General features: G+C 46.4%; 52 protein-coding genes (1 of these 52 running past the window's edge). 10 read left to right on the top strand and 42 right to left on the bottom strand.

All coding sequences use genetic code 11. From position 1 onward, the window contains the following. From ACFQNF_RS05185 to ACFQNF_RS05170, 4 genes are all read right to left on the bottom strand, one after another. On the bottom strand, positions 1 to 432 hold the start of the coding sequence (locus tag ACFQNF_RS05185) for an exopolysaccharide transport family protein (protein WP_380186636.1). It extends 1,539 nt beyond the left edge of the window; the window shows 432 of its 1,971 coding nt (coding positions 1-432); it begins with the start codon at positions 430 to 432; the stop codon falls past the left edge of the window. After that, the gene (locus ACFQNF_RS05180) at positions 429 to 1,202 is read right to left on the bottom strand and encodes a polysaccharide biosynthesis/export family protein (RefSeq protein WP_380186635.1); all 774 of its coding nucleotides are present in this window, start codon (positions 1,200 to 1,202) and stop codon (positions 429 to 431) included. The genes ACFQNF_RS05185 and ACFQNF_RS05180 overlap by 4 nt, the downstream gene beginning before the upstream one ends. Positions 1,203 to 1,208: 6 nt before the next feature. Then, complete coding sequence (locus ACFQNF_RS05175; RefSeq protein WP_380186633.1) at positions 1,209 to 2,123, bottom strand: glycosyltransferase family 2 protein; 915 nt, start codon at positions 2,121 to 2,123, stop codon at positions 1,209 to 1,211. Positions 2,124 to 2,836: 713 nt separating this feature from the next. After that, on the bottom strand, positions 2,837 to 3,727 hold the full coding sequence (locus ACFQNF_RS05170) for a DMT family transporter (protein WP_380186631.1): 891 nt from the start codon (positions 3,725 to 3,727) through the stop codon (positions 2,837 to 2,839). Positions 3,728 to 3,906: 179 nt separating this feature from the next. Here ACFQNF_RS05170 and ACFQNF_RS05165 point away from each other — a divergent pair, with 179 nt between their 5' ends. After that, positions 3,907 to 4,329, top strand: a complete 423-nt coding sequence (locus ACFQNF_RS05165; protein ID WP_380186629.1) for a GFA family protein — start codon at positions 3,907 to 3,909, stop codon at positions 4,327 to 4,329. A 49-nt stretch (positions 4,330 to 4,378) separates the two neighbouring features. Here ACFQNF_RS05165 and ACFQNF_RS05160 read toward each other — a convergent pair whose 3' ends face one another. The 14 genes from ACFQNF_RS05160 to ACFQNF_RS05095 form a co-directional block, all read right to left on the bottom strand. Then, entirely contained in the window at positions 4,379 to 5,119 is a 741-nt protein-coding gene (locus ACFQNF_RS05160) for a substrate-binding periplasmic protein (RefSeq protein WP_380186628.1), read from the bottom strand. Between the two features lie 104 nt (positions 5,120 to 5,223). Further along, on the bottom strand, positions 5,224 to 5,958 hold the full coding sequence (locus ACFQNF_RS05155; RefSeq protein WP_380186626.1) for a substrate-binding periplasmic protein: 735 nt from the start codon (positions 5,956 to 5,958) through the stop codon (positions 5,224 to 5,226). A 134-nt stretch (positions 5,959 to 6,092) separates the two neighbouring features. After that, positions 6,093 to 6,977, bottom strand: a complete 885-nt coding sequence (gene sucD, locus ACFQNF_RS05150) for a succinate--CoA ligase subunit alpha (RefSeq protein ID WP_046351232.1) — start codon at positions 6,975 to 6,977, stop codon at positions 6,093 to 6,095. Positions 6,978 to 6,999: 22 nt separating this feature from the next. Next, positions 7,000 to 8,169, bottom strand: a complete 1,170-nt coding sequence (gene sucC / locus ACFQNF_RS05145) for an ADP-forming succinate--CoA ligase subunit beta (RefSeq protein WP_046351231.1) — start codon at positions 8,167 to 8,169, stop codon at positions 7,000 to 7,002. A gap of 200 nt (positions 8,170 to 8,369) precedes the next feature. Next, complete coding sequence (gene lpdA, locus ACFQNF_RS05140; protein ID WP_380186624.1) at positions 8,370 to 9,806, bottom strand: dihydrolipoyl dehydrogenase; 1,437 nt, start codon at positions 9,804 to 9,806, stop codon at positions 8,370 to 8,372. Between the two features lie 128 nt (positions 9,807 to 9,934). After that, positions 9,935 to 11,155, bottom strand: coding sequence for a 2-oxoglutarate dehydrogenase complex dihydrolipoyllysine-residue succinyltransferase (odhB, locus tag ACFQNF_RS05135; protein WP_380186622.1), 1,221 nt, complete (start codon positions 11,153 to 11,155; stop codon positions 9,935 to 9,937). Positions 11,156 to 11,252: 97 nt separating this feature from the next. Further along, positions 11,253 to 14,066, bottom strand: coding sequence for a 2-oxoglutarate dehydrogenase E1 component (locus ACFQNF_RS05130; protein WP_380186700.1), 2,814 nt, complete (start codon positions 14,064 to 14,066; stop codon positions 11,253 to 11,255). Between the two features lie 156 nt (positions 14,067 to 14,222). Then, positions 14,223 to 15,509 (bottom strand): citrate synthase, encoded by a 1,287-nt coding sequence (gltA, locus tag ACFQNF_RS05125; protein ID WP_380186620.1) that lies wholly within the window; start codon positions 15,507 to 15,509, stop codon positions 14,223 to 14,225. Between the two features lies 1 nt (position 15,510). Further along, on the bottom strand, positions 15,511 to 15,789 hold the full coding sequence (locus tag ACFQNF_RS05120) for an FAD assembly factor SdhE (RefSeq protein WP_380186619.1): 279 nt from the start codon (positions 15,787 to 15,789) through the stop codon (positions 15,511 to 15,513). Between the two features lie 199 nt (positions 15,790 to 15,988). Further along, positions 15,989 to 16,684 (bottom strand): succinate dehydrogenase iron-sulfur subunit, encoded by a 696-nt coding sequence (locus ACFQNF_RS05115; RefSeq protein WP_380186699.1) that lies wholly within the window; start codon positions 16,682 to 16,684, stop codon positions 15,989 to 15,991. Positions 16,685 to 16,700: 16 nt separating this feature from the next. After that, positions 16,701 to 18,464, bottom strand: a complete 1,764-nt coding sequence (sdhA, locus tag ACFQNF_RS05110) for a succinate dehydrogenase flavoprotein subunit (protein ID WP_380186618.1) — start codon at positions 18,462 to 18,464, stop codon at positions 16,701 to 16,703. Positions 18,465 to 18,467: 3 nt separating this feature from the next. Then, on the bottom strand, positions 18,468 to 18,815 hold the full coding sequence (sdhD, locus tag ACFQNF_RS05105) for a succinate dehydrogenase, hydrophobic membrane anchor protein (RefSeq protein WP_380186616.1): 348 nt from the start codon (positions 18,813 to 18,815) through the stop codon (positions 18,468 to 18,470). Continuing rightward, on the bottom strand, positions 18,809 to 19,183 hold the full coding sequence (gene sdhC, locus ACFQNF_RS05100; RefSeq protein ID WP_380186614.1) for a succinate dehydrogenase, cytochrome b556 subunit: 375 nt from the start codon (positions 19,181 to 19,183) through the stop codon (positions 18,809 to 18,811). Before sdhC ends, sdhD begins: the two co-directional genes overlap by 7 nt. Positions 19,184 to 19,568: 385 nt before the next feature. Next, positions 19,569 to 20,174 carry a GntR family transcriptional regulator gene (locus ACFQNF_RS05095; RefSeq protein ID WP_380186612.1) on the bottom strand — a complete coding sequence of 202 codons (606 nt, stop codon included), beginning with the start codon at positions 20,172 to 20,174 and terminating at the stop codon, positions 19,569 to 19,571. 398 nt (positions 20,175 to 20,572) lie between these two features. Between ACFQNF_RS05095 and ACFQNF_RS05090 the strand changes: the two genes are divergently transcribed. Continuing rightward, the gene (locus tag ACFQNF_RS05090) at positions 20,573 to 21,553 is read left to right on the top strand and encodes a malate dehydrogenase (RefSeq protein WP_380186610.1); all 981 of its coding nucleotides are present in this window, start codon (positions 20,573 to 20,575) and stop codon (positions 21,551 to 21,553) included. 111 nt (positions 21,554 to 21,664) lie between these two features. Here the strand turns inward: ACFQNF_RS05090 and nagE are convergent, their stop codons facing one another. The 6 genes from nagE to ACFQNF_RS05060 form a co-directional block, all read right to left on the bottom strand. Then, on the bottom strand, positions 21,665 to 23,677 hold the full coding sequence (nagE, locus tag ACFQNF_RS05085) for an N-acetylglucosamine-specific PTS transporter subunit IIBC (RefSeq protein ID WP_380186608.1): 2,013 nt from the start codon (positions 23,675 to 23,677) through the stop codon (positions 21,665 to 21,667). 588 nt (positions 23,678 to 24,265) lie between these two features. Further along, the gene (cydX, locus tag ACFQNF_RS05080) at positions 24,266 to 24,412 is read right to left on the bottom strand and encodes a cytochrome bd-I oxidase subunit CydX (protein ID WP_380186607.1); all 147 of its coding nucleotides are present in this window, start codon (positions 24,410 to 24,412) and stop codon (positions 24,266 to 24,268) included. Positions 24,413 to 24,478: 66 nt separating this feature from the next. Beyond that, a complete protein-coding gene (gene cydB / locus ACFQNF_RS05075) occupies positions 24,479 to 25,612 on the bottom strand; it encodes a cytochrome d ubiquinol oxidase subunit II (protein ID WP_380186606.1) in 1,134 nt (377 codons plus the stop codon). A gap of 9 nt (positions 25,613 to 25,621) precedes the next feature. Then, positions 25,622 to 27,181 carry a cytochrome ubiquinol oxidase subunit I gene (locus ACFQNF_RS05070; RefSeq protein WP_380186604.1) on the bottom strand — a complete coding sequence of 520 codons (1,560 nt, stop codon included), beginning with the start codon at positions 27,179 to 27,181 and terminating at the stop codon, positions 25,622 to 25,624. 128 nt (positions 27,182 to 27,309) lie between these two features. After that, positions 27,310 to 27,510 carry a cytochrome oxidase putative small subunit CydP gene (cydP, locus tag ACFQNF_RS05065; protein WP_380186602.1) on the bottom strand — a complete coding sequence of 67 codons (201 nt, stop codon included), beginning with the start codon at positions 27,508 to 27,510 and terminating at the stop codon, positions 27,310 to 27,312. Positions 27,511 to 27,514: 4 nt separating this feature from the next. After that, positions 27,515 to 28,066 carry a GbsR/MarR family transcriptional regulator gene (locus ACFQNF_RS05060; protein ID WP_380186601.1) on the bottom strand — a complete coding sequence of 184 codons (552 nt, stop codon included), beginning with the start codon at positions 28,064 to 28,066 and terminating at the stop codon, positions 27,515 to 27,517. Positions 28,067 to 28,278: 212 nt separating this feature from the next. On the opposite strand from ACFQNF_RS05060, the gene ACFQNF_RS05055 reads away from it, so the two are divergent. After that, positions 28,279 to 28,791 (top strand): TIGR00645 family protein, encoded by a 513-nt coding sequence (locus tag ACFQNF_RS05055; protein ID WP_046351216.1) that lies wholly within the window; start codon positions 28,279 to 28,281, stop codon positions 28,789 to 28,791. Positions 28,792 to 28,940: 149 nt separating this feature from the next. On the opposite strand, the gene fliJ is transcribed toward ACFQNF_RS05055, so the two are convergent. The 18 genes from fliJ to ACFQNF_RS04965 form a co-directional block, all read right to left on the bottom strand. Continuing rightward, complete coding sequence (fliJ, locus tag ACFQNF_RS05050; protein ID WP_380186599.1) at positions 28,941 to 29,372, bottom strand: flagellar export protein FliJ; 432 nt, start codon at positions 29,370 to 29,372, stop codon at positions 28,941 to 28,943. A gap of 188 nt (positions 29,373 to 29,560) precedes the next feature. Further along, positions 29,561 to 30,958, bottom strand: a complete 1,398-nt coding sequence (gene fliI, locus ACFQNF_RS05045; protein WP_380186598.1) for a flagellar protein export ATPase FliI — start codon at positions 30,956 to 30,958, stop codon at positions 29,561 to 29,563. Then, the gene (locus ACFQNF_RS05040; protein WP_380186597.1) at positions 30,951 to 31,886 is read right to left on the bottom strand and encodes a flagellar assembly protein FliH; all 936 of its coding nucleotides are present in this window, start codon (positions 31,884 to 31,886) and stop codon (positions 30,951 to 30,953) included. Before ACFQNF_RS05040 ends, fliI begins: the two co-directional genes overlap by 8 nt. After that, positions 31,886 to 32,881, bottom strand: a complete 996-nt coding sequence (gene fliG / locus ACFQNF_RS05035; protein ID WP_046351343.1) for a flagellar motor switch protein FliG — start codon at positions 32,879 to 32,881, stop codon at positions 31,886 to 31,888. The genes ACFQNF_RS05040 and fliG overlap by 1 nt, the downstream gene beginning before the upstream one ends. A gap of 70 nt (positions 32,882 to 32,951) precedes the next feature. Beyond that, entirely contained in the window at positions 32,952 to 34,676 is a 1,725-nt protein-coding gene (gene fliF / locus ACFQNF_RS05030; protein ID WP_380186595.1) for a flagellar basal-body MS-ring/collar protein FliF, read from the bottom strand. A gap of 114 nt (positions 34,677 to 34,790) precedes the next feature. Next, positions 34,791 to 35,114 (bottom strand): flagellar hook-basal body complex protein FliE, encoded by a 324-nt coding sequence (gene fliE, locus ACFQNF_RS05025; RefSeq protein WP_046351211.1) that lies wholly within the window; start codon positions 35,112 to 35,114, stop codon positions 34,791 to 34,793. 165 nt (positions 35,115 to 35,279) lie between these two features. Beyond that, a complete protein-coding gene (locus ACFQNF_RS05020) occupies positions 35,280 to 36,641 on the bottom strand; it encodes a sigma-54-dependent transcriptional regulator (RefSeq protein ID WP_465262204.1) in 1,362 nt (453 codons plus the stop codon). An 11-nt stretch (positions 36,642 to 36,652) separates the two neighbouring features. Continuing rightward, on the bottom strand, positions 36,653 to 37,735 hold the full coding sequence (locus tag ACFQNF_RS05015) for a protein-glutamate methylesterase/protein-glutamine glutaminase (RefSeq protein ID WP_380186592.1): 1,083 nt from the start codon (positions 37,733 to 37,735) through the stop codon (positions 36,653 to 36,655). 15 nt (positions 37,736 to 37,750) lie between these two features. Further along, positions 37,751 to 38,359: a chemoreceptor glutamine deamidase CheD gene (cheD, locus tag ACFQNF_RS05010; RefSeq protein WP_115226720.1), complete on the bottom strand. Its 609-nt coding sequence runs from the start codon at positions 38,357 to 38,359 to the stop codon at positions 37,751 to 37,753. Further along, positions 38,356 to 39,210, bottom strand: coding sequence for a CheR family methyltransferase (locus tag ACFQNF_RS05005; RefSeq protein ID WP_380186590.1), 855 nt, complete (start codon positions 39,208 to 39,210; stop codon positions 38,356 to 38,358). The genes cheD and ACFQNF_RS05005 overlap by 4 nt, the downstream gene beginning before the upstream one ends. A gap of 173 nt (positions 39,211 to 39,383) precedes the next feature. Next, positions 39,384 to 42,245 carry a methyl-accepting chemotaxis protein gene (locus ACFQNF_RS05000; RefSeq protein WP_380186589.1) on the bottom strand — a complete coding sequence of 954 codons (2,862 nt, stop codon included), beginning with the start codon at positions 42,243 to 42,245 and terminating at the stop codon, positions 39,384 to 39,386. Between the two features lie 22 nt (positions 42,246 to 42,267). Further along, positions 42,268 to 42,753 (bottom strand): chemotaxis protein CheW, encoded by a 486-nt coding sequence (locus tag ACFQNF_RS04995; protein WP_380186587.1) that lies wholly within the window; start codon positions 42,751 to 42,753, stop codon positions 42,268 to 42,270. A gap of 36 nt (positions 42,754 to 42,789) precedes the next feature. Further along, positions 42,790 to 44,958 (bottom strand): chemotaxis protein CheW, encoded by a 2,169-nt coding sequence (locus tag ACFQNF_RS04990; protein WP_380186585.1) that lies wholly within the window; start codon positions 44,956 to 44,958, stop codon positions 42,790 to 42,792. Positions 44,959 to 44,990: 32 nt separating this feature from the next. After that, positions 44,991 to 45,356 (bottom strand): response regulator, encoded by a 366-nt coding sequence (locus ACFQNF_RS04985; protein ID WP_380186583.1) that lies wholly within the window; start codon positions 45,354 to 45,356, stop codon positions 44,991 to 44,993. Between the two features lie 302 nt (positions 45,357 to 45,658). Beyond that, a complete protein-coding gene (locus ACFQNF_RS04980) occupies positions 45,659 to 46,855 on the bottom strand; it encodes a methyl-accepting chemotaxis protein (RefSeq protein ID WP_380186697.1) in 1,197 nt (398 codons plus the stop codon). A gap of 259 nt (positions 46,856 to 47,114) precedes the next feature. Further along, positions 47,115 to 48,836, bottom strand: coding sequence for an ATP-binding SpoIIE family protein phosphatase (locus ACFQNF_RS04975; protein WP_380186582.1), 1,722 nt, complete (start codon positions 48,834 to 48,836; stop codon positions 47,115 to 47,117). A gap of 8 nt (positions 48,837 to 48,844) precedes the next feature. Then, positions 48,845 to 49,150, bottom strand: a complete 306-nt coding sequence (locus ACFQNF_RS04970) for an STAS domain-containing protein (RefSeq protein WP_046351204.1) — start codon at positions 49,148 to 49,150, stop codon at positions 48,845 to 48,847. An 86-nt stretch (positions 49,151 to 49,236) separates the two neighbouring features. Then, positions 49,237 to 50,418 (bottom strand): sensor histidine kinase, encoded by a 1,182-nt coding sequence (locus ACFQNF_RS04965; RefSeq protein WP_380186580.1) that lies wholly within the window; start codon positions 50,416 to 50,418, stop codon positions 49,237 to 49,239. A 236-nt stretch (positions 50,419 to 50,654) separates the two neighbouring features. Between ACFQNF_RS04965 and ACFQNF_RS04960 the strand changes: the two genes are divergently transcribed. The 7 genes from ACFQNF_RS04960 to ACFQNF_RS04930 all read left to right on the top strand — a co-directional run. Then, on the top strand, positions 50,655 to 51,605 hold the full coding sequence (locus ACFQNF_RS04960) for a chemotaxis protein (protein ID WP_046351202.1): 951 nt from the start codon (positions 50,655 to 50,657) through the stop codon (positions 51,603 to 51,605). A 29-nt stretch (positions 51,606 to 51,634) separates the two neighbouring features. Further along, positions 51,635 to 52,573: a chemotaxis protein gene (locus tag ACFQNF_RS04955; RefSeq protein ID WP_046351201.1), complete on the top strand. Its 939-nt coding sequence runs from the start codon at positions 51,635 to 51,637 to the stop codon at positions 52,571 to 52,573. 59 nt (positions 52,574 to 52,632) lie between these two features. Continuing rightward, entirely contained in the window at positions 52,633 to 53,022 is a 390-nt protein-coding gene (cheY, locus tag ACFQNF_RS04950; protein ID WP_046351200.1) for a chemotaxis response regulator CheY, read from the top strand. A gap of 33 nt (positions 53,023 to 53,055) precedes the next feature. Then, positions 53,056 to 53,850 (top strand): protein phosphatase CheZ, encoded by a 795-nt coding sequence (gene cheZ / locus ACFQNF_RS04945; RefSeq protein ID WP_380186578.1) that lies wholly within the window; start codon positions 53,056 to 53,058, stop codon positions 53,848 to 53,850. 42 nt (positions 53,851 to 53,892) lie between these two features. Further along, the gene (locus ACFQNF_RS04940; protein ID WP_380186576.1) at positions 53,893 to 55,797 is read left to right on the top strand and encodes a chemotaxis protein CheA; all 1,905 of its coding nucleotides are present in this window, start codon (positions 53,893 to 53,895) and stop codon (positions 55,795 to 55,797) included. 105 nt (positions 55,798 to 55,902) lie between these two features. Beyond that, positions 55,903 to 57,123 carry an EAL and HDOD domain-containing protein gene (locus ACFQNF_RS04935; RefSeq protein WP_380186574.1) on the top strand — a complete coding sequence of 407 codons (1,221 nt, stop codon included), beginning with the start codon at positions 55,903 to 55,905 and terminating at the stop codon, positions 57,121 to 57,123. Between the two features lie 52 nt (positions 57,124 to 57,175). Next, a partial coding sequence (locus ACFQNF_RS04930) for a helix-turn-helix domain-containing protein (protein ID WP_380186572.1) occupies positions 57,176 to 57,671 on the top strand: 496 nt, incomplete at its 3' end.

Below are 57,671 nucleotides of genomic sequence, written 5' to 3'. Positions count from 1 at the left end.
TTGCGTTTCAGAAATACCAATAAATACCAAAATAGAGCGCACGCCATCAATGATGCCGCCCACGCCTTTTTTGATATAAAACTTAACTAGTTTCCAGCCATTTTTTTCAGAAGTGTCGTTCACTTCATTTAAATAATATTCAGCGACTTGCCGGATAATCGGCCGGCCAGTCAGCATTTTTTCTTCATCTACAATCGGGTCGCGCTGGGTGCTGGGAGCAACCAGTGTTTGTCTGTCGCTATATTCAATCGGCACTGTACTCATCGCCCTGCCAGGCTTCACGAGCAAACGCGATTCAGAAACATAGCGGGAAGGTAAAAGAAAAGCCCCCAATACAATCAAAACAACGGTGGCAATGAGGGCCCAGCGAAACTCTCTATTAAAAATAAAAAACAGGCGAATAATATCGCGAAAAGAGCGGATTTCTATCATGGCAACCTTACCGTGGTGCTTGAGCCTGAGCTTTTACTCAAATCGTAGCTAAACCCAATCCCGATTCCCTTAGAAAAAGGAATCAGCTGGTTAAAATACAAATCCACGCCTTCAATGGCATTGCCTAAAGCAGATTTAGGCACAAAAACAATATCACCTCTTTGTAGCATCACCCCACGGCGCTGAGGCTTAGCCAGCAAAAACTGGCTGAAATCAGTAAAGTAAACCTGATACAAACCCGTGGCATCCATTCTCAGTAAAGCAATATGCTCGCTGTCTGCGGTGGGTAAAATACCGCCCGCGCCAATAATCGCCTGCTCAATACTGGCTGCAGCTGTTAATTCAAAAGCCGAAGGGTTACGCACCGCACCGCCAACAAAAACGCGGTTTCCTGGTGCAATGGCGATATTGACCGTGACTTTGGGATAACGATAAATAGCTAACAATTTATCGCTGATTTCCTTAGCAACTTCTTCAGGCGAGCGTTGAGCGGCCTGAAGTAAACCTACAAACGGATAGGAAAATGTGCCATCCGGGCGAACAAAGAACAAAACCATTTCGTCATTTTCAGCAGGCGTTTGTGCATCCCTCACAATCCTGAGGGTATCCCCATTCATAATTCGGGTGACCGGAGGGGGAAGTTGACTGATGTCATGAAATTCAATACGGCGCTCGTCTAATACACTTTGCTCAGGCAATAACAGGCTACTAGGAGTGGAACAAGCGCTTAAGCAGAATAAAAGCATGCAAAGCACGGTACTATTTTTCATAAACGATTATTTCCAGTAGCCCGCAAACATGCCGATATGGCGTTTTACATAGCGAGGTAAATATTTTTCTATATGCCCTAAACGATAGCCTGCTAGCTTGCACACCACCCGGAGCATGACCTCCGGTTGACGCCAACCCTGCCCGGCACGCGATAGAGCATTCAGCTCAGATGCAAGAAATCGTCTCCCTTCACTGCCTGCTTTACCAAACAGCTCGCCTATCCATGATTCACGGCCATAAAACACCCCAATATCAAAGTAACGGCGAAACTCTTGCAATAGGGTGTAGTGATGAGAGTGGTAAACCTCTGCACTGGCCTCATAACGAACACCCCAATTATTTAATAGCATTTTTCCTGCCACATAGGCGTCCTCAGTGCCGATAATGTCCAAAGGAAAGCCACCAACGGTATCAAGCGCCACATTGCGATAGGCCGCAAATGAATCGGAGCTAAAACATGTCTTAATTCCTAATTCCGGCGCATCACTTAATCGTTTGGTTCGGCTTTGTGCAGGATAATTAAAACTACGTGAATGCCCCTCCAACACATCAGCACCTAATCTTGGCAATTGACGGCCATAAGCTGCGGCAATCGAGTCATCTGCCAAAATAGCATCGCGTAAATTCTCCAAGGCATACGGATTTGCAGGAATCGCATCTTGCGTCATATAGATAATTATATCGGCATTAAGCTGCTTACGCCCCCACTCTCTTGTGCCGCCATGATTAAATTGCTTTGCGTCTATTATTTCAACTCTTGCACCTGCCGCAGAAAAACGCGCTACGGTATCGTCTGAAGATTCACTATCAATCACCAACCACTCATCAACCTTAAGTGTTTGCTCTGCCAAAGCAGGTAGCAAACGATCCAGGTAGGGCCCCGCATTACGAACAGGTAATATAAGCGCAGTACGAATCATGATATTAATTCCAACACATTACGTAAGAATTGAAAAAAACTTTAACAAAAAATAAAACAATACTTTAATTAAAAAATTAATGCATATTATTTAATAAATCATTAAATACCTAGCTAACAATATAGCAAGGAACGCTAGAACCAAAGAATAGAAATTTACCTTATATACACTACGAAAGCATAGAAATAATTACCTTTCCTCTCAGCAACAAGCAAATAATTCAATATTATCAATACCAGTAAAAACAGTAAATTATTATTTTCTAATATTAATAAAAAGCACCACGTAATAAGTAAGAAACCATAGCGAAAGAAAAAGACAATCAATCAAAAAAACATGTGAACCTAATCACACATTTTCATTGATTTACACGAAAATAAAATCAATTACGCATAAAGGAAGTACCAACAAATAGAATAGTCAAATACCAATCTTCCTTTAGAAAATAAAGAAAAAATAAAAAAAATAGCGACTAGATTCTCACCTAGTCGCTACTCAATAAATAAAATAAATGCAAAAAGCACCATCCATCGGCAAATTACCAACAAAAAACCCAATAAAAACAGTGCAAAGCACAGAAAAAGTGCATCATTTCACATAGAAAAACCATAGGCAATGAGCCAATCATCCACATTCAGCGCTAAAAAACTCAGCCAACATCGGTCTATGTGGCTACAAACAAGCATGGCACCGCACCTTAAAACAAGTGGAAGTCAGCTTATCCTTTCTGAACGTGGCAGCTTTTGGATCAGCAAACCTAATAAAATAAGACCCAAACCAAACAAAGTAGAAATAAAAATATGCTCACCAATTAAAAACCAAATGAAAAACAATGAAATCAAAGGAGATAAAAAAATAAGATTCGCAATTTTAGCCGTGCTCTCTGTGAGCTTCATGGCAAACAGCCACAATACAAAAGTAAAGCCCATTTCAAATGCCCCCACATAAGCGGCCCCCACCAAGCCTTGCCAGCTCACATGAGTTAACTCACCATGAATCGCACACCAAACCAAAGTAACAGGCAGGGAAATTGCAAAATTAAGTGCTAAACCCAATACAGGCTCACGCTGATCTTTAGTATTAAAAATCCAATATACGGCCCACAACAAAGTAGATATTAAGGCTAAACCTACTCCATTTAAATTTGAAAAATTTAAATGGAGTAGGTCTCCCCGTGTAGCAATAACCAACACCCCCGTATAGCAGAATAAAGCAGCCCAGATATCATTCTTTTTCAACACCTGTTTTAAAAATGGCACAGCCAACAACGTCATTGTTAAAGCCCATGTATAGTTAATTGCCTGAGCTTCTTGAGCAGGCAATAAGGCATAGGCTTTAAATAAAATCAAATAATAGGCAAAAGGATTAATAATCCCAAACACTAAAGAAATACGCCAATTTTTAAAAAAAGCAGGCAGTAGCTCTTTTAAACGCCCTTGGCAAAACAAAATGGATAATAGTGCGAGTAATGAAGCGGCACTGGCATAAAGTAATAATTGAGCGGAGCTTAAATGCGCAAGGCTAAGCTTAAATGCAGTGGCCACTGTAGACCATGCCAAAACAGCAGCCAAACCACAGGCATACGCTTTTTGCTGTTGAGTCAAAACAAACCCTCCTTATTTGAGAAAGCCAAGACTAGCAATGATTTACCCCCACTGGCTATTGTGTATTGCTCTCTCTGACCTTTAAAAATAGCAAATAGCGCTTTATTCATACAAAATACATACATGAAATTTACGCAAAGAGATAGAATTAGAACTCCAATCCTTATCGAGAGCGCATCATGGCTACAGAATACAAAGGCGCATGCTTATGCGGCGCAGTACAATTTAGCGCTAAAACAATGAGTAATAAAGTAGGGGCTTGCCACTGTGCAATGTGCAGAAAATGGACTGGCGGCCCGCTTTTAGCCGTCGATTGTGGCAGTGAAGTGGTATTCACAGGAAAAGACGCAATCAACAGCTACGCCTCATCTGAATGGGCTGAACGTGGCTTTTGCAAGCAATGCGGCAGCCATTTATTTTACCTGTTAAAGGAAAAACAGCAGTTTATTATACCGGTCGGCCTATTTGATGAGCGGGATGATCTGGTCTTTGATCATCAGATATTCATCGATAAAAAACCAACTTTTTATGACTTTGCCAATCATACCCATAATATGACTGAAGCTGAGGTATTTGCCTCAGATGCACCAAGCGAAACATAAGCGCCGGGCGAGAGACTTGAAATAACACTCAATTCTCTCGCTATTTCTATTAATTTTTGGCTTTTAACAGCAAGCCACTATTTTTGGCAGCTTTAATTGTTTTATTAAACTCAAGAAGAAAACCCTTCATCTTCATTGATTTATGAAACCCAAGGTATAAGGGATCATAAGCTAGAGGAGGCTCTAGCAGCACAAATTGCTCACGATAAGCTTGTAACTCCGGGTCTGCATTTAAAGCCAGCAAAAGCCCCTGCCGTCCGGTAGCAAGTACCAGACAATCCACGCGATCATGCAGTAATTTTTTAAACTGAGCGCTGGATGAATAATTAAAATCAGCAGTAAATATTTTCTGAGCAAGTGCTGAATTAAAATCCGGCCCATAGCTGGCACCATTCGTGACGCCCACTAATTTCCCTTTTAAATCGTTTACTGAATGAAGAGGGAATTCTCTGCCTTTTTTTACCACAATGCTAATTGCAACTTCAAAAAAAGGATCGGAGTAATCAAATATTGCCGAGCGCTCTTTTGTTTTAGATAACCCGACAATGCCACCGCGGCCCTTTAATGCTAATTCATAAGCCCGCCGCCAGGAGCCCATTTCCCAAGTCACTTTAGTGCCCGTCTGTTGCTCGTGGCGCAGCAATAACTCATAAGCAACACCCGAAGCTTGCCCCTGAGCATTTTTATAGATAATGGGTCGGTATTCCTCATTAGCATAGATCGTAAGTGCCTCAGCATAGGCAAGCGGCGTAATCAGCAGTACAAACCAGAGTTGATTCAAATACTTCATATTCCCCTCCTCATGCCATCAGCCCATGCTTCATCCAGACTAGCAGATCATCCTGTTTTTAAATTTAGCCATGATTATAAAGCGCCGACTAAACGACAAAACAATCAGGGGCTAGGTATCACCCCTTTTAGCTTTGCGTCTTTAATGGCGCGATTAAACGCTGTTAACCAGCCTTGCATCTTCATTGACTTATGAAAAGCAAGGTAGAGTGGGTCCCGTACTAATGGCTTGGGCAGATAAACAAATTGATCACGTTTATTCAATAAGTCAGGATCTTTTTTTAAAATGACTTCTAACCCCTGATCACCATTATTTACCACAGCACAATCTACCCGATCATAAAGCAGCTTTTTAAGACGAACATCAGATGCATAATTCACATCAACGTAAAACAAGCCGGCAAGCCGCGCATGATCGAATTCTTCCCCATAACTAGCGGCATTGGTAACGCTAATGAGTTTTCCTTTTAAATCTGCCACTGAATTAAAAGGAAATTCCCGACCTTTTTTAACCACAAGCCCCACAATCGACTCATAAAAAGGCTCAGAATAATCAAATATTTCTAACCGCGCTTTGGTTTTGGATAAACCAATAATGCCGCCCTTGCCTTTCTCTGCCAGTGAATATGATCGTTTCCAAGATGCCATATCTAAATAAACTTTATTACCGCTTAATTGCTCATAATGTTTAATAAGCGCATACGCTATGCCCTCTTCTTTGCCCTGCTCATTTCTAAAAGTGATAGGTTGGTAATCATCACTGGCAAAAACAGTGACTTCGTCTGCATATAGCGTCGTGCTATATAAAATACAGAGTAATAAACATAGAGCGATTCTCATTGCCAGCCTCTGCCCCGCATTCACTTAGAGCTATCAGACTAGCCCAATAAATACGGAATCGCTCTGATGATCGGCCAAGAAAAAACCCCGGAATTGCTTCCGGGGTTTTTGAAATATTTAATTCAAAAAGAGAATTAAATCATGCCTTTAGATTTCAGCAGTTCAAGCATCGTCGAGCCAAGCTCAGCTGGGCTGCGTGTGTAGGCGATGCCTGCACGCTCAAATGCTGCGAATTTTTCTTCTGCAGTGCCTTTACCGCCAGAGATAATTGCACCAGCGTGGCCCATGCGTTTGCCCTTAGGCGCGGTAACACCAGCGATATAACCCACCACTGGCTTAGTCACGTAGGACTGAGCAAATTCAGCCGCTTCTTCTTCAGCCGAGCCGCCGATTTCGCCGATCATGATGATCGCATCGGTATCAGGATCGTCTTGGAATAAGCGCAGTGCGTCGATATGGGAGAGGCCTGGAATCGGATCGCCACCGATACCGATACATGTAGATTGGCCAAGACCCAATGCTGTAGTTTGCGCAACTGCTTCGTAAGTCAAAGTACCAGAGCGGCTTACAATACCGATACGGCCTGGCTGATGGATGTGCCAAGGCATGATGCCGATCTTGCATTCACCCGGAGTGATAATACCTGGGCAGTTAGGGCCGATCAGGCGGATACCGGCTTCATCAACCGCTTTTTTCACGTACAGCATATCCAGTGTTGGCACGCCTTCGGTGATACATACAATCAGCTGAATACCCGAATCAATCGCTTCCAGAATCGAATCTTTAGCGAATGGAGCCGGTACGTAAATCACCGTTGCATCCGCTTGAGTTTCGCGCATTGCATCTTTCATGGTGTTAAACACTGGCAGATCAAGGTGACGTGAGCCGCCCTTACCTGGTGTTACACCGCCAACAACCTTGGTGCCACACTTCAATGCTTGTTCTGCGTGGAATGTACCGTTTTTACCGGTGAAACCTTGCACCAATACTTTGGTGTTTTTATTGACTAAAACGCTCATTATTTTATCCTTTCAGCGGTAATTACAGTGCGGCAACAGCAGCAACGATTTTCTCGGCTGCGTCGTTCAAGCCTTGAGCCGATGTCAGCTTCAAGCCTGATTCGTTCAGAAGCTTAGCGCCCAATTCGGCGTTATTGCCTTCCAAACGCACCACAACCGGCACAGTTACATTTACTTCTTTCACTGCCGCAATAATCGCTTCAGCAATCATGTCGCAACGAACGATACCGCCGAAGATGTTGATCAGCACGCCCTTCACCGAATCATCAGCCAAAATCAGCTTGAAGGCTTCGATCACGCGATCTTTAGTTGCACCACCGCCTACATCCAAGAAGTTAGCCGGTTGGCCGCCTTTCAGCTTGATGATGTCCATGGTGGCCATTGCAAGGCCAGCGCCGTTCACCATACAACCGATATTGCCTTCCAACGCAACGTAGTTCAGCTCGAACTCAGATGCTTTTACTTCGCGCTCGTTTTCTTGCGATTTATCGCGCTGAGCCAACAATTCTGGCAAGCGATACAGCGCGTTAGAATCAAGACCAACTTTAGCGTCAACGCAGCACAATTCGCCGTTTTCACGCAAAGCCAGTGGGTTGATTTCAAACAGCGCGAAATCGTTAGCGATAAATGCTTCAGCCGCACCCAGCATCATTTTAACGAAATGAGCAACTTGCTTGCCTTCTAAACCCAAAGCAAACGCGCAATCACGCGCTTGGAATGGCTGCATGCCCACCAATGGATCTACGGTTACTTTGATGATTTTTTCTGGGGACTCTTCAGCTACGGTTTCGATCTCAACACCGCCTTCGGTGGAAACCATAAACACGACGCGCTGGCTTGAGCGATCTACAACCGCGCCAAGGTACAACTCGCGCTGAACTGGGTACATATCTTCACATACCAAAACCGAATGCACAGGCTGACCCGCTGCATCTGTTTGGTACGTAACTAGATTTTTACCGATCAAGCCTTTAGCAATTTCTGCGGCTTCTTCACGGGATTTAACCACTTTAACGCCACCCGCTTTACCACGGCCACCGGCGTGAACTTGCGCTTTAACCACCGCAAATTTGCCACCCAGCGCATCGTATGCAGCAGCTGCTTCTTCTGGAGTGTGAGCCAAAATGCCGCGTTGTACTGGAAGACCGTATTTAGCCAATAATTCCTTGGCTTGATATTCATGAAGATTCATCTGAGACCCTTTGTAAGGAAAGAGGATATGCAAATCGGCCGCATACCGTGAAACATATTGAGTGATTGAAAACAATCTAAAACTTCTGTAGACACAGAGCGGGCTGAGAAAGCGGCAAACCATACACAGGTCATTCTGTTTTTCTCTGTGTACTCCGTGTTCTCTTTTTGCTCTGTGTCTACAGGTTTTTTATGCCTTTTTTAACTATGCAAACCACGCTTATCACATGCTAAAGCCGCTTCGTGCAAGGCTTCAGACAAAGATGGATGGGCATGAACAATACGGGCAATATCTTCTGAGGAAGCGTTAAACTCCATCGCAACCACTGCTTCAGCAATCAGCTCTGAAGCAAATGGACCAACGATATGAACACCTAAAATACGATCGGTGGTCTTATCCGCCAGCATTTTAACAAAACCCTTACCTTCGCCTAGCGCTAAAGCACGGCCATTGGCGGAGAACAAGAATTGACCTTTCTTGTATTCAACACCAGCGGCTTTAAGCTGCTCTTCGGTCTGCCCTACCCAAGCAATTTCTGGGCTGGTGTAAATCACCCAAGGGATATTGTTAAAGTCGATATGTGGATGCTGGCCGGCGATGCGTTCAGCCACAGCCACGCCTTCGTCAGACGCTTTATGCGCCAGCATCGGGCCACGAACCACATCACCAATCGCCCAAACATTAGGCAAATTGCTTTGGCAATCGTCGTTCACATCAATCTGGCCACGCTCGGTCAGCTTCAGACCAACGGCATCTGCGTTTAGGCCAGATGTGTTTGGTACGCGGCCAATGGCTACAACCAGCTTATCAAATACGCTGACTTGTGCGGCACCGGCTACATCGGTCCAGTTTACGGTGACATCTTTTTTACCGGCCTTAATTTCGCCGATTTTAACGCCGGTATTGATCACCAAACCGGTTTCTTTAGTCAGGAATTTCTTAGCTTCGCGGGCCACTTGCTCGTCCGCGGCTCCTAGGAAAGTCGGCATCGCTTCCAGCACCGTCACTTCACTACCCAGACGCTTCCAGACCGAGCCCATTTCCAAGCCGATCACGCCAGCGCCAATCACACCAAGGCGTTTTGGCACAGCAGGAATCGCCAACGCACCTTCGTTATCCAGCACCAGCTGGTTATCGATGGCCACGCCTGGCAATTGGCGAACGCTAGAACCGGTCGCAATAATGACGTGCTTAGCGGTGATTTCTTCAACCGTGCCATCAGCCAACTTGGCTTCCAGCACATAAGCATCGCCCGCTTTGGCTTTAAATGCGCCTACACCGTGGAAAGACGTCACTTTGTTCTTTTTGAACAAGTAAGCGATACCGCCGGTGTTTTTAGTAATGATGTCTTGCTTACGCGCCAACATCTTGGCCACGTCCATTTTTAGCGTGCCGGTAGAGATACCATGATCGCCAAAATGGTGCGCCGCATTAAAGTAGTTTTCTGACGATTGCAGTAGTGCTTTAGAAGGGATACAACCCACATTCAAACACGTACCGCCCAAGCTCGCCTTGCCGTCTTTATCGCTAGTTGCATCGATACATGCAGTATTAAAGCCCAGCTGCGAGGCGCGAATCGCCGCCACATAGCCACCAGGGCCACCGCCGATTACAACAACGTCAAATTCTTTGCTCATGGTTTGGAAACCTTTGAGAAAGAGCAAGGGCGTGATCAACGCCCCGACTCTGTGATTCAATATTTAGCGATATGCCACGGCGGGTTACGCGATAAAGCCGCTAACCCGCCCTACAACATTCACATTAATTAGATATCAAGCAGCAAACGCGCTGGGTCTTCGATCACTTCTTTGATAGCAACCAGCGACAACACCGCTTCGCGGCCATCGATGATGCGGTGATCGTAAGACTGAGCCAGATACATCATCGGGCGAATCACCATTTCACCGTTTTCTACCACAACACGCTCTTTGGTCGCGTGCATGCCCAGAATCGCTGATTGCGGTGGATTGATAATCGGTGTCGACATCATCGAGCCAAAAGTGCCGCCATTAGAGATGGTGTAAGTACCGCCAGTCAGCTCGTCCATGCTCAACTTACCGGCTTGCGCACGCTTGCCAAAATCAGCGATGGTTTTTTCGATTTCAGCCAAACTCAGTTGATCCGCATTACGAATCACCGGCACCACCAAACCACGCGGGCTACCTACGGCCACGCCAATATCAAAGTAGCCGTGGTAAACGATATCGTTACCATCAACGGATGCATTCACAATTGGGAATTTCTTCAGCGCGTGCACCGCAGCTTTAACAAAGAAGCCCATAAAGCCCAGCTTCACGCCGTGGTCTTTTTCAAACTTTTCTTTGTATTTATTACGCAGATCCATCAACGGTTTCATATTGATTTCGTTGAAGGTGGTCAGGATCGCATTGGTTTGTTGCGATTCTAATAGACGCTCGGCCACGCGAGCACGCAAGCGGCTCATCGGCACACGTTGCTCCGTGCGATCACCCTGCTGTGTGGCAACGGGTGCCGATGCAGGCGCTGCCGCTGCGGCTGGTTTTGCCAAATGGTTCTGTACGTCTTCTTTTAATACACGGCCACCACGGCCAGTGCCACCGACTTCAGCCGGATTCACACCCGAATCTGCGGCCAGTTTTTTAGCCGCTGGCATCACTGCCGTGCCAAAGCCAATCGCGCTGGCTGAAACGCCGGCTTCTTTAGCCACTGCCTCAACGCGAATTTTCTCGCCCGCTGCTGTAGAAGTATTCGCCGGTGCAGCAACAGTCGCTTCGGTATCAATCGTTGCAATGAGTTGCAAGCTACCAACAATTGCACCCTCGGCTTGAACAATCGAAACCAGAACACCCGCTTGTGGCGCGGCGATTTCTAACACAACTTTGTCGGTTTCAATGTCGATCAATTGCTCATCACGGGCAACAGCGTCGCCTACTTTTTTCTTCCACTGCAACAGCGAAGCTTCAGAAACGGATTCAGGCAATTGTGGTACTAAAATTTCGATAATCATTTTGTAACTCCAAAGATCTGGCGACTAGGTCAGGCGGATTAAGCCACCCTGTTTATCCATTAGATGTTGAATAAGGCGGGTTTTCACCCGCCCTACATTACAGAGTCATTGCTTCTTCAACGAAGGATTTAAGCTGTGCAGCGTGCTTACTCATATAACCCACAGCAGGCGACGCCGACGAGGTACGGCCTGCATACAGCAGGGTTTGCTTAGGATGCATGCACGCTTCTAAGCGATGGCGAATCTGATGCCATGCGCCTTGGTTACGTGGCTCTTCCTGTACCCACATCACTTCACGTGCGTTCGGGTATTTCTCGATTTCAGCTTTTAGCTCTTCCGTTGGGAAAGGATAAAGCTGCTCGATACGCACAATCGCGATGTCTTTGAGATCGCGTTCCGTGCGACCCGCCAGCAGGTCGTAATACACCTGACCTGCACACATCACGACGCGCTTTACTTTCTTCGCGTCCAGATTACCCTGATCGCCAATCACTGAGCGGAATTCACCCTTGGTGAAGTCTTCTATCGGGCTAGAAGCAAACTTCGCCTTTAAGAGCTTTTTGCTCATAATGATAATCAGCGGCTTGCGGCTTGGGCGCAGCATCTGACGACGTAGCGCATGGAACATTTGCGCGGCCTCAGACATCATCAGTACTTGCACATTATGCTCCGCACATAACTGCAGATAGCGCTCAACGCGGGCAGATGAATGCTCTGGGCCTTGGCCATCATAGCCGTGTGGCAACATCATGGTCAGGCCACATAAGCGGCCCCACTTTGTTTCGCCCGAAGTAATAAACTGATCGATCACCACTTGCGCGCCGTTGGCAAAGTCACCGAACTGCGCTTCCCAGATAGTCAGCTCATCAGGCGCAGAGCAGGCATAGCCGTATTCAAAAGCCAGCACCGCTTCTTCGTTCAGAATCGAATCGATCACGGTAAAGTTGGCTTGTTTCTCAGCCAAATGCTGCAATGGAATATGAACGCCCTGATCCCACTTCTCACGATTTTGATCGTGTAAAACAGCATGGCGGTGATTAAACGTACCACGACCACAATCTTCACCGGAGATACGCACCGCGTAGCCTTCGGTTAGCAGCGTTGCGTAGGCCAAATGCTCGGCCATACCAAAATCAACTAGCTGCTCGCCATTCACCATGGCAATGCGTTCCTTGACGATTTTTTCTACGTTCGAGCGCAGCTTAAAATTATCAGGGATTTTGGTGAATTTTTCGGTAAGGCGCAGCAAATCAGCTTGTGGCACAGCGGATGCCACCGGATGACGCCAATGCACGCCCATATAGCGGGAGAAATCAATCGCGTGCGAGCGTTTGTAATCGGTCAGCGTGGTTTGCTCTACATGCTCACCTCTATCCAGCGCCGCGCGGTAATCTTGGATCAGATTATCGGCTTCATCACTACTTACAACGCCTTCAGCAATCAGACGATCGGCGTATTTCTTACGCGCGCCCGGATGCTGGCCAATTTTTTTGTACATCATTGGCTGCGTTACAAAGGGATCGTCCGCTTCATTGTGACCAAACTTACGGAAGCACACCAAATCTACCACCACATCGCGGTGGAATTTCATGCGGAATTCGAGCGCGGCTTGCATCACCAAAATCACCGCTTCAGGATCATCGCCATTCACGTGGAAAATCGGCGCTTCAACCATTTTGGCGATATCGGTACAGTAAATCGTAGAGCGGGTATCGCGGGTGTCTGAAGTTGTAAAACCAACTTGGTTATTCACCACCAGATGCACCGTACCGCCTGTGCCGTAACCACGGGTATTGGCCAAGTTAAACGTACCTTGGTTGGTACCTAAGCCGATAAAGGCGGAATCGCCGTGAATCAGTACCGGCAGAACTTGCACACCCAGCTTATCGCCGCGACGTTGTTGACGCGCACGCACCGAGCCTTCAACCACAGGGTTGACGATCTCAAGATGGGAAGGGTTAAACGCAAGGCTGAGGTGGATTGGGCCGCCGGGAGTCGGGATATCTGCCGAGAAACCCATATGGTATTTCACGTCACCAGAAGACAAATCGCTGACTGATCGGCCTTCAAATTCGCTGAATAAATCACGCGGCTGCTTGCCTAATGTATTCACCAGCACATTCAAACGACCACGGTGGGCCATACCGATAATCATTTCTTGCACGCCCACTGCACCCGCGCCTTGGATTAAGAAATCCAGTGCAGGGATCATGGAATCGCCGCCTTCAAGCGAGAAGCGCTTTTGGCCGACGTATTTTTTATGCAGGTATTGTTCTAACGTTTCTGCCGCAGTCACTTTTTGCAGTGTGCGTTTCTTTTGCTCGATGCCATAGGATGGCGTTGAGCGGCGGGATTCAAACCACTGCTGCACCCACTTGCGCTGTTCTGCATTGGTGATGTGCATATATTCCAGACCAATACTGCCGCAGTAAGTTTGCTTTAAAAACGCAATCACTTCGGCAAGGGTAGCGCGTTCCATCCCCGCAATATTGGTACCAAAGGTTGTTGCCATATCGGCATCGGTAAAGCCATGGTGCTTAGCATCTAGCTCAGGCAAACGCGCTTGATCCATACGCTGCAAAGGATCTAGGCTCGCTTGGCGCGAACCCATAATGCGGTAAGCGGAGATCAGGCGAAGCAGATTAACCTGTTTACGCGTAGCTTCTTCATCGACTGCGCCACCTTGCTGTACATAGCGGGGCTGGCGAGTCAGTTGGCGGAAGGATTCCTCGATCGGTGCTCGTGGAATATCACGATCAACCACACCAGGGCTTTGCTGCATCTTATCGAAGTAGGAGCGCCATTCCTGATCAACCGACTGTGGGTCACTCAGGTACTGCTCGTAAAGCTCCTCAACGAAAGGAGCATTCCCGCCAAAAAGGTGGGAATTAGACCTCAACTCTCTCATCATCGCCGTCATCAAATCCAGTAATTTAGCAGGCTTAACACCATGCAAGACCGCCGCCCCTTGCGAAGCGGCTCAAAACCAATCTATTACAATGTAGGGCGAGAGCAACCCCGCGGGTTTCACCCGCCCTACAATTTCCAAACAAGTCACGAACGTAGCTTAACCGCGCTGATCTGCGGGCACGTAATCACGTTTCGTCGCACCCGTGTATTGCTGACGTGGACGACCAATTTTCATGCCCGGATCCGCAATCATTTCATTCCAGTGGCTGATCCAGCCCACAGTACGCGCCAGTGCAAAGATCACAGTAAACATCGGCACAGGAATACCTAATGCAGACTGAACAATGCCTGAGTAGAAGTCGACATTTGGATACAGCTTGCGTTCAATAAAGTAGCTGTCTTCTAGCGCGATTCTTTCTAGTTCCATCGCCAGTTTGAACTTAGGATCGTCTTGCAGGCCCATTTCATTCAATACTTCGTAGCAAATACGGCGCATCACGCTGGCACGTGGGTCCATGTTTTTATACACACGGTGACCAAAGCCCATCAATTTATGCGTCTTGGCTTTTACGCCTTCCATAAAGGCCGGTACGTTTTCTACCGCACCAATTTCATCCAACATCAGCAATACGGCTTCGTTAGCACCACCGTGCGACGGGCCCCACAAGCAAGCGATACCCGCTGCGATACACGCAAACGGATTAGCACCAGACGAGCCAGCCAAACGAACCGTCGAGGTCGAAGCATTTTGTTCGTGATCGGCGTGCAGGGTAAAGATCACATCCAAGGCGCGAACCAGCACAGGGTTAGGTACGTATTTCTCGCACGGAGTCGAGAACATCATGTGCATAAAGTTGGCGGTATAGCTCAAGTCATTACGTGGGTAAACGAATGGCAGGCCTTGGTTGTAGCGGTAGCACATTGCGGCAATGGTCGGGATCTTAGAGATCAGACGGAACATCGCCACTTTGCGGTGCTCTTCATTGTTGATATCCAAGCTGTCTTGGTAGAAAGCAGACAAGGCACCGACTACACCCACCATCATCGCCATCGGATGCGCATCACGGCGGAAACCGTTAAAGAAACGGGTCAGTTGCTCATGCACCATGGTGTGGCTCATGACGGTCTTATTAAACACAACGCTTTGCTCTGGCGTTGGCAATTCGCCATTGATCAGCAGATAGCAAACTTCTAGATAATCGCTATGTTCTGCAAGCTGCTCAATCGGGTAACCACGGTAGTAAAGCTGGCCCAAGTCGCCATCGATATAGGTAATCTTGGATTCACAGCTTGATGTCGCCAAAAAGCCAGGATCGAAAGTAAACATACCGGTCTTGGAGAATGCACGAATATCTACCACATCCGGTCCAAGCGTACTCGGCAACACGGGCATTTCTAGCGAATCTTTGCCGTCGTTGTAAGTCAGTGTGACTTTCTTTTCCATATCAAATAGCTCCTGGGGTTTCGGTTAGTACCGCTTGTCGTTGTGCGTTTCGTACTTGCTCCAGCATCGGTCTAAGCCGCTCGTCTGGGCACTCTGTCTTGCAATTCAGGTAATCAAGCAGATCGTTATCAGAAAGTAAGAGAAGATCCTGAAAAAGAATCAAATCTGCTTTGGATAAAGTCGGAAGCACCTCTTTTACAAATTTTTCCAACTGTAAATCGACCTCTAAAAGGCCCCGACGCGAACGCCAGACTATCCGTTTCAATTCAATTTCATCCATCTAAGCCCACCCTTACCATCTCTTACGATCGAGCATTGGATATTTACAAACACCTAGAAACGTCTGTAGACACAGAGTAAAGACTAGAGAACACAGAGCCCACTGAGAAATACAAAACCTTCAAGCAAAGAGAAAAACCTTACCTCTTTTTTCTCTGTGTTCTCTGTGTCTACAGACCTTTATGTTTTTTTACCGCTGATTAGCTCATACGCTTAATCATTAAATCTTTGATCTTGCCGATGGCTTTGGTTGGGTTGAGTTCCTTAGGGCAAACATCAACACAATTCATAATGCTATGGCAACGGAACAAGCGATAAGGATCTTCCAGATTATCCAGACGCTCGTTGGTTTTTTCATCGCGGGTATCAGCAATAAACCGGTAAGCTGCCAGCAAACCAGCAGGGCCTACAAATTTATCTGGATTCCACCAAAATGACGGGCAAGCTGTTGAACAGCAAGCACACAAGATACATTCGTACAGGCCATCTAGCTCTTTACGATCTTCCGGCGACTGCAAACGTTCACGATCAGGCGGTGGATTATCGTTTTGCACATAGGGCTTAATCGAATGATATTGCTTAAAGAACTGCGTCATATCCACGATTAAGTCACGAATAACTGGCAAGCCCGGCAGCGGGCGAATCTCTACCGGTTGCTTCAGGCTGGCAATATCAGTAATACAGGCTAGACCATTTTTGCCGTTGATATTCATCGCGTCTGAACCGCAAATTCCTTCGCGGCAAGAACGGCGAAAGCTCAGGCTATCGTCTTGTGCTTTAAGGCGAACCAGACCATCTAACAGCTTTTTGTCAGATGGTTCGAGTTCAACATGGTAATCCTGCATGTACGGCTTAGCGTCCACATCAGGGTTGTAGCGATAGAGTTTGAAATGCATCTTCATCGTTTTGTCCTTAGTACACGCGTTTTTGCGGTGCGATGTAATCGACCGTCAGCGGCTTGGTATGAACTGGCTTGTAAGACAGCGTGCGTGTTTTGCCATCAAACATCGTGTGCTTCATCCACTCATCATGACGATCAGGGAAATCATCGTGCGCATGCGCACCACGGCTTTCCTTACGCGCTTCGGCACAAATCAAGGTAGCCACAGCCACTTCGATCAAGTTATCCAACTCCAGCGCTTCAATCCGCGCAGTGTTAAATACTTTGGATTTATCTTTGATTTGAGTGAGCTTGGCACGCTCGGCCACGGCTTTGATTTCTTCAACGCCCTTGGCAAGGTTCTCCGAGTTACGGAATACACCCGCACGCAGTTGAACCACTTTTTGCATGGCATTTCGTACATCCGCCACTTCTTCGCCGCCAGTTTGGTTTTCTAAACGAGCCAGACGAGCAAGGGAAAACTCAGCCGCATTGGCTGGCAATGGACGCAATTCTGGGCGCTCGTTCTTGATAAAATCAATAATTGAATTACCCGCCGCCTTACCAAACACCACCAAATCGAGCAGTGAGTTAGTACCCAAGCGATTCGCGCCGTGCACCGAAGCACATGCGCATTCGCCTGCGGCGTAAAAGCCTTTTACGCGCACTTCTGGATCGTCACCGATCGGGGCAATCACTTCGCCCTTATAGTTGGTCGGAATACCGCCCATCTGATAGTGGCAAGTTGGCACAACAGGGATTGGATCTTGAATCGGATCCACACCGGCAAATTTAATCGCAATTTCACGAATACCTGGCAGGCGTTGCTTAATGATGTCCGGGCCGAGGTGATCGAGTTTTAGCAACACATGGTCTTTTTCTTTACCACAGCCACGGCCTTCCAGAATTTCCAAGGCCATTGCACGGGAAACCACGTCACGGGACGCCAAGTCTTTGGCGTTCGGTGCATAGCGTTCCATAAAGCGCTCGCCCTCAGAATTGAGCAAGATGCCGCCTTCGCCGCGCACGCCTTCAGTAATCAATACACCTGCACCGGCCACGCCAGTTGGGTGGAATTGCCAGAATTCCATATCTTCCAGCGGGATACCTGCGCGCACGGTCATGCCGAGGCCATCGCCAGTATTGATAAAGGCATTGGTAGAAGCGGAGAAAATACGACCTGCGCCGCCAGTAGCAAACAACACCGCCTTGGCGTGGATAATCGACACTTCGCCAGTTTCCATTTCCAGCGCAGTTACACCCACCACTTCGCCTGCTTCATCACGAATCAGATCCAGCGCCATCCATTCCACAAAGAATTGAGTATTGGCGCGCACATTGCGCTGATACAGCGTGTGCAACATCGCGTGGCCAGTACGGTCGGCGGCAGCACAGGCGCGTTGCACCGGTGTCTTGCCAAAATCGGCCATATGGCCGCCGAATGGACGCTGATAGATCTTGCCGTTTTCCAAGCGATCAAACGGCATACCAAAGTGCTCAAGCTCCACCACGACTTCGGGCGCTTGACGACACATAAATTCAATAGCGTCCTGATCCCCCAGCCAATCCGACCCTTTAACGGTGTCGTACATATGCCATTCCCACTTGTCTTCTTGGACATTACCAAGAGAGGCGGAAATACCACCCTGCGCCGCAACAGTGTGCGAGCGGGTTGGGAACACTTTAGATAAAACAGCGGTTTTTAGACCGGCTTCAGAAAGCTGCAATGCGGCACGAAGGCCTGCGCCACCTGCACCCACAATGACAGCATCGAATTTACGAATAGGAACGGTCATCGCTTATGCACCCCACACAACTTTAATCATATAAACCAAGCTACCTGCCAGCCATAACAAGGTCAGCACGTGCATCGTTAAACGCAAACCAACATGCTGCAGGTAATCCATCCAGATATCACGAATCCCAACCCATGCATGCCAAAGCAATGCAAACAGGCTGACTGTGGTGACCACTTTTACCCAGGTACAGGCGAAAAGCTGCTGCCAGGCTTCAAATGAAGCGCCATTGGCCAGCAAAATAAACGCAACCACACCCAAGGTGTAAACCAGCATAATCACCGCGGTAACGCGCTGAACCAACCAATCCCGCAAGCCGTAATGGGCTCCGACTACCTCACGATTTACCATACCAACACTCCAATCACGACGGTCAGAGCCAGACTCACAACCAGCACCAGTTTTGCGGTGAGGCGTGCAGTTGGAAGATCCAGACCTTTATGAATATCCAGGAAAAGGAATCGAGTACCCGCACAAACATGGTGCAGATAGGCCCACAGAATACCAAGCAGGGCAATTTTCATGAGGGGATGTGAAATACAGGATCTGAATGCATCAAAACGCTCGGCAGAAGACAGGGAGCCTTCCAGAGCGTAGAGCATAAAGGGAATCGCCAGAAACATCAGCGCGCCACTGACGCGATGAAGAATGGAGATAATCCCTGGCAAGGGAAGACGAATCTTCGCTAGATCCAGGTGCTTGGGGCGTGTTTTTTGCATGCGCACTTCCTCTTTAAGTTTTACTTCTGCCAGTGTGCACGATCTGTTCCTTAAACCGTCCAACGTCACCGACCAGCCTTTTACTACTTACTCAACAACAACTCTGCCTTGGTGGGTTTCACCCCCAATCCTGTCAGTACAGCACACCACAAATATTGAATCATCGTAGGACGGGTGAAACCCGCGTACTTTTCAGCATTGCTCGCGGGGTTCACTCGCCCTACGAAAAACATTTCGCTTAGGCTGATAGGATGGGCTTTCACCCACCCTAAGCATGCTCAGGCGGCGCCTGAAACGCCAACTGCTCTGATCTAAACCAAGCCACGCTCCAGACCTGCGCTTTGCCATCAAAATCTCTGGCTAAGCGCACCAGCTGAAGCAAAGGTTAGTGCACTTCAACTTGCAATAATCTGGCTTCTGCACTGGCCGCGGGGATGGCCCGATAGCGTATTTCGCCATCTTTTAAACGCATCCCAAAATCACGCCAGCATAGTTCACGCAAATTGCCGCGTAACTCTCTAATTCTGCGCATTTCCAAATTCGGGAAATTAGCTTCCGGCAAAAACATCTCTTCGAGCCCAATCACAGCGCCTGCTACGCGCAATAAACGCCGCACCTGCCACAAGGCCGCACCGCGCCTTAAGCCCAAAATCTCTGCCAACTGCTCGCCCGCATGAATCCGCACACAACCGAGCATTTCAATTTTTGGCTTTTCACCGCCGTAGCCAGACAAAGGGACAAACAGGGCCTGCGCTAAAAAATCGCTCGCATCAGAAACAAAAGTGCCTACACCTTGCCGCCGGTACAGCACGCCATCGGCCACCAGCACATCTAAAGCTTTACGCACCGTGCCCTGACTGACGCCAAAACGATGCGCTAAATCATTTTCACTCGGTAAACTTTCATCAGTCCCCCACTCACCGGCGTCTACCGCTGTAGTGACTTCACGAATAACCTGACGATAAAGAGGGATGGCTGCAAGTTTGCTCATTGAGGATAGGTTGCTTTTTATCATGTTGTAGCATCATAGTCTACTACAGTCTTATATAAGACAAAAGATACACAACAATATATTTCATCTCTTGGCAAAACGCGCGCAAAGCGTGAAGACGCGTGATAAACTTTCATTGCTTGTCTTATGCAGCAGCTAAAATACACTTTAAACCGTGTAAAAATAAGCATGCGGGGTGTAGTTGCATCGTCATTTAATAAAAAAGCAACACGATAGGCTTGGGTTTTGCACTACAAAGAATAAGAAGTGAATTCGTTCAAACAACACTCTATTTAAGTGTCTGTTTTTTGTAAATTAAGCCGTCGTTTATCTTTTTAGAGTAAGAATTGAATCACCCCAGCATCGCTCACACACAAACCAATATCGGAGTCATCCACATGAAGTCACCTATTCGCGTTGCCGTTACCGGCGCTGCCGGCCAAATTGGTTATAGCCTCTTATTCCGTATTGCATCTGGCGCGATGCTGGGTGCGGATCAACCTGTGATCTTGCAATTACTGGATATCACCCCTTCATTGCCAGCATTGAATGGTGTGGTAATGGAACTGGATGACTGCGCGTTCCCACTACTGCAAGGCATTGTGCAAAGTGATGATCCAAAAGTCGCGTTTAAGGATGTAGACATCGCCCTTCTGGTTGGTGCACGCCCACGTGGCCCAGGCATGGAGCGTAAAGACTTGCTCGAAGCCAACGGCGCGATCTTTACCGCACAAGGTAAAGCATTGAATGAAGTGGCATCGCGTGACGTGAAAGTACTGGTAGTGGGCAATCCAGCCAATACCAACGCTTACATTGCCATGAAGAACGCGCCGGATCTTAACCCAGCCAACTTCACCGCCATGATGCGTCTAGATCACAACCGCGCTCTGACACAGATCGCTCAAAAGACCGGCAGTGTAGTAACTGATGTCAACAAGATGATCATCTGGGGTAACCACTCTGCTACCCAGTACCCTGATCTATTCCACGCAACAGTGAAAGGCCAAAGCGCTTCTGCCCTGATCAACGATCAAAAATGGTTAGAAACTGACTTTATTCCTACCGTTCAGCAACGTGGCGCAGCCATTATTAAGGCGCGTGGTTTGTCTTCAGCTGCTTCTGCTGCTAACGCTGCAATTGACCATATCCGTAACTGGGTACTGGGCACTGCAGACGGCGATTGGGTCACCATGGGTGTTCCAGCGAATGGCGAATACGGCTATAGCGATTTGATTTTTGGTTACCCAGTGACGTGTAAAGATGGTAAGTACACCATCGTTGAAGGCTTGGAAGTCAGCGACTTTAGCCGCACTCGCATGGATGCTAGCGCTAAAGAATTGTCTGAAGAGCGCGATGCAGTGAAGCACTTACTTGGTTAATTGAATCTGGCTTACAACAGGGGCTAGCCCCTGTTGTATAAAGTACAGCGTATTTAAGTGGTACAAAAAAAGGCGAACCCTAGGGTTCGCCTTTTTAATGCCAGCTAAAACTTACTTAGCCTTAATGGTATACAGGGCTGTTTTACCTGCTTCTACATGACCTGTCGCAAAATCAATCACGCTATCAAACTGATCCACATTGCTCAATACAACCGGGCTAATGATAGATACTGCATGTTGGGTCAGGTATTCAAGATCTAGCTCTAGCACCGCATCGCCCGCTTTCACGCGTGAGCCTTGCTCAAGCAGACGAGTAAAGCCCTTACCACCCAGCTTCACGGTATCCAGGCCCACATGCACAATCAGCTCAGCGCCGTTATCAGCAATCAATGCAAACGCGTGATTGGTATTAAAGATTTTAGCAATCACACCATCCACAGGTGCTACCACCAAATTGCTAGTCGGACGAATCGCCAAACCTTCACCCACCGCTTTGCTAGAGAACGCAGCATCTGGCACTTGCAGTAAAGTCACCACTTCACCGCTCATTGGCGCAAGTAAAACCAAATCGCCTGTTACTTTTTTTGCAATAGCAACCGGAGCAACAGCCGCATTAGCAACGGGCGCTGCTACAGGTGCTTCAACACTGATCCCTTTACCTGCCAATAGCTGGCTCATACGCGTTGCAATCAGCTCAGCCTTAGGCCCAACAATAATCTGAATATTTTGCTTATTGAGCTTAATTACACCGGACGCGCCAAGACGCTTAGCCGCGGCTTCGTCAACAATCGCGGTATCGTTTAGTGTTAAACGTAAACGTGTAATGCAAGCATCAATGGCTACAACATTTGAGCCACCGCCGATCAAGCTTACATAGGCATGCGCCAGCGAATCTGTATCACCACTAACAGGCGCATCATCTGCTGCCGCGCCTTCTTCTTCATCTTCCTGACCCGGCGTCTTCAGATTGAAGAACTTGATTGCAAAGCGGAAGCTGAAGTAATAAATAGCGAAGAATGCAAACCCTTGCACAATCAGCATCAGAATATCTTTAGCCAGCGGATTTTTAGTCGACAGCACCAAATCAACCAGACCTGCGCTGAAACCAAAACCAGCAATCCATTGCATGCTTGCAGCAATATAAACAGATACACCTGTCAACACCGCGTGCAGCAAATAAAGCAAAGGAGCTACAAACATAAAGGAGAATTCAAGCGGCTCAGTCACTCCGGTAAAGAACGCAGCAAAAGCAGCCGCAATCATCAGGGATGCAACACGTGCTTTGTTTTGCGGCTTAGCTGCGTGGTAAATAGCCAACGCTGCACCCGGCAAACCGAACATCATAATCGGGAAGAAACCCGCTTGATACATACCGGTTACACCCAATACGGCTTTACCTTCAGCAAGGGACTTAGCGCCACCCAGGAAGTTAGGAATATCGTTAATACCCGCAACGTCAAACCAGAACACGCTGTTCAAAGCGTGATGCAAACCAACTGGAATCAAGAGACGGTTAAAGAAGGCATAAATACCTGCACCAGCTGGGCCCATACCCATAATGCTTTCACCGAAATGCACCAAGCCGTTAAATACGATAGGCCAGATGTACATCAACGGGAAAGCAACAACCAGCATCACCACCGAAGTGACAATGGGCACTAAGCGACGGCCACTAAAGAAAGCCAAGGCTTTATGCAGCTCAACACCGCTAAAGCGGTTGTAGAGCTCAGCAGTAATCACACCCACCAAAATACCAACAAACTGGTTATTGATCTTGGCAAAGGCCTTAGGCACTTGATCCAAAGGAATACCTTGAATCTGAGAAACCGCAGCGGGTGACAACAACGTTGTCAGTACGTAAAAGCCAACCAAACCCGACAAAGCGGCCGCACCGTCTTTATCTTTCGACATACCGTAAGCAATACCTACGGCAAACAAAATCGACATATTGTCGATAATGGCAGCACCCGATTTGATCAGGAAAGCAGCTAATGCACTATTACTACCCCAGCCCGTTGGATCAATCCAATAACCGATACCCATTAAAATGGCGGCGGCGGGCAGCGTTGCCACTGGCACCATCAGCGCACGGCCGATTTTCTGTAAATAGCCCAGAATATTCATCACATCCCCTTTTTATCTTGCTCAAGCAACGAGTGTCAGCGTAGCTTTAATCGTTGAATACCCATTTTGAAGTGCAAGCTGGCAAAGTTGCGCAAAACTCGCAAACGAAACTAATCGATACACCTTACATCTTCAAACATGCTGGATTATTCACTGCACGGTAGTAATTGGCAATCAAAAGATAAACAAGCCGGTACTTTAAAATGACTTGTGCTAACAAATAACAAGAGCATGAAAAAGATAAAGCGCCACATTAAAATCATCAGGCAAACTTTACTCACATCAAACCAATGCTTTATCAATAAACAACAGCAAAAAACCTCATTATCAATCACTGATTTGTGCACATTGAAATCTACAGAACTCATCGTTTATCAGTATTGAGCTAACTCAAATGGCGAGATCATTTCACCCGCCACTTACTTTTCTTTACATTAATTGCCTTGTAGCAATACGAATAATGAGCCGCTGCAACAAATTATTACAAAGCCATCTGCAACTCGCAAAAAGAAACAGCTCGCAAGCGGGCTGTTTCTTTTTAAACACACATATATTTATTTGACATAAAACAAGAAAGACTTAAATCACTTATTTGTTTACATATTTTTCAAAGCGCTCCTGCGCTTCGCTTTCTTTCTCACCACCAAAAGCATGGGTGCTTTCAAACCACATGACATTAATCAAGCCAAATGCCAAGGCCAGCCCTACGCCAAGTATCCAAGAGAAATACCACATTATGCTCACTCCTTTGAGTACACCACTTCAAACCTCGCCACGGCGAGCTTTATTTGAAAGTGCTTTTTAATAACTATGCGTATCATTTTGCAGGCGCTCAACGGTCACCGGCCCACGCATCACCCGATACACCCAGGCCGTATAGACCATAATAATCGGCACGAAAATCACCACGACAGCCAGCATCACGCCTAAAGTTTTTTGGCTCGATACCGCATCCCACATCGTTAGGCTGGAGGCCGCGTCTAAAGTCGATGGCAAAATAAACGGAAACAAAGCAATCGCTGTAGTGCACAGCACACCGATACTCGCTATGCCGCTGAGTATAAAAGCCGTGTACTGATATCGCCGCCAGCTGGCAAAAGCCGCCAGCAGAGCAGCAAACACACCCGCTCCCGGCACCAGCCAAGCCCAAGGATAAAGGTTAAAGTTACTTAACCAAGCTCCTTTCACAATGGCGACCGTTTTATTCAGCGGATTTAACACATCCCCCACCGCCCCCATGCTAACAATCTGCCAAGCATCTAATTGCTTGATCCATACCCCACCCAAAGCAAACAAAATAGCCATTGTGCATCCGGTATAGATCGCCACACTGATTGCACGGCTTTGTACGGCCCCCCTGGTTTTGACCGCTAGAAACGTTGCGCCATGCAAAACCAGCATGGCAATCGCCACTAGGCCGCAATACAAGGAGAAGGGATTTAATAAATCATAAAAATGCCCTGCGTAACTTACCCTCAGGCTATCGTCAAATTGAAATGGCAAGCCGATAAATAAATTACCAATTGCCACGCCAAACACGAGCGTTGGCACAATACTGCCCACAAACAAAGCCCAATCCCAGCCATTGCGCCAGCGAGGGTCAGCTAATTTACTGCGGTAATCAAATCCTACCGGCCGTAAAAACAAAGCAAACAGCACAAACATGAGTGCCACATACATCACCGAAAATGCAGCAGCATAGAGCAGCGGCCAGGCAGCAAAGAGCGCCGCTCCAATGGTGACCAGCCAGACCTGATTTCCCTCCCAAGTCGGGCCTACTGAATTAATCACCAAGCGGCGCTCATCATCGGTCTTGCCCACAAAAGGCAAAAGAATCGCCACGCCTAAATCAAAACCACCGGTGAGCGTAAAACCGATGAGTAGAAAAAGCATCAGAGCCCACCAGATTAATTTTAATACTTCATAATCAAGCATGATTTTCCCTTAAGCGTGCGCAGCAGATTGTTCACCAAAATAGCGGCCCGTATGCAAACTGGCTGGCCCAAGCCGGATATATTTCAGCATTAAATACATTTCAATAAAAAATAATGCTGAATACATTAAAAATAAGCCTGCCATACTAAAGTGCAATTGCCCGGTACTTAACGCAGAGGCCGACATAAAGGTGGGTAAAATGCCCGATATGGTCCACGGCTGCCGGCCATATTCAGCCACGATCCAGCCCGCTTCAATGGCCACCCAAGGCAGAGGAATAGACCAGACAGCAAGGTGCAATAACCAGCGCTGCGGTGCGAGATTTCTTCTAGCCAAAAAGTAAAATGACATTGAAAAAATAAACAGGAATAACATTCCCAATCCAACCATCACGCGGAAAGACCAGAAAATAGGAGCAACATTAGGAATAGTATCGGCAGCTGCTGCTTTAATTTGTGCAGGCGTTGCATCCACCACATTGCTAGTGTATTTCTTTAGCAATAAGCCATAACCTAAATCTGCTTTATGTGCTTCAAAATCTGCTATTGCCGATTTATCCCCCGCCTTTAATCGTGTTAATGCGGCATAAGCCTGAATACCACTTTTAACCCTTTGCTCATACTCTATTTTTAAATCTTTAATACCGGTTACTTTTTCTGTTGTTGAACGGGTTGCAATTAAGCCCAGCGCATAAGGAATGCTGACTTCAAAATCAACACGCTCTTCTTTTTGATTGGGAATACCAAATAAAGTCAGCGAAGCAGGTGCAGGCTGAGTTTCCCATTGGCCTTCCATTGCAGCCAGCTTCACCTTTTGTACTTCACCCGTGGTGTATCCCGATTCATCGCCTAAAACAATCACCGATAAAATAGAAGCCAAGCCAAAGGCTGAAGCAATGGCGAAAGATCTAAGGGCAAAGCCGGTATCGCGCGCTTTTAATAAATACCAACTAGAAACACCCAATACAAACATCGATGCGGCCACATAACCCGCTGCCACGGTATGCACAAATTTAACCTGTGCGACAGGGTTAAAAAACACCTCCGCAAGATTGGTCAATTCCATACGCATGGTAATGTAATTAAATTCTGCCCCCACAGGATTTTGCATCCAGCCATTGGCAATTAAAATCCATAAAGCCGAAAGATTTGATCCCAGAGCCACTAAAAAAGTCACGCCCAAATGCTGTACTTTTGAAAGCCTGTCCCAGCCAAAAAAGAATAAACCTACAAAGGTTGATTCTAAAAAGAAAGCCATCATGCCTTCAATTGCCAGAGGCACGCCAAATATGTCACCCACATAATGCGAGTAATATGCCCAATTGGTCCCAAATTGAAATTCAAGGGTTAAGCCCGTCGTCACGCCCATTGCAAAGTTAATACCAAATAACTTGCCCCAAAAACGCGTCATGTCTTTATATATAACTTTGCCTGTCATGACATAGGCGGCTTCACAGATCACTAAAATCCATGACAAACCCATTGTTAAGGGCACAAATAAAAAGTGGAACATCGCAGTTAAACCAAATTGCATACGCGATAATTCCACCACTTCAGCGGCGGGGATCATAAAAATATCCTATGTATTTGGAGCGCTAAAAAATGATTTCACAATGACTTAAACATGCAGAATCATAAGAACATCTTATTTATTTTAAATACCACCCTATCACTTCATCATGACTCAAGCGATAAAAGTCATAAATCATCTTTAGAAAGGGATGCAGGGGCTGATGCAGCATTCATAAATCGCTCAGCGATCATGGGCTCCGGAACCAGCATATGCTTGGCAACCGGTTCAGAAAAAAAGCTTTTCCAGATCACAAATAACAAGGCCACTTTAATCAGCAGCACGATGGTGATTTCCTGCCACAAAGGTATATGCTTCGCTATTCGCATCGTGTTACTCCCGTTTAGCCGGACGCAGATGCCCGGCAAAGCTCAAGACTTTCTGCACTTTTGAGCCTAAGCGCATTAAGTTTTCTAGGGTTTCCGGTGAAAGATGCTGCACCTCATCAAACCAGCCGGTGGCCAGCTCGATCAGCTCGTGCATTTCACGCATGCGCTGCTGGGCGTGCCGATCTTCATCGCTTATTGCCTCATCCATCAGTGCATCACGCAGCAGAGTGAGCGTGGGCTCAATTTCCCGCTTACGCTTCTCTTCTACAAGTGATCTGAAAATCTCCCACACATCCTTGGGCGTTTCAAAGTAATCGCGCCTATCCCCCGGCTTATGCACTAATTTGCATAACTTCCAGGACAGCAGCTCCTTCATGCCCATGCTGACATTTGAGCGGGAAAAGCCGAGCTGTTCGGCAATTTCATCGGAATTTAAAGCTTTAGGGGAAAGGAACAGCAGCGCATACATTTGCCCTACCGTGCGGTTCACTCCCCAACGGCTGCCCATTTCGCCAAAGTGCAAAACAAAACGCTCGTTGATCGGTGAGAGGTTCATGAAGTTTTCCAATTTTCAGTAATTACTGAAATTATAAGAACTTCTTTGATTCTACGCAATGCAAAACTCAAGCCACAAGTGCATGCATGTGAAAAATGCGCGCCAAACCCCGGAAAACCATTCACAGATGGCCGTACTGCAACGTCATCATTCAGCTACAACTAGATCTGTGCCTATTTTTTACAGATGTAAGCTTATTTTGGAGACAATCAATGCAAAACCCTGTTGAAGAGATTTTGGAAAGAGTTATTTTTCAGAGCAGATGGCTGCTCGCGCCATTTTATCTAGCGCTGATTCTTGGCTTGCTGGCTCTGTTTGCCAAAATGATCAAAGAGTTATTGGGTATGTTTAATGCGCTGATTAATTCAGACGGCAATCTGATCATTGCCATTTTGGGGATGGTGGATGTGACTTTAGTGGCAAATCTATTATTAATCGTGATTTTTAGCGGCTATGAAAATTTTATTTCCAAACTCGATATCGCGCATAGCTCGGTAGACAAACCATCATGGATGGGAAAAGTGAGCTATGCCGATTTAAAACTCAAGCTAATTGGCTCAATTGTGGCCATTTCAGCCATTGATTTGCTTAAAGCATTTATGAATATCAAATCCGTAAATCATACCGAGCTGGCATGGCTAATTGGCATTCACCTTACCTTTGTGGTTTCAGGAGTTATGTTTGCCATTATGGATAGAATTGCTGCGGGAAGCCCCAAGCACTAAAACCAAACGGGTTTATACTTAGCTAAGCTGCAAAAAAAATGACTGCTTAAAAATAAGGCAGTCTTTTTTTTCACTTATTAATCATAGCGCTCATACACTTATCCACATCTTATCCTTGTTTAAACTGCCTCAAAAGGTGGATAAAAAAATCAACGTGGGCGCGGGCGCGTATTGAACTCATCATTCATGCGCTGCTCATTGCGCAATTCTTTTTGCATTTCTGCTGATAAATGCCGCTGTTTTAAAGCCTCAAATGCTTTTACTTTTTTCTCGCATTCCAGCCATGCATCCCGCTGAGCCTCATATGCTACCAGCAAGCGATCAATTTCTTGTTGCTGTACCAGGGCCACATCATCCAGTTTTGCCAAAAACAATTGAAAATCACGCCACTGGATAATACTCATCCCACCCTGACCGCTATCCAGCAAGCGCGCACGGTATTCAACGCGGTATTGATCTACCTGATCCAGCTTGCCTTGCGCACCCAGCCAGTGGGACTGAGCAGTCTGCATCCGGCGAGCAGCCTCTTCACGCGCATCAATGGCAAGCTCTAGTAAAAAGGCAAAACGAAATTGAGCCACGGCTAAAACTCCTGAAACTTGCAGCCTGTCGAACTTAGGCTGATCTACTGCGGAAAGGCCGGATTTGGCCAGATTTCACGCATTTTTTCGTTGAATAGCCAGCTATTCGCCTCAAAAATCCGTGAAATCTGTCTCAAACCGGCCTTTCCCTCGCTACGATCGCCTAAGTCCAACAAGCTGCTAGTCGATCACATCAAGAGCTGATAGAGCTTCATTCTAGCCCCATCATAGCGTTCGCACTCGGCAATACCTTGTTGCAAGAAGGCTTCAAAGCTAGGATTACGCCGAATGGCTTCATCCAGCACCGGATCAGAGCCTGGCACATAAGCCCCTACACTGATTAAATCCCGGCTGCGCTGATAGCGGGAATAGAGGTATTTAAAACGGCGTACTACAGCGAATTCTTCGGGCGAAATAATATCGTTCATCACCCGGCTAATCGATGCTTCGATATCAATTGCTGGGTAATGCCCAGCTTCCGCCAACTGGCGGCTAAGCACAAAGTGACCATCCAAAATTGCCCGTGCATTATCGGCAATCGGGTCTTGCTGATCGTCGCCTTCAGATAAAACGGTATAAAAAGCAGTAATCGATCCTCCGCCCGCTTCAGCATTGCCCGCACGCTCTACCAGCTGAGGCAAACGAGCAAAAACGGATGCCGGATAGCCTTTAGTGGCGGGCGGCTCGCCCACGGCCAAGGCAATTTCACGCTGCGCCATGGCATAGCGTGTCAGCGAATCCATAATCAGCAGCACATGCTTGCCCTGATTTCTAAAATACTCGGCAATCGAAGTGGCATAAGCCGCTCCATAAAGCCGCAATAAAGGCGGCGTATCGGCAGGCGCTGCCACGACGACCGAGCGCTTTAAGCCTTCATCACCCAGAATATTCTCAATAAAATCTTTCACTTCACGGCCACGCTCGCCAATCAAGCCCACCACCACCACATCGGCCGTGGTATAGCGTGCCATCATGCCCAGCAACACCGATTTGCCCACACCAGAGCCTGCAAACAGACCCAAACGCTGACCTCGTCCAACCGTTAGCATGGCATTAATCGCCCGCACCCCCACATCCATCACATGCTTCACGGGCTCACGCGTCATCGGGTTGTAGGGGCGTGCAAACAGCGGCATATAATCGTCGTGCTCGATTCGGCCTTTGCCATCAAGTGGCCTGCCTAAGCCGTCTAAAACGCGGCCAAGTAGGCCCCAGCCTACCGGCATCTGACGGCCATGATCTTCTAAACGGCGCTGAGGCGGACGTGGATGACCATAATCAGGCACCCACGCTTCTACATCTTCATGCGGCACCACCTGCGCGCCAGGCTCTACACCATAGATTTCGGCAATCGGCATTAAGAAAAGACGATCTTCATTAAAACCGACCACCACCGCCTCGACCGAAGCGCCGCTAGGCGTCATCACATCGCAGGACGAGCCAATGGCCAAGCGCAAGCCCACGGCCTCAAGCACCAAACCCGATACTCTAACCAAGCGCCCACGCGGCAGCCATGGGCGCATCCAGCGTACCGCGTCTTTACAATCGGCTAGATACTGGCTGCAGCCATGCAGTGCTTCACTCATGAGGATCGGATTCAGTCGATGTTTCTTGAACGGCAGCGGGGAGTTCTTCTGCCAAAGCAGGATCTACTGAAGCAGAAACCTCCTCAGCAGCAAGAGGCGCTAACACATCCTCATCAAGGAGCGCAGGCTTCACATCCGCGGCAGGGGATACAAGATGCTCCTCGCGCGCATTCCATGCTAAATCACCGCGATCATTGCGACCTAAAACACGCAAGATATTTTGCCAGCGCACCGGCAGAGATAAATCAACCGCAGAATCAGGCGTATCAATCCGGCAACCGCCCGCTTCGATATGCGGATCGGCCAATAAACGCCAAGTATCACTAGGCAGATCGCCCCCCAACATGCCAGCGATAGCGGTTAAATCTTCGGGGTTTAAAAAGACACGCGAAGGGGATCGTGCAGCAGGCAGGCTTGCCAATACTTCGCGCAAAATAGGCAATAAACGCTCCGGCGCATGATTTAATTCTTCTCTCACCATTTGCCGCGCAATCACGACGGCCAGATCAAGCACTTCATTGGACAACACCGCTTCTGCTTTTTGCAATGTAGTTTCAACGCTGGCCAATACTGCACGCAGGCGATTTGCTTCATCCTCGGCCACCAAGCGCCCAGCCTCTAAGCCCGCCTCAAAACCTTCGCTTTGCGCCTGTTGGGCAATCGCTTCTATCTCTTCTGCCGTAGGAAAAGAAACATCGGCACTTGAAACATCGGCCGATTCTGCGGGCAGCCGCTCTTCACCTTCTGATTCAGCGCTTAAATCACCTTCAGCATCTTGCGCATCGGGCTCATCCAGAGGCTCATCGATGACTTCTACTTGCTCGATTGCTACAGCCTCTGCCTCTGCCTCTGCCTCGTGCAAAGAAGCTAACTCCCATTTTTCCCAAGCACTTAATTGCTCGCGTGGAATCACGCGTGGATTACTCATTATTCAACCAATCCTTCATCACCCTTACCACCCAGCACAATCTGACCTTCATCGGCCAAACGGCGAACAATTTTAAGGATTTCTTTCTGCTCAGCTTCAACTTCAGATAATTTAACCGGCCCGCGCGCTTCTAAATCATCGCGCAACATTTCGGCAGCTCGTGAAGACATATTTTTAAAGATTTTTTCTTTAAGCGCCTGGCTGGTTCCCTTAAGAGAAATCACTAAGGAATCAGATTGAATTTCGCGCATCAACAGCTGAATACCCCGATCGTCAATATCCAGAATATTGTCGAAGGTAAACATCTTGTCTTGAATTTTTTGGGCCAGCTCAGGATCGTAATCACGCACACTGGCGATCGCCGAAGCTTCAACCACGCCGCCCATAAAGTTAAGAATATCGGCCGCCATTTGCACGCCACCCATAGCGCTTTTCTTGAGCTTATCGGTGCCTGACATTAATTGAGTCAACACATCATTGAGTTCTTTCAAGGCAACCGGCTGCACGCCTTCTAGCGTAGCAATCCGCAGCAATACATCATTACGCTGACGCTCAACAAAATAACTCAGGATTTCGGACGACTGATCTGATTCTAAATGCACCAGAATAGTGGCAATAATCTGCGGGTGCTCGTTTTTAATCAGCTCGGCAACGGCCGATGAATCCATCCATTTTAACGATTCAATCCCGTTATTATCATTGCCTTGTAAGATGCGATCGAGCAAATTGGCTGCTTTATCAGTGCCCAGAGCCTTGGTCAATACCGAGCGAATATATTCATCCGCAGCACCTAAATTGGCACGATTTTGCGTTGAAGCAATAAACTCCGCCAAGACCACGTCAATCTCTTCACGTTTAACGGCATCCATTCCGGCCACCGCAAAACCCAACTTCTGCACTTCCTTAGGCCCTAAAAATTTAAACACTTCAACGGCAACATCTTCGCCTAAGGTCATCAATAAAAGAGCGCTTTTACGCACTCCTTCTTCACTTATATCGGCAGCCATGGTTTGCTCCTCAAGGCGCTTTAAATATCATAAAACGGCTGCTCTGCTGCAGTTCAGGCTAAGGCTTCTTATTAGGATCTCCGCCCTTATCATCCGCATTCAGCATCCATTCGCGCAAGATGGTCGCAACCATACGCGGATCATCTTTGGCCAGCTCTTTAGCCTGCTGCAAGAGCTCGGCGTAAGCGGCCATACGGTTCTGATTTTCATCCTCTTCAGGATTTTGCTCATCCGCACTTAATCTCTCGCCATCTGGCCCAAGCGTCTCGCCAAAGTCCAATTCTTGAATACGTGCTTCTTCACGCGTTTTTGCCATGTCTTTCATCAGCGGACGCAGCACAAAGAACAACAAATAAAGCACAACAATGGCAATCAATGCCAATTTACCCACATCGGTGGCATTGGTTTGAATATACGCCAACGCCTTATCCTGCATTTTCTTCTCTTCAAGCGGTAAAGAATCAGCAAATGCCGCATTCACCACATTGACAGAATCACCACGCTCCTTGTTGTACCCTATCGCCTCACGCACCAAATTATTGATTTGCGTCATTTCTTGCGGGCTAAACGGCAGATAAGTCATCTTCCCTGTTTTATCTTTACCGGGCTTGTAGTTAAGTACAACAGCAGCAGAAAGGCGCTTTACTCCCCCTACCTGTTGCTTCACATGCTGAATGGTTTTATCCACTTCATAGTTAATGGTGGCTTCTTTACGGCTATTAGCCGTGCCCGTAACGCCAGCTTCAGAAGCGCCAGAAGCCGTAGGGGCCGTAATCGGCGCGGCAGCCGCACCTGGCGGCTGATTCGATAATGCCCCTGGCACACCACCTGCTAATTCATTACTGGATTTACCCTGCTGATCCAGCGTTTGCTGGCTGCGCATTGCCGAGCTATTGGGCGGAGAATTAGGTTTAAAAGACTCTGATGTTTGCTCGACCTCTGCAAAATCAATTTGTGCCGTGATTTCCGCTTTTACATTTTCTTTGCCCACCAATGGCGCAAGAATGGTTTCAACGCGCTCAACAAAGCCTTTTTCTACATGCTGTACATAAAGTAATTGGCGCGGATCTAAATTGTTCTGGCTCATTTCAGGCAATTTAGATAATAAATTACCGTCCTGATCCACAATGGTCACATTTTTAATCGGTAGCTCTGGCACGCTGGATGAAACTAAATGAATAATCCCTGCCACTTGACCGCCATCCAGAATTCGTCCCGGATGCAGCGTCAGCATCACAGAAGCCGTTGGCTTTTGCTGATCGCGTAAAAAAACTGTTTGCTTAGGCATGGCCAAATGCACACGGGCTTTGCCCACTGAAGCCACCGTTTCAATTGAACGCGCTAATTCGCCTTCAATTGCGCGCTGATAATTAACCTGCTCTGCAAATTGCGAGACACCAAATTTTTGATTGTCTAAAAGCTCAAACCCGGCATTGCCCGATTTAGGCAATCCTTGTGCGGCAAGCTTTAGTCTAACGTCATAAATTTTATCGGCAGTAACAGAAATGGTGCCGCCCGGATCCAGCTTATAGGGCACATTCATTTGTTGCAGGGATTGAACGATGGCACCGCCATCTTTATCGGGGATATTGGTAAAAAGAACCCGATAAGCTGGTTCTTTTGACCACAGCATATTGCCAACAATTAAAGCAATCACAGCTGCGACGGCAATCATCAGGCCAATCTTTCGCCCAGAAGACATCGCAGCGAAGCGCTCACGCGCCACCCCGAAGCCTCTTGCTGTGATCAGATTATTATCTGCCGCTGCACTTACCTCTGCCATACGTCGAAATCCCATGCAGGCTTTAAAGAGCCTGTCTAAATTCTAGTCTAAATATTTCATCGATGCTTTCACGAAATATTCAGGCCAGCTAAGGCTCTGAACAAAACCCGGGCTTTAGACCTGCATACTCATGACTTCCTGATAAGCACTGACTAGCTTATTGCGCACCTGCACCATCGTTTGAAAAGAAAGGCTGGCTTTTTGTAACGATACCATCACATCTTGCAAATTAGCTTCCGGCGCTCCGGATTGAAACGCGAGTTGCTGTGCTTGAGCATCTTGCTGTACCTGATTTACTTGATCCAAGGAGGATTTAAGCATAGACGCAAAATCCGGCGCGCCCGCAACGGGCTGTGCCTGTGATGCAGCCTGCCCCCCTGCAAGTGCAGACATCGCTTTTAGTTCGCCAAGAACCTGATCGATTCCTTGCACGCTCATGACTTATATCCCCTTTTAAGCAGTTAATCAATTGATCTGGCTATGAACACCAGCCTAAGCCTTGATGTCAGTAAAAAAATACCAAACGCCTTTGATTAATGCCTTGTTTTAAATTGTAGGTGCTTAGACTTAGCTACTGCAAGCAATTCCTGAGCCACCTACGACTCAAATAGATAAATCCGGGTTTTGTTCTCGATACTGCTGCAGTTTATAACGCAAGGTTCTTTCACTCATCCCCAGCTTTTCTGCGGTCGATTTACGTGCCCCACCCAGCGACTTGAGTGTTTCCAATATATGCCTTTTTTCCAGCTCTTTGATATCGCTCACGACAACCGGCGAGTCAGGCAGCGGCAAGACCTCGGCCACAAGCGTTGTACCGGCAATATTTGCCGCCTTAGCCGCTCCGTGCTGCGGCAAATACAGATGGTCGGCCGCAATTTCGTCCCCAGGGGCCAGAATAAGCGCACGCTGCATCACATTATCTAGTTCCCGGATATTTCCTTCCCACGCATTCGCTAAAAGTGCAATCTCCGCCCCTAATGACAAAACCGGCACACGGCGCTTTTGTCTTGAGGCATGCCTTGCCAGCATCGCTTTTGCCAAGGGCAAAATATCACTACGCCGCTCACGCAAGCTTGGCAAATGCAAAGGAAAAACATTCAAGCGATAAAATAAATCTTCACGAAAACGCCCTGCGGCTACTTCCAACTTCATATCGCGATTAGATGTTGCCAAGACCCGAATATCAATCCGAATCGGCTTACTCCCCCCCACCCGCTCTACTTCACGCTCTTGCAATACCCTTAGCAATTTAGCCTGTAAAGCCAGCGGCATTTCTGAGATTTCATCGAGCAATAAAGTGCCGCCATTGGCTTGCTCAAACTTCCCTAGGTGCTGGCTTGCCGCCCCCGTAAAAGCACCTTTTTCATGCCCGAACAAGGTGGATTCTAATAACTGCTCAGGAATTGCAGCACAATTAATCGCGACAAAAGGGCGATGCGCCCGCTCGCTATTACGGTGCAAAAATTGCGCCAAAACTTCTTTACCCGTACCCGACTCTCCCGTAATCATGACGGAAGCATCGGACAGCGCTACGCGCCGCGACATTTCTAATAAGTTCAGCATGGCCGGGTCTTCAGCAATGACTTCTTCATCATCACTATCTGGCAACATGTATTTAGCCACTTCCTGAAGCAGGCGATCAGGCTCAAAAGGCTTAGGTAGATAATGGCAAGCGCCAGAATGCAAGGCAGCCACGGCTTTTTCGATAAGCCCATAGGCGGTCATTAAAATAACCGGCAGATAAGGGTAAAGCAGCTTGATTTCCTGCAGCAGTGTTTCGCCATCCATAGGCTGCATTTGCACATCAGACAACACCAAGCCCACACGATTTTTTTCTAACACACTGAGCGCATCGCCGCCTTCTTCGGCCACTAAAACAGCGTACCCTCCCAGCTCAAGCGTATCGGCCAGCGCTTCTCTCAGGCTATCGTCATCTTCAACAATTAAAATCGGTAAGCTCATCAGGTCTTTCACTTTCAAATTCGTACATTACGCCCGCCATGCAGCGTTAAAAATGCCAGCACACGAGTAGAAATATCTTTAAGCGGCAGTATTTCATGCACGCCGCCCAGCGCAATGGCTTCTTTGGGCATACCAAACACCACGCAACTCGCTTCATCCTGCGCGTAGTTATATGCACCTGCCTGCTTCATTTCCAGCATGCCCACAGCACCATCTTTGCCCATACCCGTCAGAATCACACCAATTGCATTCTTGCCGGCCAGATTAGCCACCGATCTGAATAAAACATCCACGGAGGGGCGATGACGGTTAACCGGCTCTCCCTGCGAAAGATGGCAAACATAATTGGCGCCAGACACCCCAAGCATTAAGTGAGAATGGCCAGGTGCAATATAGGCGTGCCCGGGCAAAACACGTTCGCCGTGCTCTGCTTCTTTAACCGTGATGCGGCATAAAGAATTCAGCCGATTAGCAAACGATTTAGTAAACATTTCCGGCATGTGCTGAGCAATCAATATTGCGGGTGCATCAGGCGGCATGGGCATTAAAAATTCTTTAAGGGCTTCAGTTCCCCCTGTGGATGCGCCCACAATGATCAGCTTTTCTGTTTTTAATATCGGCCGGGACACTTTAGAGAGAACCACATCTGCTGAATTATTTGGCATCACATTGCTGCTAAACATGGGTTTCACTTTTGCCCCCGCTGCGCAACGTATTTTTTCCCGAATATCATCGGCATATCCTTGAATTCCACGCACAATATCTAATTTTGGCTTGGCAATAATATCTACAGCGCCTAGCTCTAAGGCGCGAAGAGCCGCTTCTGAACCTTGTTCAGTTAAAGAGGATATCATAATCACTGGTGTGGGTTTAAGCCGCATTAAGCGCTCAAGGAATTCCAGCCCGTCCATTTTAGGCATTTCGATGTCTAGCGTAATCACGTCGGGGTTTAGCTGGCGAATTTTTTCTCTGGCAATAATAGGATCAGGTGCGGTGGCAATGCATTCTAAATCTGTCGTTTCATTAATAATTTCTGTTAATAGATTCCTCATTAGTGCGGAATCATCAATCACAATCACTCGTATCTTTTTTTTCATGGCTCTATTCCGCATTTAAAACAGATCAACATCTCCACCCTGCTTGGCATATTGAAGCCTAGAGCTGTAATCTTTTTCCCGCTCAACAATTGTATTGTTATGCACAGCCTTGAGTTTTTTGACTAATACGCGGCCGGTTTGCGGAAAGAAATAAACTTTACGAGGAAAAATATCAAGTAAATCCTCTGACACCACCGGTATTCTTTCTAAATCCAAAAAAGATCGAACAAAATCAACATTTTTCTGACCGATATTTGAAACAGTAAAACCGCGTAATACATTTCCTCCACCAAATACTTTTGCTTCGAGTGAGCTTTTAGATCCACCCATTTTCATAATTTGATTAATCAGCATTTCCATTGCATACGTGCCATAGCGTGTGGCCAAACCTGCCATAGCCGTTGCTTCATCCGCCGCTTCTGGCAACATAAAGTGATTCATTCCACCAACACCGGTTTTTCTATCCCGGATACAGGCAGCCACACAGGAACCCAATACCGTTACGAGCAGCATATTACGCCCAGTTACATAGTATTCTCCCGGCAACAATTTAGCGGCATCGATATCAAAGCTTTTATCAAAATAGAGCGTTGGTGCTAAGACCTCTTCATATCCCTTGCTCATGTTGATGATCCCCACTCATGAATCGCCTTATCAGTCAGCCGATATACCGTCTTGCCGCAGGAGTGAAACCACTCTGACATATGATGCAGATTTTCTGAATGCCCTACATATAAGAAACCATTCGACTTTAATAAGCGGCCCATTTTTTCCAGCATTACGCGCTGAGTGGCCTGATCAAAATAGATCATGACATTACGACAAAAAATAGCATCAAAATAAGGCACCAATGGCCATGAATGCGCCAGCAAATTAATTTGCTTAAATTCAATCATTTCTCTTAATTCTCGCCTTACTCTGGCCTGCCCTGTGTTTTCTCCTTTTCCTTTCAAAAAAAATATTTTGCATCTTTCAGTAGAAACTTTATCCAGTTTATCCATTGAATAAATACCATTTCTGGCCTTAGCCAGCACTTGGGTATCTAAATCTGATGCAATAATTTCTACATTAGGATTCAAACTGCCATAAACCTCAACGGCAGTCATCGCTAAAGAATAAGGCTCTTCCCCTGTACTGGAGGCCGAGCACCAAATACGCACTGGCCCGTGCAGTTTCTGCAATTGATCAGAAAGCATGTCGAAATGATGCTTTTCTCTGAAAAAAAAAGTTAGATTAGTCGTAAGCGAATTCGTAAATTGTTGCCATTCTTCATGTTTGAGATCTGCTTCTAAAAAATTCAGATAGTCGCTGAATTTTTCTAAATTCAAAGCCCTCAAGCGTCGTGCCAGCCGGCTATAAACCATGGACTGCTTACTTTCATTAAGCCGGATTCCCGCCCGCGCATAAATAATATTAACCACGCGGCGAAAATCAGCATCAGTAAATACAAAGTCCTGCTCACGCATATTGCTCATATTGGCAAACTCATCAAATAGCGAGGGGAGGCCGAGAGCACCATCAGCACTTTTCCATCAATGATATTTATTTAATGGTATAGACGTGGGCACACAGCTCAATCACCGATCAGGGAGTACAAGAAGGACAGATCTTCTGCATAATCTGCCCCAAGCTAAGGAGACGTAGCCCATTAAAACTCTTCCCAATCGCCATCATCTGCCGTAGGGCTAGGCAATTTTTTCCCTGTGCTCGCTGATCTTTGCGGTGCTGGTGCATGGCTAAGCTGAGGCGTTCTAAGTGCTGGGGCGGCACTACGTGGTGCAGTCAGCTGTTTAGTGGCAACACCTGCATGCTGATAAGCGGCACCTACTTTAAACACAGCAATTGCATCAGCCAGGCTACCTGCCTGCTCTTCCAGACTCTCAGCAGCGGCCGCAGCTTCTTCAACCAGAGCAGCATTTTGCTGGGTGTTCTCATCCATCTGCACCACAGCCTGATTGACCTGCTCAATCCCTGAGCTTTGCTCGGCACTGGCTGCAGAAATTTCACTCATGATGTCAGTGACACGGCGCACAGCAGTCACCACCTCCTGCATTGTGCGGCCTGCTTCATCAACTAGCCGCGAACCCGATTCAACTTTAACCACCGAATCGCCAATCAAAGATTTAATCTCTTTGGCTGCTGCCGCAGAACGCTGTGCCAGATTACGCACTTCACTGGCTACCACCGCAAAGCCTCGGCCCTGCTCACCCGCTCTGGCCGCTTCAACCGCAGCATTCAAAGCCAGAATATTTGTTTGGAAAGCAATACCATCAATCACTGAAATAATATCGACAATCTTTTTGGCACTATTATTGATTTCAGACATGGTTGAAACCACCTGCTCAACCACCCCACCGCCTTTTACCGCGATATCCGATGCGCCAATCGCCAGTTGATTCGCTTGTCTGGCGTTCTCCGCATTTTGTTTCACTGTACCGGTCAGCTCTTCCATACTCGACGCGGTTTCTTCCAAGCTGGCAGCCTGTTGCTCGGTACGACTAGACAAATTATTGTTTCCTGCGGCAATTTCTTGTGATGCCGTATTAATCAAGCCAACTGAGTCTTTAATTTGCATCACAATTTCAGATAAGCGCTCGCCCGTTAAATTGCAATCGTCTTTTAACTGCCCCAGCGTCCCTCGGTAATCACCACTAATCGTTTCAGACAAATCACCTCTGGCCAATGCACCCAATACCCTCACCACATCGGCCAAGCCTTTTTCATTAGACGACATCAGTTGATTCATGCCCTCACACAGCTTTAAAGTAAAGCCTTCTTTGCCTTCCATCTTGGCGCGCTTAGAGAAATCGCCATGAATGGCCGCGGCGTCAACAATTGCTGCAATTTCTGCTTCAACAGCCACTTCCTCAGTACGATCCAGCCATTCAACAACTGTACCTTGCCGCACACCATGATCATCATTCACAGGATTAGCGATTAATTTAAAAGTACGGCCGCCCACCACAATTTCAGCCATATAGGTGCTGCGTAAATGAGTCAGCATATCACGCTGATGTGCAGGATTTTTATGAAAGATATCAATGTTTTGCCCCATTAAATTACTCACATCAAACTGGGGTAGCACTTTGCGCAATTCATTTTGCGCCGCACTCAGCATGCTCGTGACCGATTTATTCATGTAAATAATTTCGCGCTCATTATTGGCGATCATTACATTGGTAGTACAACCATCCAGTGCCGCCTTGATGCGGGCATTTTCAGCCGCCAGCTGGCTTGCCTTCGTGCTCGCCGCCAGCTCATCAGTACGATCCTGCCACTCCACCACCGTACCCAGCCTTGATTTAGTTTTAGAAAATACAGGCGTCACCAAAAGCCGGAAAGTACGCCCACCTAAAACCAATTGAGCCTCATGCGTTGATTGCAAAGCAGATAGTAAATTTCGCTGATAAGCAGGATTTTTATGGAATATATCAATATTACTGCCAAGCACTTTTGAAGCAGAAAACTGCGGAACATCTTTACGAATGGCTGATTCTGCATTCATCAGCATTTTGTTCATCGAATCATTGGTATAAATAATATTAAAATGCTCATCGGCCATCATGACATTAGTTGATGCGGCATCCAGTGCAGATTGCAAATTAGCGCTTTCTACCGCCTCAGTCATATCGGAAGCATACTTAATCACTTTATATGGCTTACCGCTCACATCAAATAAAGGGTTATAGCTTGCCTGAATCCATACCTTCTTGCCGCCCTTCCCAATGCGCTGATAAATACCCGTATCAAACTCACCCCTTCTTAATTTATCCCAAAAGCTAGTATATTCCTGCGATTGCCGATAAACAGGATCAACAAACATACTATGGTGCTGATCTTTAATTTCATTTAAGTTATAGCCAAGGCAATTCAAAAAATTATCGTTTGCCGTTAATATTTTTCCAGTTAGATCAAATTCAATGACCGCCTGTGCTTTTCCAACCGCAGCATCTTTTGCTTTTAATTCATTAGCCTGATTAATCGCTTCAGTTACATCCGTAGCAAATTTAACTACCTTACATGGCTTGCCATTACTATCAAACACGGGATTATAGCTAGCTTGAATCCAAATCTCTTTGCCGCCACGACCGATTCGCTTATATGTGCCCGTATCAAACTCACCGCGCCTCAACTTATCCCAAAAAGCAGCGTATTCTGGCGACATTCTTTGTGCCGGATCAACAAACATACTATGGTGTTGGTCTTTAATATCACTTAAATTGTAACCCAGACAGTTCAGAAAATTATCATTGGCAGTCAATATGCGGCCAGTTAAATCAAACTCAATTACCGCTTGTGATTTATCAATTGCATTCGTTTTTTCTTTTAACTCTTGTAGTAACTCCTGCAAACTAACTATTTGTTTTTTATTTGCTTCTTCTTTTGCAGGATCAAATGCCAGCTCTGCCTTCATGGCTCTCGATTTTAATTCCTGCACTTCATCTTGCAAGCTAAGAATCTGCCTTTTCGTTGCTTCTTCTTTAGCCGAATCTGAAAAGAGATTAAACATAACACACCCCTTGGGTCATCTATTAAACTGTTACGGCAACATGATCAACTAATGCCATATCACTGCTGGTCATTAATTTCTCAATATCAACAAGGATAATCATGCGTTCCTCTAAGGTGCCTAATCCTTGAATATAGGCAGTATCGAGAACCGCACCGAATTCTGGAGCCGGTTTAACGTGATTAGCCGCCAAAGTTAAAACATCTGAAACACCATCAACCACGATCCCTACAGTTCTGTTTGCTACATTAAGAATAATAACAACGGTAAAATGGTCATACATAATATTGCCAAGCCCGAATTTAATTCTTAAATCAACAATCGGTACAATATTGCCACGTAAATTAATCACGCCTTTAATAAAAGCAGGCACATTAGCGATACTTGTCACTGCATCATAACCCCGAATTTCCTGCACTTTTAAAATATCAATGCCGTACTCTTCATTACCCAGTGCAAATACCAGAATTTCCCGGGCGGTATCTGGGTGATCTAAGCCATTGTCCATCTCTAGTCCTCTTTAAATAAATGAGATTAGAAACACTTAAGCAACTGCCCGAATTAAGCCTTGACTAATATGAACCAACTGCGCCACATCTAAAATAAACGCAACATGGCCGTCTCCCATAATTGTTGCACCTGCAACACCCGGCACTTTCCGATAATTGGTTTCTAAGTTTTTAACAACAACCTGATGCTGGCCCAATAGATCATCGACAAACATCGCTACTTTTTCCCCCTCGGCCTCTAAGATAATCACCAGGCCTTCGTGAAAATGAGTCACTTTAGGAGGAACATTAAATATTTCATGCAATGCAATTAAAGGCAGATACTCCCCACGAACATTAATTACCCGCCCTTTGCCTGCTATTGTTTTCACTTCATCAGGTCTGGGCTGTAAAGACTCAATAATAAAAGCCAAAGGAATAAGATAAATTTCTTCACCCACTGAAATCGACATGCCATCCAAAATAGCCAAGGTAAGCGGCAATCGGATACTCATGGTTGAGCCAATGCCATACATAGAACTAATTTCAATTCGCCCGCCCATAGATTGAATATTCCGGCGCACTACATCCATGCCTACACCACGGCCGGATACATCAGTGACTTGAGCAGCAGTAGAAAAACCTGCTTCAAAAATAAGTAACCATACTTCGCCATCGGTCATCGAATCGCTGACCGCAATATCACGCTCTCGCGCCTTAGCCAAAATACGCTCACGATTAAGACCCGCACCATCATCAGCGACTTCGATCACAATATTGCCACCCTGATGAAACGCCCTTAACGTAAGCGTCCCGCTAGGGGATTTACCTTTAGCGATACGCTCATCCGGCAGCTCAATCCCGTGATCTAAGCTATTTCTTACCAAATGCGTTAATGGATCGGATAGCTTTTCAATAAACCCTTTATCTAATTCAGTACTTTCACCAATTAATTTTAATTCTATTTTTTTATTTAGTTTTCCGGCTAAATCTCTCACTAATCGAGGGAAACGGCTAAATACAAAGGAAATAGGCATCATGCGAATCGACATCACCGATTCTTGCAATTCACGCGTATTGCGCTCTAGCTGGCCCACGCCTGAGAGCATATTTTCATGAATAACTGGATCAAGATTAAGCGCGGTTTGTACCAGCATGGATTGCGTAATCACTAGTTCGCCCACTAAATTAAGCAGCTGATCTACTTTCTCTACACTTACCCGTATCGAAGTATCTGCAGCGGCAGCAGAAGGTTTGGCTGCGGCACTGGGCGATGCTTTAGATTTTGCCTGCGGTTCAGGCTCTTCTGATTTTGCTTCTTTTATAGGTGCACTTGTGGCGGCGGTGAGCACTTGAGGCCTTGGCTCAAAAAAACCATAACCTACGCCATCGCTTACCGTTTCAGCGGCGGCCGCTTCAACGCCTACTTCTGTAAAGAAACCATAGCCTTCTCCATCCTGAGACACTGACGCAGGCTTATCATCCGTAAAAAAGCCGTATCCTTCACCATCTGCTAAACCAGCCGGTTTAACAGACTCAATATCTGTAAAGAAACCATACCCCTCTCCATCGCTTAATTGACTGACTTTAGCGGGCGTATTTTCTGATGGTGAATGGGTAATCTGAATTCTTGATGGCTCAATTGCAAACGCCAAAGTATCGATAATTTCTTGTGGCAACGCGCTACTTAATATTTGATAAGCCCAATTTTTTTCCGCCCCGCCCTCGATAACAGAAAGCAATTTTCCATATCCCTCAAGTGCCCTAATCACGGCTTGAGCATCAAATTCATCACCAGCGGCCACGGCAATTTGCAGCTCTGATTCTTCGGCTACGGATTCATTTGCAAATTTTTCCAGTAGGCTGGTTATTTCTTTTGCCGCCTCCAGATCAGCGCTACCGCCATCTCGGTGAGCGGATAAAATATTTTGCAAAATATCACCGCTGCGCAAAAAAACATCAATCATATCTGCGCGCAGATCAAGCTCATTTTTGCGGATTCTATCCAGCAGGTTTTCTAAGATATGTGTTACAGCAGCTAAATCAGTAAAACCAAAAGTTGCTGCGCCACCTTTAATCGAATGTGCGGCACGAAAAATAGCATTTAAATCTTCACTATCGGGCTCATCCAAACTCAGCTTAAGCAGAATGGATTCCATCGTTGCAAGATGCTCTGCAGCTTCATCAAAGAAAACTGCAATAAACTGGCTCATATCAATCGCCATACCCCCTCCTTCTGCGACGAACAGCTAAAACACTAGCCGATCACTTTTCGCACAACTTCGAGCAATTTTTGAGGATCAAAGGGTTTGACGAGCCAGCCTGTTGCACCTGCCGATTTGCCTTGCATCTTCATTGCATCGCTAGATTCGGTAGTCAGCATCAGCATCGGGGTCGATTTATATTGTGGCGTAGCACGCAAGGTTTTAATCAGCGTTAAGCCATCCATTCCCGGCATATTCTGATCGGTTAGAATTAAATCAACTTGCATTTTCTTAGCTTGCTGCACACCCAGATTACCATCACTGGCTTCAAGCACATCGTAGCCGGCACTTTTAAGAGTAAACACCACCATTTGCCGTATGGATGCAGAATCATCAACTGTCAGTATTTTTTTAGCCATATACCCTCCAACTATGTATAAGTAGCGATATATTCGTTTAAATAAACAAATATTCATTTCTTATTTTTATATAAATAATTTATACAAAAAATATCCTGATTATGCCGCTTGCTCAACAACATTATAAATATCATAGGGCGGGTGAAATCCGCGTATTTATTCGGCATCGCTCGCAGGTTTCACCCGCCCTACAAATTCAAAAACTAAATCCCGCACTCAAGAAATTCATCTACGCAGAGTTCATTGAGCAAGAGGCATAATCAGGAAAAATATAGCAGATAGTGCATTCCACTTAAAAAAATTTAAAATAAATCGACATCGCCACTGCTCATATTATCCTGAGCAACAGGATTTTTATGCATCTCATCGGCAAGTAACATTAAGCGCTCGCCTAAAGTCTGTAATTCCGCTATTTTTCCCTTCCACGCTTTAGCCGGGTTTTTCTGATTTGCAATATAGCCATAAATTAATGCAAGTGCCTCATGTATTTCTGATTGCGCAACAATTCTGCCCTTAGCATGCAATAACAATTGATTTACTAAATCTTGAAACTGTAAGCCCCTCACTGCATTAGAAACCCCCGTTTCAACCTGAACTGCAATTTTTGCTAATTCATTCACAACGAATTCAACATTTTTATTCATCTCACCAATACTAGACATGGTTTGCTCAACTTGCACTTTTGATTGCATTGATTTACTCATATCCTGCGAGGCCAACTTCATAATGGCCTCCTCTGCTATAGCTACTGAAGCATGAATTTGTCGCACATTACCGCGAATCTGCCGACTAAAGTGATTTGTACGCATTGATAGCGTTCTGACTTCATCAGCCACCACGGCAAACCCTCTGCCTGCTTCACCCGCCCGGGCAGCCTCAATTGCTGCATTTAATGCCAGTAAGTTAGTTTGTTTGGCAATCGCTTCAATTTCACTTAATACCCCAAGCACTTCTTCTACCACACAGCCAACCTGCTCCATTTGATCAACAAGACCCATTGCCGTGTAAGAGTTAGAAATAATACTATCTACAAAGGTCGTTAAAATACCTGATGTTTCCGTGACAAAACTTTCAAAACCATTGCCTTGCTCTCCTGCTGTATGCTTAAACAAAGATTCTGCCATTTCTTTTTGTAAGCGGGATTGATCAGCAATTTCAACAAACCCTGTAAGTAAAGCAGGAATTGCATCGGCAAATATTTCAATTGCTCTTTTTAACTCATCATCAGCTAGTTGTAATTGAGAAACCGAAAACAAACCCATATCAGACTGCTTTTGCAATGAGCCCCTCATATGTTGTAAGTCTATAAATTGCTCTTTTTCTAAATTAGCCATGGCATCTTGCTTGGTTAATTTAATGATGAACAGTGGGCCCCAAGCAGCAATTAAGCCCAAAAAAGCCAATAGCCAAGGTGACGGCTGGCTCCATGCAATCAGCAATATGGCCACACTTACAAACAATGCGAATAAACTCAGAATAGTCAGGGACTTTGTAGTCATAAACAACCTCAGATTCAATACGCGCAAGCAGTACGTCTACCGCTTCGTAGAATAAAGATAGCTTATCTGGCTAAAATTGAAACCCAAACCATTATTAAAACACAAAAATATGGGTGGGAAAAAACGAAGGAAAAACAATAAGTATGCAATAGAAATTGCGGAGAAAAACAAATATGGCCTTCATTATTTCAAGGCCAAAGAGAGAATGATTTATATTCTATAAGAGACAAAAGGAAGGGATATAAAATATTTAAAACGATTAGGCCACTTCTGTACGGGGAATATAATAAGCGACCACTTCATTACCTGTGCCGTGGTATTGTGCGGATGCGCAAAGCGATCTAACTAGTGCAATCCCCCTGCCAAATGCAAACTGATGACTTAATGCATCACTACTAATATTCAATTGCGCCCAATCAAAACCAGGACCGCTATCTTTTACTCTGATTCTAAGCACATCTTTGCCATCATAATGTAAACCTGTCAGATCAATTTCTATCCGGCCTTCAGTTAATTTTTCTAAGCGATTGGATCGTTCCAATAAATACTGCTCCATCCCATCAACACCACGCTTCATCGAAGAATTAAGTCCTAATACACCATGATCCAAAGCGTTCACAAACAACTCAGTTAAAATCAAAAAAACATCAGACTGGCTAAAAGCTAAAGAGCGAACACCGCCAATAAAATTCATCATAAAAGGAACGGTATTAATATGCCGAATCTCATCCACTCCCAATGCCACACTATAGCGCCACGCGCTTTCACCCAAAGCCGCTAAAGTAGAGATATTGACTTCTTCGGCAACGGGGAAAACCCGCTCTTTAGAAACCGGCGTGATCTTATCGCCAAAATAGGCCAATACCAGCGATATATCATCATGATGGGCTTCGCCCTCTAAAAATGCAGCCAAATCACTGCGGGCATGAACCAGCCGCTGCTCTGCAGGCACCTCTGCCAATACATTCAGTAATCGATCTAAGCCATAATCTCCTTTACTGGAGTGACGCGCTTCGATCAGGCCATCTGAATAAGCCACCAAACAAGCAGGCTCATTAAAATAATAACGATCCGTCATCACATCCATGGCATGCGTGGGCACAATCCCCAGCGGCAGATGAGAGGACTTCCAGGCATGTTGCACTTCGCCTGTTGGCGAAATGACCTGTACTGACGGCATGCCGCCATTCCACACCTCAATACAGCCTGCTGATTCATCAATTGAAATCAGCACCAGCGCCACAAAACGACCAACGGGTAAAACTTGCCTGACTTTATTATTCATCTCAATCAAAATATCTGAAATGGTATAGCCCTTTTCTGTCATAGTGTAAAAGGGCTGTGTCAGCGGAAGCACGTTCAAAGCGGCGGTTAAACCATGCCCGATACCATCTGCCAGCATCAAATAAAGAGCCTGCCCCGGGGTGCGTGCCGCAGCAATTAAATCGCCAGAAAGGCTTTCTGCCGGGGAGAGATAGTATTCAAACTGGGGGTCATACAGTAATTCGGCATTAACCATTTGCTCCATTAAATGGCTGACCACACGCTTTTCTTCTTCTGCGCGATCATAATAGTCTGCCAATTTAACCGACTGCTCCCTCACTTTTCGGTTTAGCTCTAGAGTACGGCTAAAGGCTTTGAGTTTTGCTTCAAGCACACGAAAGTTAACCGGCTTATTGATGTAATCATCCGCGCCCTGTTCAATCGCTTCCGCCAGCTTATTTTCTTCGCCGACACCGGTTACAAACACAATCGGCACCCACGTTTCATTGGCCTCATGTTTAATTGCAACCGCCGCCTCTAAACCTGACATAACGGGCATCATCATGTCCATTAAAACTAAGTCAGGTCGTTCGAGCCGCCAAGTTTCTAGTGCTTCCAGCCCATTGCGAGCCTGAATAGCCTTATGCCCTAGCGCCTCGACAAAGCGAGAGATAAGTAAGAGTACAGATTCAGTATCGTCAACGACTAGAATTTTCATTGTAAGCTTTAACGGATGATGAAAATCTTACCAAAACAGGCAATATCTAAAACCTGCTTGACCGAATCCCTACAATTCACCAGTGCTAAACTTTTACTGGCCGCACCAATTTTTTCTTTTAACAACAAAAGCATGCCCAATGCAGAGCTGTCCAGATAGTTAACATTCTGAAAGTCTACAAGCACTTCTTTAATGCTGGGATTACTAATTAATGTTTCGCACACCTGACGAAACTCGCGGTGCGCGCTGAAATCGAACTGTCCGGAGAGGACTACACGGCCCACATCCCCTTCAATCTGCACAGTTGGCGTCATACAAACCTCAACTCCATGAAAGTTACATGTTTAAAATCACTACAAAAAAAACAAGATATGGGAAAGATAAATATGGCATCTTGCTTTCATACCTTAGTCGGGCAATACAAAACTGGCAACCGTATCGTAAACGAACTACCGATTCCAAGGTTAGAATTTACGCCAATCTCGCCACCTAAGCGAGCCAGTAGATTACTAACAATGGCAAGCCCAAGACCTGTGCCCTCTTTTCTAGTGGTAAAAAATGGCTCAAACAAGCGCTCTTGCACCTCTAAAGACATCCCACAGCCTTGATCTTCCACCTTTAACTCGGCCATATTTTCTTGCCTTGCAAGCGAGAGGCGAATAATACCGCCTTGCTTAGAGGCCAGCCGGGCATTGTCAATCAGATTGGTCACGCAGCCGAGTAGCTCTTTATGATTGGCATTGACGGCTAAATTTTCATGCTCTGCGGTGATCTCCAAAACACATTTCATTTCACTGGCTTGCAACTGTGGCAGCATTAATTGCTGAGCTTCCCGCAACAAACCAGAGAGTGTAACCGCCTCCATAGGGACATCATGCCCCCTCACAAAGCTCAACATATTCTGAATCAGCACCTCTAAATGCCTGAGGCGCGCTAAATTTTTTTGCCCGAATTTTTGCCGGTCATTGTCACTTAATGCCGGTTTTGCTAGGTGTGTTGAATAAAGCAATGCGGTTGCCAGGGGCGTACGTAGCTGATGTGCAAGACCCGCAGCCATTTCACCCATTGCGGCTAATCGCTTGTGTTGCGTTAATGCCCGCTGCAATTCCCAAGTATCGCTAATATCATGCACCAGCATGATTTTGCCATATTCCCCCGGCATATCATTCAAAACAATACGAATACGCCGTTCACCCTCCATCGATTGTGACAACCATAAATCAGGCACATTCGTGGGCTCTAAAAACTCGCTGACGTACTCTTGCCACACACTGCCCAGTGCTAAGGTTTTCATCATCAAACTGGCGGCAGGGTTAAATTCCACCACCACGCCCTGCTCATTTAATTCGACCACTCCACCCGGCAATCGCTCTAGCAATAGAGATAAGCGCCTAGACAAAGCTGCTTTTTCATCGAGTTCCCGGCGCAAATTACCATTCGCAATTTCCAATTGATCCGTTAAAGAAACAACTTGCTGCTGCAAATCTGCGTAAGCGAGACTAAGCTGATTTGAAGCTTCGGTAAAAAGCGAAAAAGCGCTTTCTAACTCACGGGGATCAATAGTCATTTTGGGATTGGTCATATAACACCTTTCTTGTTGCTTTTTTGTTTTTACATTATAAAGTGACTAGACAGTCAAGCAAAACAATGATCTACCCACAAATTCATAAACTCAGTCATAATATTAGCGAAAGTTTATTTAGTTTCTGTCTTACGGCTATAATTGCTTCTTTTTTGTGTTTGTACAGCTGCTTCCTAAATGTTCCATCCCTACACACAGTCGGTTAAGGATACTTAAACGCAGCTTGGAGCCACTCCGTGTCTGACTTATTAAAAAATATTGATGCTCGCACAAAGCTTGCTGGTACCAACAAGCTAGAAATTCTTTTATTTACTCTCGGACAGGATGAGCGAACCGGCCGAAGGGAAAATTTCGCCATTAATGTTTTCAAAGTTCGAGAAGTGATGCGAACGCCTGAAATCACTAAGGCGCCTGACATGCCTCCTTCCATTGAAGGCATGGTCAGCTTACGCGGCACGCTAGTTCCTGTCATTGACCTTGCCAGATATGCGGGCATAGCAACAACAACACGCCCAGAAATTATGATTGTTTCTGAATACAACGGTCATACACAGGGCTTTTTGGTTGAAGCGGTTGACACCATTTTGCGGCTCGACTGGTCACAAATGCGCGTCCCCCCCGATATGCTGATGTCGCAAATGGGCGGTTTAGTTGTAGCCGTCACCGAGCTGGAAAACAACAAGCTTGTCATGATGATGGATGTAGAAAAGGTATTGGCTGAATCTGTGCCTGGCTCGGATAAAATCGACCCCGATACTTTGATTCAAGATCAAAGCCTCACCACAAAAACAGTATTTATTGCAGATGATTCCGTTGTTGCTCGTCGCCAAATTGAAATGACGCTTGATGCAATGCACATCAAGCATGTCTCTACCATTAATGGCAAACGGGCTTGGGATGAATTACAACGCATTGCTCAATCTGCAGATTTACAAGGCAAACTTGTTAGAGACATGATTCATTTGGTACTGACTGATGTAGAAATGCCGGAAATGGACGGCTACATGCTTACCAAATTAATTAAAAGTGACCCACGCTTCTCAGGCATCCCCGTATTAATGCACTCATCGTTATCAGGGGCCTCCAACCAGAAACTAGGGCAGTCAGTCGGTGTAGATGGCTATGTTGCAAAATTTGAAGCGCATCGACTATCTGAAGCGATTGCCAATTTTTTACTTAAAGAATAGAGCATTAAGAACAACAGCGGAGGTCATTCATGTCCAGTAATTCGACCAATTTACTTGAAAGCATTGATGCGCGAACCAAGCTGGCTGGTTCCAATAAAATGGAAATCCTGCTGTTTACCTTAGGGACACGCGAAATATTTGGCATCAATGTTTTTAAAGTACGCGAAGTATCGCAAACACCAAAAATTACCAAAACACCCAATATGCCCTTAGGCGTTGAAGGCGTTCTTTCTTTGCGTGGTAATATTATTCCGGTCATTGCGCTGGCAAAATTTGTAGCAACGCAAGAAACGCCATCAGCAGAAGCCACTAGCACGATGATCGTAACGGAATTCTCCAAGCATACTCAAGCGTTTTTGGTTCACGAAGTAGACAGAATTATCCGTGTGGACTGGGATAAAGTCCGCGCACCGGAAACGATGCTAGCGGGTAATCAGCAACTAATTACTGCTTTAACTGAATTGCCCGATGGCAAACTTGTTTCCATATTAGATGTGGAACAAATTCTGGCCAGCGTTATTGGTGAACCAATTATTCCTGATTTACAACGCGCTGCCATCAACCCGGAAACATTTATGTTTTTTGTGGATGATTCTATGGTGGCACGTAAAGAAATCATTAGTGTACTCGACAAAATTGGCGTGAAATATCATCAAGCTAATAATGGTCGGGAAGCATGGGATAAATTACAAAACTTGGCTAATCGCGCCACTCATGACGGCGAACGCCTGCGTGACAAACTAAAAATGATTTTAGTCGATGCTGAAATGCCTGAAATGGACGGCTATGTTCTTACCAAACATATTAAGTCTGATAATCGTTTCCAAGGTATACCTATCGTAATGCATTCATCCTTGTCCTCAAATGCAAATAGAGCAATGGGAAGCAGTGTTGGCGTTGATGCATATGTGGCAAAATTCGACCCAGTCATTCTAGCCGATACCATCACACCCTTATTGGTTGGTTAGTTTCGGATTAATAAAAACAAGCCGTTTGCACATTAAACGCAAACGACATGGAGTAACACATGGCAGATAGTAACCTGCGTATTTTAGTGGTGGATGATTTCTCCACAATGCGCCGTATTGTGCGTAACCTTTTGAAAGAACTGGGCTTTTCTAATGTTGACGAAGCCGAAGACGGCCAAGTTGCCTTACATAAGCTAAAAAATGGTTCTTTCGAATTTGTGGTTACTGACTGGAACATGCCTAACATGACAGGAATTGAGCTGCTGCGCGCTATTCGCGCAGATGCCCAGCTCAAGCACTTGCCCGTCATGATGGTGACCGCAGAAGCAAAAAAAGAAAACATTATTGAAGCGGCTACGGCAGGCGCAAACGGATACATCGTAAAACCATTCACAGCCGCCACATTGGATGAAAAACTGAAAAAAGTTTTCGCCAATATGAGCAAATAGAACAAGAACCCGACAGACGCATCGGAGGCGACTGTGAACGATCATGCACTAAATAGCGGAGATTCCGCTGACCTAGAAGCGCTATTCGATAGTATCGTTCATTCCAATCAGGATGAGCCCACGGAGTCTGCTCCAGCACCGGTTGAAGTTAGCCTTGCTATAGCATCCCCTGCGCACACGTTGACTGCTGAAGAAATGAACGATCCAGCGCGTGCTATGTTTTCCCACATTGGGCAGCTGACACGAAAATTGCACGATACACTCAAAGAACTTGGCTTAGATAAATCGCTGGAAAAAGCGGCTACAGATATTCCAGATGCACGCGATCGACTTTCTTATATCGCCACGCTGACAGAACAAGCCGCCGATCGAACCCTGAATGCACTTGATGCAGCAAAGCCTATTCAGGACAAAATCAGTGATGATGCAAAAGCCCTGAGTGGTCAGTGGGATAAGCTTTTAGCTAATCAGCTCTCTGTTGATGAATTTAAAGCACTGGTTGAAAAAACCAGATCGCATTTAAATGAAACGGTGAAAGGCTCAGATCAAGTCAGCAGCAAGATGTTAGAAATCATGATGGCACAAGATTTTCAGGATCTGACCGGACAAGTCATCAAGAAAGTGCTGGATATGTCCAAGCAGATGGAAGCCCATCTGATGGATTTCTTGCTGCTATTTTCCCCGCAAGGCACTGTCCGGCCTGATCATCCCAAAGTGGATGACGATGCCTCGCTGCTAAATGGCCCGGTTATCAATCCAGAAGGTCGTACGGATGTTGTAGCCAACCAAGGGCAAGTGGATGACTTGCTAGAAAGCTTGGGCTTCTAGACGCCTTTAAATTGAATGAACGCAACCTTTGGGGGAGCGAAGATGAGCACTGACTTTGGCGGCATGGAAGATCTGCTGCAAGATTTTTTAACAGAAGCGTCTGAGCTCCTGTCTGAAGTCGACAACAAGCTGGTTGAGCTTGAAAAACGACCTAATGATAAAAATCTTCTGAATGATATTTTCAGGGGATTTCACACGATCAAAGGGGGGGCAGGTTTTCTGAATGTAGATGCCATGGTACGCCTTTGCCATCGCACAGAAAATCTGTTTGATAAGCTGCGCACCCTGGAGCTTGTGCTAACTCCAGAAATTATGGATACCATCATGGCGGCCACAGGTGTGGTACGTGACATGTTTGGTGCCCTAGCCAAAGGTGCATTGCCGAGCAACGCGCCTGAAGAACTGATCGCAGCCCTCGATGCTGTGCTGGAAGGCCGTCCGCTTGAAACTGCCATTGCACACATTGCTCCGGTAGCGGCTGCAGCGCCAGCTGCGGTTGCTCATAATCCAGCAGAAGGTCCAGACTGGAACTCGCTTTACAATGCCTTACTGGGCAAAGAAGGCGCGCCTAGCCCGCAGTCTGTTGAGCCGATTAATGTCGTACAGCATGAGCCTGCAGCCATGGAACAAGTTGTTACTGATCCGATGAATAGTCTAAAACCCGCTCCTGTTCCAAAAGCACCAGCTGTAGCTGCGCCTCAGCAGCAACAGCAGCAAGTTGCGGCGGCCCCCCAAGAAGCCACGATCCGCATCGACACGGTACGGCTAGATCAGGTGCTTAATTTATCAGGTGAAATTGGCCTGACTAAAAACCGCCTGACCACCCTGCGCACTGACATCATGGCAGGGAAGATGGATAGCAACACCCTCAAGGCAATGGATGAAGCCATTAGCCAGCTTGATCTCTTAGTAGGGGATTTACAAAATGCGGTGATGAAAACCCGCATGCAGCCCATTGGCCGCCTCTTTCAAAAATACCCACGTTTAGCACGCGATTTAGCACGTCAGCTTGGTAAAGATGTGGAGCTGGTTATTTCTGGTGAAGAAACCGAGCTGGATAAAACCATGCTCGAAGATTTGAATGACCCACTCGTCCACTTGGTGCGTAATGCCGTTGATCATGGTATCGAAACCATGGAAGACCGCAAAACCAGTGGCAAACCAGCAAAAGCCATTGTCGAACTCTCTGCCACCCAGGTGGGCGATCATATTCTGATTGCAATCACCGATGATGGCCGAGGCATGCGCCCGGATGTGATCCGCAAAAAAGCCGTTGAAAAGGGCTTGATCGACGTCGAAACAGCCAATAGCCTCGATGATAAGCAAAGCCTGCAACTTATTTTTATGCCGGGCTTTTCAACCAAAGATCAAGTTTCCAGCGTCTCTGGCCGTGGCGTCGGAATGGATGTAGTGAAAACTAATATCCAGCGCTTAAATGGTCGAATTGATATTCAATCCATCGTAGGCGAAGGCTCGCGGTTTACCATTTCCTTGCCTCTGACTCTGGCGATCTTGCCGGTGCTGGTTGTCCGTGTTTGCGGCCAGCCCTTTGCTGTGCCTCTGGCCATGGTGCGGGAAATCATTCCGATTCGTCACGAACAAATTCAGGAAGTATCGGGCCGGGCCACCATTGTGGTTCGCGATGAAATTCTATCAGTACGCTCCTTAGCCAGCCTGCTGGGCTGGGAAGAGGTACAAATTCCTCAGTTTGGTGTACTGATGCAATCAGCCGAACATTCGTTTATTCTGGCTGTAGACAGCTTTATTGGCCGGGATGATGTGGTAATAAAACCACTACAAAATATTCGACCCAAAGGCGTTGCAGGTGCAACCCTATCCGGTGATGGCTCTGTGGTGTTGGTTCTGGATATGGAAGATCTGCTTGGTGCTGCCGATGCAGACAACTCAGCCATCCGCACTTCACGCTTCATTGAAAAAACCACTTAAGTTTTTTATCCGCAGTTTGGGGGTAATACCCCCAAACATAGACCGTTGATACTATTGACCAGTGCAAATGTCATTTCGATATCGCGTACAGGGTGTTTCTAAAATATGACGCAAGACCACGCTTTTATCGGCCGCCAGCCTATTCTGAATCGCCAACAAGAAATTATTGGCTACGAGCTATTATTTCGACTAAACAAAGATGCTGTAAGCGCTAATTTTTCCAGTGATATGCAGGCTGGCACCAATGTGCTGGTCAATACCCTGAGTAATATGGGTACAGATTGGTTAGTCGGCAATAAGCTTGCATTTATTAACGTTGCTGAATCAATGCTCGAAAGTAATTTCTTAGAGCTACTCCATCCAGAGCGCGTTATTTTAGAAGTCGTTGAAACAACAGAAGCAACGCCGCAATTACTTGCTCGTCTGCAAAACCTTAAAGACTTAGGTTTTTCAATTGCGCTCGATGATTTTGTTCTTAGTCCGCAAACAGCCCCTTTCTTAGAATTTGCTGACTATATCAAGCTGGATATTCAGCTGCTTGGTATGGCGCAAGTACCTGCGCTTTCCAAAGAATTGCGCTGCTCCAAAGCATTGCAAGTAGCAGAAAAAGTAGAAACTAAGGACGAATTCAAACAGTGCTTGGACTTGGGATTCGAATGTTTTCAGGGTTATTACTTTGCGCACCCGGAAACACTCGCCGCAAAAGTCATCAATCCAAGCTATGCCAATATTCTTAATCTGCTGAATATGCTGCGTAATAATGCAGAATTAAAAGACATTGAAAACGCGCTTAAGCGAGATGTGGCTTTGTCCTTCAAATTACTGCGGTATATTAATTCTGTTGGTTTTGGCTTATCGTGCGAGATTCAATCATTCCGCCATGCAGTTACAATTCTAGGCTATCAAAAGCTCTATCGTTGGCTCACCCTGCTGCTTGTGACTGCAGGCGCTGATAATGGCTCACCACCCGCCCTTTTAAAAACGGCGATTACCCGTGGCCGTTTGGTTGAATTATTAGGATCGCATTTGCTTGACGGGCAAGACCGAGATAATTTATTTATTGTCGGTGTTTTCTCTTTGCTTGATGTCCTGCTAGATATGCCTATGGATAAGATCCTAGAAACGCTGATTCTTCCTGAGAACGTAACCGATGCATTAATGACCAGAACCGGCATTTACGGTCCGTTTTTAGCGCTTGCAGAGGCTTGCGAAGATCCAAACATGTCAGAAGTCCCCTTTTTATGTGAGCAGCTCCAGCTCACGCCTGACATGCTTAATCGCTCCCATGTGCAAGCACTTAAATGGGTTGAAGATCTGGGCGTTTAAGTTGCAGCAGATCTATGCAAAAAAGCCGCGAAAATGAACTGCACCCCAAAAGTTGGACACCCGTCCATATTTTTGGGTTCAGCAATATTTAACTGACCAAGCAGGTCTCAAAACGATCGCCAACCAACATGGCATCGAGCAGGCCATGTTTCGCCGCTGGGTGAGGTCGTTTCGCCAGCATGGCGAATCGGGTTTAGCGCCCAAATACAGTCATTACAATGCCGCATTCAAGCTCTCCGTGCTCCAGCACATGTGGGACAATCATCTTTCCCAGCAGGAAACTAATGCTTATTTTGATATTCGTAGCCCCACTTGCTTGAATCAATGGAGCGCGCAGTATGACGCTGGCGGAATGGCTGCCCTTGAACCTGCGCCTAAAGGTCGAAAGAAATCACCCATGCCCATCGCTGAAAATAATACGGCGCCCCTGCCGATTGATGATGAAACACGTAGCCGTGAAGAACTCATTGCAGAAAACAAACGCCTCCGTTTAGAGGTGGCCTACATAAAAAAGTACAATGCCTTAGTTCAAGCCAAAGCCCAATCGG

The sequence above is a fragment of the Iodobacter arcticus genome, from assembly GCF_042664895.1.
In the GTDB taxonomy this organism is placed as follows: Bacteria; Pseudomonadota; Gammaproteobacteria; order Burkholderiales; family Chitinibacteraceae; genus Iodobacter; species Iodobacter arcticus.
Note: the sequence above shows the minus strand (reverse complement) of the source record. Positions and strands in the feature narration are given on the sequence as shown.

Excerpts from the sequence above, each read along its gene's own strand:
- ACFQNF_RS04975 (WP_380186582.1), bottom strand. The coding sequence starts at position 48,836 with ATGAAAATTCTAGTCGTTGACGATACTGAATCTGTACTCTTACTTATC.
- ACFQNF_RS04935 (WP_380186574.1), top strand. The coding sequence starts at position 55,903 with ATGACGCAAGACCACGCTTTTATCGGCCGCCAGCCTATTCTGAATCGC.
- sucC (WP_046351231.1), bottom strand. The coding sequence starts at position 8,169 with ATGAATCTTCATGAATATCAAGCCAAGGAATTATTGGCTAAATACGGT.
- ACFQNF_RS04970 (WP_046351204.1), bottom strand. The coding sequence starts at position 49,150 with ATGACGCCAACTGTGCAGATTGAAGGGGATGTGGGCCGTGTAGTCCTC.
- ACFQNF_RS05095 (WP_380186612.1), bottom strand. The coding sequence starts at position 20,174 with ATGAGCAAACTTGCAGCCATCCCTCTTTATCGTCAGGTTATTCGTGAA.
- ACFQNF_RS04955 (WP_046351201.1), top strand. The coding sequence starts at position 51,635 with ATGTCCAGTAATTCGACCAATTTACTTGAAAGCATTGATGCGCGAACC.
- cheD (WP_115226720.1), bottom strand. The coding sequence starts at position 38,359 with ATGAGCAAGGGATATGAAGAGGTCTTAGCACCAACGCTCTATTTTGAT.
- ACFQNF_RS05040 (WP_380186597.1), bottom strand. The coding sequence starts at position 31,886 with ATGAGTAATCCACGCGTGATTCCACGCGAGCAATTAAGTGCTTGGGAA.
- sdhD (WP_380186616.1), bottom strand. The coding sequence starts at position 18,815 with ATGGTAAATCGTGAGGTAGTCGGAGCCCATTACGGCTTGCGGGATTGG.
- ACFQNF_RS05165 (WP_380186629.1), top strand. The coding sequence starts at position 3,907 with ATGGCTACAGAATACAAAGGCGCATGCTTATGCGGCGCAGTACAATTT.
- fliF (WP_380186595.1), bottom strand. The coding sequence starts at position 34,676 with ATGGCAGAGGTAAGTGCAGCGGCAGATAATAATCTGATCACAGCAAGA.
- ACFQNF_RS04985 (WP_380186583.1), bottom strand. The coding sequence starts at position 45,356 with ATGGCTAAAAAAATACTGACAGTTGATGATTCTGCATCCATACGGCAA.
- ACFQNF_RS05115 (WP_380186699.1), bottom strand. The coding sequence starts at position 16,684 with ATGCATTTCAAACTCTATCGCTACAACCCTGATGTGGACGCTAAGCCG.
- ACFQNF_RS05090 (WP_380186610.1), top strand. The coding sequence starts at position 20,573 with ATGAAGTCACCTATTCGCGTTGCCGTTACCGGCGCTGCCGGCCAAATT.
- fliE (WP_046351211.1), bottom strand. The coding sequence starts at position 35,114 with ATGAGCGTGCAAGGAATCGATCAGGTTCTTGGCGAACTAAAAGCGATG.
- nagE (WP_380186608.1), bottom strand. The coding sequence starts at position 23,677 with ATGAATATTCTGGGCTATTTACAGAAAATCGGCCGTGCGCTGATGGTG.
- ACFQNF_RS05070 (WP_380186604.1), bottom strand. The coding sequence starts at position 27,181 with ATGATCCCCGCCGCTGAAGTGGTGGAATTATCGCGTATGCAATTTGGT.
- cheY (WP_046351200.1), top strand. The coding sequence starts at position 52,633 with ATGGCAGATAGTAACCTGCGTATTTTAGTGGTGGATGATTTCTCCACA.
- ACFQNF_RS05055 (WP_046351216.1), top strand. The coding sequence starts at position 28,279 with ATGCAAAACCCTGTTGAAGAGATTTTGGAAAGAGTTATTTTTCAGAGC.
- fliI (WP_380186598.1), bottom strand. The coding sequence starts at position 30,958 with ATGAGTGAAGCACTGCATGGCTGCAGCCAGTATCTAGCCGATTGTAAA.
- ACFQNF_RS05015 (WP_380186592.1), bottom strand. The coding sequence starts at position 37,735 with ATGAAAAAAAAGATACGAGTGATTGTGATTGATGATTCCGCACTAATG.
- ACFQNF_RS05060 (WP_380186601.1), bottom strand. The coding sequence starts at position 28,066 with ATGAACCTCTCACCGATCAACGAGCGTTTTGTTTTGCACTTTGGCGAA.
- ACFQNF_RS05160 (WP_380186628.1), bottom strand. The coding sequence starts at position 5,119 with ATGAAGTATTTGAATCAACTCTGGTTTGTACTGCTGATTACGCCGCTT.
- cydP (WP_380186602.1), bottom strand. The coding sequence starts at position 27,510 with ATGCGAATAGCGAAGCATATACCTTTGTGGCAGGAAATCACCATCGTG.
- ACFQNF_RS05120 (WP_380186619.1), bottom strand. The coding sequence starts at position 15,789 with ATGGATGAAATTGAATTGAAACGGATAGTCTGGCGTTCGCGTCGGGGC.
- cydX (WP_380186607.1), bottom strand. The coding sequence starts at position 24,412 with ATGTGGTATTTCTCTTGGATACTTGGCGTAGGGCTGGCCTTGGCATTT.
- sucD (WP_046351232.1), bottom strand. The coding sequence starts at position 6,977 with ATGAGCGTTTTAGTCAATAAAAACACCAAAGTATTGGTGCAAGGTTTC.
- ACFQNF_RS04940 (WP_380186576.1), top strand. The coding sequence starts at position 53,893 with ATGAGCACTGACTTTGGCGGCATGGAAGATCTGCTGCAAGATTTTTTA.
- ACFQNF_RS04990 (WP_380186585.1), bottom strand. The coding sequence starts at position 44,958 with ATGGCGATTGATATGAGCCAGTTTATTGCAGTTTTCTTTGATGAAGCT.
- ACFQNF_RS05005 (WP_380186590.1), bottom strand. The coding sequence starts at position 39,210 with ATGAGCAATATGCGTGAGCAGGACTTTGTATTTACTGATGCTGATTTT.
- gltA (WP_380186620.1), bottom strand. The coding sequence starts at position 15,509 with ATGGAAAAGAAAGTCACACTGACTTACAACGACGGCAAAGATTCGCTA.
- sdhC (WP_380186614.1), bottom strand. The coding sequence starts at position 19,183 with ATGCAAAAAACACGCCCCAAGCACCTGGATCTAGCGAAGATTCGTCTT.
- cydB (WP_380186606.1), bottom strand. The coding sequence starts at position 25,612 with ATGCTTGATTATGAAGTATTAAAATTAATCTGGTGGGCTCTGATGCTT.
- ACFQNF_RS04980 (WP_380186697.1), bottom strand. The coding sequence starts at position 46,855 with ATGACTACAAAGTCCCTGACTATTCTGAGTTTATTCGCATTGTTTGTA.
- ACFQNF_RS05180 (WP_380186635.1), bottom strand. The coding sequence starts at position 1,202 with ATGAAAAATAGTACCGTGCTTTGCATGCTTTTATTCTGCTTAAGCGCT.
- ACFQNF_RS05175 (WP_380186633.1), bottom strand. The coding sequence starts at position 2,123 with ATGATTCGTACTGCGCTTATATTACCTGTTCGTAATGCGGGGCCCTAC.
- ACFQNF_RS05130 (WP_380186700.1), bottom strand. The coding sequence starts at position 14,066 with ATGATGAGAGAGTTGAGGTCTAATTCCCACCTTTTTGGCGGGAATGCT.
- sdhA (WP_380186618.1), bottom strand. The coding sequence starts at position 18,464 with ATGACCGTTCCTATTCGTAAATTCGATGCTGTCATTGTGGGTGCAGGT.
- lpdA (WP_380186624.1), bottom strand. The coding sequence starts at position 9,806 with ATGAGCAAAGAATTTGACGTTGTTGTAATCGGCGGTGGCCCTGGTGGC.
- odhB (WP_380186622.1), bottom strand. The coding sequence starts at position 11,155 with ATGATTATCGAAATTTTAGTACCACAATTGCCTGAATCCGTTTCTGAA.
- ACFQNF_RS05155 (WP_380186626.1), bottom strand. The coding sequence starts at position 5,958 with ATGAGAATCGCTCTATGTTTATTACTCTGTATTTTATATAGCACGACG.
- ACFQNF_RS05000 (WP_380186589.1), bottom strand. The coding sequence starts at position 42,245 with ATGTTTAATCTCTTTTCAGATTCGGCTAAAGAAGAAGCAACGAAAAGG.
- ACFQNF_RS04965 (WP_380186580.1), bottom strand. The coding sequence starts at position 50,418 with ATGACCAATCCCAAAATGACTATTGATCCCCGTGAGTTAGAAAGCGCT.
- ACFQNF_RS04995 (WP_380186587.1), bottom strand. The coding sequence starts at position 42,753 with ATGGACAATGGCTTAGATCACCCAGATACCGCCCGGGAAATTCTGGTA.